The sequence below is a fragment of the Pseudomonas sp. UYIF39 genome (assembly GCF_029963765.1).
Classification (GTDB): domain Bacteria; phylum Pseudomonadota; class Gammaproteobacteria; order Pseudomonadales; family Pseudomonadaceae; genus Aquipseudomonas.
Genome location: NZ_JALBYU010000010.1, coordinates 1 through 55,717 on the forward strand (window position 1 = coordinate 1; position 55,717 = coordinate 55,717).

The following is a 55,717-nucleotide window of genomic DNA, read 5'->3' on the forward strand; positions in this document are numbered from 1 at the left end:
TGACCTCAACCTTCCTGAACCACCGCAGTGAATGGTTTACGACTGCTGCGCAGCCGGACGCAGGCTTCGCCAGCTGCTACAGGGGACTTCATCAGATTTAAGTTTTTGCGACATAGCCATGACCGGACTGTCATCATTCCTGGCACTTACGGTCATTGCTGTAGGACGTCGTCTTACGGACAATCAACCCTTGTTTTCGTTGATGGATCACCGGTATGTCGCAACAGATATTTTTCGCCCACGCCAACGGTTTTCCCTCGGGCACCTACGGCAAGTTGTTCGCGGCGCTGGCGCCCGAGTATCAGGTGACGCATCTGCAGCAGCACGCCCACGACCCGCGTTTTCCGGCGGATGACAACTGGTACAACCTGGTCGACGAGCTGATTCATCACCTCAGGCAGCAACCGGAACCGGTGTGGGGCGTCGGCCATTCCTTCGGTGGCGTGCTGCATCTGCACGCGGCGTTGCGGTGCCCCGAGCTCTATCGCGGCGTGGTGATGCTTGATTCGCCGGTGCTGACCCGCGCTGATCAATGGGTGATCCGCGCCGCCAAACGCTTCGGTTTCATCGATCGCCTGACCCCGGCCGGCCGTACGTTGGGACGTCGGGAAGAGTTCGCCGACCTGGAAGCGGCCCGACTCTATTTCGCTGGCAAAACCCTGTTTCGCAATTTCGACCCGGAATGCTTTGACGCTTACTTGCAACACGGCTTGCACAAGGTGGGTGACAGGCTGCGCCTGCGCTTCGACCCGGCCACGGAAATCAGTATCTACCGTGGCGTGCCGCACACCAGTCCCGGTCGCACACGGCAACTGAAAGTGCCCCTGGCGGTGGTGCGCGGGCACAAGAGCCGGGTGGTGATGCGTCATCACGCAAGCCTCGTGGGGCGCTTGCCGCAGGGCGAGTCCCTGACCATGCCTGGCGGCCACATGTTTCCCCTCGAACGTCCCCAGGACACGGCCACGCTGCTGAAGAACCTGTTCAGCCGTTGGGAAGGTCGCCACCAACAGGATTGCGCATGAGTAACGTCGTTGAAGAAGTTCGCCTGAGCCTACCGCATATCGAGTTGGCAGCGCACTTGTTCGGCCCTGAAGACGGCATGCCGGTGATCGCCTTGCATGGCTGGCTGGACAACGCCAACAGCTTCGCCCGGCTGGCGCCGAAGCTCAAAGGCTTGCGCATCATTGCACTGGACATGGCCGGTCACGGTCATTCCGGGCATCGGCCGACCGGTGCCGGTTACGCGCTGTGGGACTACGCCCATGACGCGCTGCAAGTGGCCGAGCAATTGGGTTGGAAGCGCTTTGGGCTGCTGGGGCATTCCATGGGCGCGATCGTTTCGCTGGTGCTGGCCGGTTCGTTACCGGAACGCGTGACCCATCTGGCGTTGATCGACGGCATCATTCCTCCTACAGACAAGGGCGAAAACGCGGCCGAACGGATGGGCATGGCCCTGCAAGCGCAGCTGGATTTGCGGGAGAAGCGCAAACCGGTCTACAACACCCTCGACCGGGCCATTGAGGCGCGCATGAAAGGCTTGGTCGCTGTCAGTCGCGAAGCCGCAGAACTGCTGGCCCAACGTGGATTGATGCCGGTGCCGGGTGGTTATACCTGGCGCACCGATAACCGCCTGACCTTACCGTCGCCGCTGCGTCTGACCTCCGAACAGGCGATGGCCTTCGTCCAGCGGGTCAGTTGTCCTGCAAAACTGGTGGTGGCTGCCGACGGCATGCTCGCCAAACATCCTGAGTTGCTGGAGCGTCTACCCTTTAGCCGTGAACAGCTGCCTGGCGGCCATCATTTACACCTGAATGATGAACCCGGCGCCGACCTTGTCGCAGACTGTTTCAATCGGTTCTTCGCCGTTCCTTGACTTGCGCCGGGCAACTGTCGAGGCTGGGCGGGTTGAAATGGGAGACAACCATGATAGATCTCTACACCGCTGCGACCCCGAATGGCCACAAGGTCTCTATCGTGCTCGAGGAACTCGGCCTGCCCTACACGGTGCACGCCTTGAGTTTCGACAAAAAGGAACAGAAGTCCGAGGGCTTCCTCAAGATCAATCCCAATGGCCGGATTCCGGCGATTGTCGACCGCGCCAACGGCGATTTCGCCGTGTTTGAATCCGGCGCCATCCTGATTTACCTGGCTGAACTGAGCGGCAAACTGCTGCCAACAGACCCCAAGGGGCGTTCAGTGGTCCTGCAATGGCTGATGTTCCAGATGGGTGGGATCGGCCCGATGCAAGGCCAGGCCAACGTGTTTTTCCGTTATTTCCCGGAGAAACTCCAGGGCGCCATCGATCGCTATCAACATGAAACCCGCCGCCTCTATGAAGTGCTCGACACACGCCTGCAAGCCGTGGAGTTTCTGGCCGGTGAGTACAGCATTGCCGACATCGCCACTTATCCGTGGGTCCGTGGCCATGAGTGGTCGGGTGTCGAGGTCGACGGTTTGCCGGCCCTGCAGCGCTGGATGGCAACCATGGAGGCGCGTCCGGCGGTACAGCGCGGTTTGCTGGTGCCTGAGCGCATCGATGACGCCAGTATCATCAAGGGTGCCCAGGCCATGCTGATCCGATGAGTCTATCCATGCGTTCACTCAGTCTGCTGTTGCTGTGTTGTTTCAGTCCGCTGTTATTTGCCGCCGATGTCCCGGGCAGTCAGGACCTGCCGATCGTGCCACGTATGGTCGATGCGCAGATCGTCGACTATCGTCCGGTCGTCGAACTTGAGCGGATCTATCCACTGGGCTCGATCCGCAAAATCAGCGGCCAGTTGCGCTTTGACGGCCAGGTCGCTGCCCGCGGGCAAACCACGTCGGTAACCTACGAGTTGCCACCGGAGCATTCCTCCACCGAGGCCTTCACCGCCGCTCGTGAAGCCTTGCAGAAACAGCATGCCGAGTTGCTGTTCTGGTGCCAGGCCCGTGATTGCGGCGAAAGCAGCCTGTGGGCCAATGATGTCTTCGGCAATGCCAAGCTCTATGGCGCTGATGATCAGCAAGCGTTCTTGCTGTTGCGTCTGGCGGCCCCACAGGACAACACGCTGGTGGCGCTTTACAGCATCACACGCGGCAATCGCAAAGCTTATCTGCACGTCGAACAGTTTGACGCCGCCGCACCGCTGGGTGATTTGCTGCCGACTTCTGCAACCTTGCTTCGAGAACTCAAAAGCACCGGTGAACTCGATTTCCCCAAATTGACCGGCGATCCTGACGATGCCTGGCTGCGCCTGATCTCTCGTGGGCTGAATCTGGACACCACGTTGCGGGTCAGTGTTTCCGGGCCGAAGGCCGAAGCCTGGCGTCAGGCGCTGATCGGGCAGGGCGTGCGAACCGCCAGGATGGAAGCGGGTAGCGTCGAGGGCGCTGGCTTGCACATCGAACTGTTGCGATAAGCTTTATCAGGCGAACGTACACGCTGCGTTCGCCTGCTCCTTTGCGGACTGACTTTTTTCGAGATTTAGATGATCAATAACGATCGGCTGTTGGTGCAGATCCTGCTCCTGGTGCTGTTTGGCGCGAGCTTCTGGGTGATGGCGCCGTTCTGGTCGGCGCTGTTCTGGGGCGCGGTGCTGGCGTTTGCCAGCTGGCCGCTGATGCGTTTGCTGACGCGTTTGCTTAATGGTCGCGAATCTCTGGCGGCGGCTTTGCTGACGCTGGGCTGGATGTTGCTGGTGGCAGTGCCATTGGTTTGGCTGGGGTTCAACCTCGCGGATCATGTGCGCGATGCCACGGCGTTCATCAAGGATGTGCAGGTCGACGGGCTGCCGGAAGCGCCGACCTGGCTGGGCAGTATTCCCTTGGTGGGCGAGCGGCTGGTGGGGGTCTGGAACAGCATTGATCAGCAGGGCGCGGCGATGATGCTGGCGGTCAAACCTTATCTGGGTCAGGTCGGCAATTGGTTGCTGGCGCGCAGTGCGCAAATTGGCGGCGGGATACTTGAGCTGACGTTGAGTATCGTCTTCGTGTTCTTTTTCTACCGTGACGGGCCGCGTCTGGCGGCGTTTGTTCACGGGCTGCTGGAACGTCTGATTGGTGACCGTGCCGGGTATTACATTGAATTGGTGGCGGGCACGGTGCAGCGGGTGGTGAACGGCGTGATCGGGACGGCAGCGGCCCAGGCGGTTCTGGCGTTGATCGGGTTCTTGATTGCCGGGGTGCCCGGGGCGCTGGTGCTGGGGATCGTCACGTTTTTGTTGAGCCTGATTCCGATGGGGCCGCCACTGGTGTGGATTCCGGCCACGGCCTGGCTGGCCTGGAAGGGCGAGTACGGGATGGCGGTGTTTCTCGGGATTTGGGGGACGTTCATCATCAGTGGCGTCGACAACGTGCTCAAACCGTATCTGATCAGCCGGGGCGGTAATTTGCCGTTGGTGATTGTCCTGCTCGGGGTGTTTGGCGGGCTGATTGCCTTCGGGTTTATTGGCTTGTTCATCGGCCCGACGTTGTTGGCGGTGGCCTACAGCCTGTTGAACGACTGGAGCAAGAGTCAGGCTCGGGTTGAGGATCGCCGGCCCTGAAATTTTTGGTTGAAGCATAGGGCCCCTTGGTCGGAACGCCGCCCGGAGCAAGCTCGCACACATTGATTTTGTATCGATAACAAATTATGTGATCAATGCAGATCAACTGTGGGAGCGAGCCTGCTCGCGATGCTTTTGACTCAGGTCGCGACGTTCAGGTATTTACCCACGGTCGCCACGTTGTCGAGCGAGTACTGCTTGCTCAGGTTGGCGATCATTTTGTTCAGGGCTTCGGTCACGTTCGACTGAGCGGTGGAGCTGTCGGTGTTTCGCTCGCGGCCGGCTTGCAACGCCGCTTTCAACTCGTCGCTGCTGACGCCGCCACTGCTGTCGCTATCCAGCACTTTGAGCAACGCGGCGCTGGTGTCGGTGTTGGTCGATGAGGTGCTGCTGGTCTGCAACGCGCGGGTCAGTTCGGTGGCGCTGACACTGCCGTCGCTGTCCGCATCGAGCTGGCTGAACAGTTCATCGCTGGACACTTGTTGAGGTGGCGGCGGAGGCGGGGCGAGGCTGGCGGCGAGTTCATCCTGGCTGACTGAGCCGTCTTTGTTTTTGTCCAGGGCCGAGAAGATTTCTGTGCTGTCGGCGCTGCTGCCGGCGTTGGCCAGGCCGTTGCTCAGTTCATCGCTGCTGACGGCACCGTCACCGTCGGCGTCCAGGGCGCTGATCAGCGCGTCAGCCAGTTCGGTGTTCGGTGCCTGATCCCGTGGCGGTGGCGGCGGAGGGGCCATCGCGGCCATTTCTTCACTGCTCAGGCTGCCGCTTTCATCGCTGTCCAGGTCGGCGAAATTCTTGCTCAGGCTGACCAGCAGGCCGTCGTCGGTTTTCTGCGACAGAGCGCTCTTGAGTTCATCCTGATCCACCGCGCCGTCGCTGTTGCTGTCGAGTTTGGCGAGCAGTTCTTTCTGAAATTGCTGGCTGCGGGCGGTGTTGGTGGTGTTGGTGCTGGTATAGCTCGTGTAACTGCTGACGCTACCGATCATTGCGCTCACTCCTTGGAATGGATAACCGGTGGGTGCACCGGCTTATGCAGCCTCAAGGGGCAAGTTGTCGTGGGTATGTGAGGTTTGTACCGAGCGGTACACAGAGCGGTCATCAGGCTCGGGGCAGGCGAATCACTGCTGTCAGGCCACCACTGGGCGTTTCTTCCAGGCTCAACTGCCCTCCCAGGCGTTCGGCCGCCTGGCGGGCGATGGTCATGCCCAGTCCGACGCCACCGGAGTTGCGGTTGCGCGAACCTTCCAGACGAAAGAATGGCTCGAACACCGCTTCACGCTTATCCGCCGCAATACCCGGGCCATGATCGATGACCCGTATCACCAGGGTTTCGCGAGTGTCTTCGAGCGTAATCATTGCCTGCCCGGCATAACGCAGGGCATTGTCCAGCAGGTTGTTGATGCACGAGCGCAAGGCCATCGGCTGCACTTGCAACGGTGCGCAGTGGCCGCTGGTCAGAACATCGGCGCCCTGGTCCTGGGCGTTTTCACTCAGGGATTCAACCAGCGCCTGCACGTCCATCCATTGCAGAGCCTCACTGGTGCGCTGTTCGTGCAGGTAAGTGAGGGTGGCGTCGAGCATGCCAATCATGTCGTCCAGATCCTGACGCATCTGGCCTTGCAATTTGTTGTCGTCGATCTGCTCCAGTCGCAGCTTGAGCCGAGACAGCGGCGTACGCAGGTCGTGGGAGACAGCGCCAAGCATCCGCGAGCGTTGCTGCACTTGTTCACGAATGCGTTGCTGCATCTTATTGAAGGTGTTGGCCGCTTGCCGTGCTTCCCGTGGGCCGGACTCATCCAGAGGCGGGCTGTCGAGGTTTTCGCTCAGTCGCTCGGCAGCATCGCTCAGGCGCTGGATCGGCCGGCTCAGCAGTTTGGCACCGTACCAGGCGGCGATGATCAGCGAGACCAGTTGAAAGGTCAGCGGCACCAAAGGGCCGCCGAACCACGGCCGCGGGGGGCGATTGTCGAAGCGTGGGTCCATGGGCGGACGCTGCCCGTCGAAGTTTTCGGAAAATTCCGGGGGCGGCGGGGGCGGCGGGGGCGGCGGCGGGCCGTAATAGTGAAACCAGAAAAACGCCAACAGGTGCGCCAGGATGATCGCCACCAGCAGCATGCCAAACAGGCGGCCGAATAGCGTATCGAAGCGTGCACGCATCAGCCGATCTCTCTGGCGTCGAACAGATAACCCTCACCGCGAACGGTTTTGATCAACTGCGGCGCTTTCGGGTCATCACCGAGCTTCTGGCGCAGGCGCGAGACCAGCAGATCGATGCTGCGATCAAAGGCTTCGATCGAGCGACCGCGAGCGGCATCCAGCAATTGTTCGCGGCTGAGTACCCGACGCGGACGTTCGATGAACACCCAGAGCAAACGGAACTCAGCGTTGGACAACGGCACCACCAGACCGTCAGCGGCGATCAACTGACGCAGCACGCTGTTCAGGCGCCAGTTGTCGAAACGGATGTTGGCCCGCTGTTCAGAACGATCGTCGCGCACCCGGCGCAGGATGGTCTGGATGCGTGCCACCAATTCACGCGGTTCGAACGGCTTGGCCATGTAGTCGTCGGCGCCCAGTTCCAGGCCGATGATCCGGTCGGTCGGTTCGCAGCGGGCGGTGAGCATCAGGATCGGGATGTCCGATTCTGCACGCAGCCAGCGGCACAGTGACAAACCGTCTTCGCCGGGCAGCATCAGGTCGAGCACCACCACGTCGAAATGCTCCGCTTGCAGCGCCAGGCGCATCGCGGCGCCATCGGTGACGCCGCTGGCGTGAATGTTGAACCGGGCCAGATAGTCGATCATCAGTTCGCGGATCGGGACGTCATCGTCGACGATCAGGGCGCGAATGCTCCAGCGTTTTTCGTCGCCGGGCGCTTTTTGATCGTCGTTCACAGGTGCGTGGAGGTTGTGCATGCGTGCGTTCATCTGCCAGGTAGGCTGCCAACCACAAAGATGGGCTGCGAGGTTGTGGTTTCAGCATAGGCGTCCGGCCCGGAGGCGGGAAGTGCTGTAAGGACGTGTTGCGGCTGCCGAAGGTAACGTTGAAGGGTGTTGCAGGCGTGTCATGTGTGTATCTGACTCGACACATTTGGCGCAAGGGCTAGTCTTGCTTGAGCCGCCTCGACGAATTACCGATCATCGGGTCCCGCAGAGGCGCTGGTTCCGCTACAATGCGCGCCGATTTCGACCTGCCTGAGAGCCCACTCATGTCCGCCTGCCAGACTCCTATCATCGTCGCCCTGGATTTCCCGACCCGTGACGCCGCACTGAAGCTGGCCGATCAGTTGGACCCGAAGCTGTGCCGGGTCAAAGTCGGTAAAGAACTGTTCACCAGCTGCGCTTCGGAAATCGTTGGCACCCTGCGTGACAAGGGGTTCGAAGTGTTCCTGGACCTCAAGTTCCATGACATCCCGAACACCACCGCCATGGCCGTCAAGGCGGCTGCGGAGATGGGTGTGTGGATGGTCAATGTGCACTGCTCCGGTGGTTTGCGCATGATGGCCGCGTGCCGCGAAGTGCTTGACCAGCGCACCGGTCCGAAACCCTTGCTGATCGGCGTGACCGTGCTGACCAGCATGGAGCGTGAAGACCTGGCGGGTATCGGTCTGGATATCGAGCCGCAGGAGCAAGTGTTGCGCCTGGCCGCGTTGGCGGAAAAAGCCGGGATGGACGGTCTGGTGTGCTCGGCTATGGAAGCTCAGGCCCTGAAATCGGCGCACCCGTCGCTGCAACTGGTCACCCCGGGGATTCGTCCGGCGGGCAGCGCCCAGGACGATCAGCGCCGCATTCTGACCCCGCGTCAGGCGCTGGATGCCGGTTCCGATTATCTGGTGATCGGCCGTCCGATCAGCCAGGCTGCGGATCCGGCGAAGGCGTTGGCGGATGTCGTAGCCGAAATCGCCTAAACACCGCTAAAACCTGTGCGAGCTTGCTCGCGATGACGGTGTATCAGACAACAATGATGTTGACTGACACTCCCTCATCGCGAGCAAGCTCGCTTGGTTTTTGTGGTGCCTTGGAATATCGGGTTAAACCTTCAGCACCAACTTCCCGAAATTCTCGCCGCTGAACAATTTCATCAGCGTCTCCGGGAACGTCTCCAGTCCTTCAACAATATCTTCCTTGCTCTTGAGTTGCCCCTTGGCCATCCAGCCGGCCATTTCCTGTCCGGCGGCGGCGAATTGCGCGGCATAATCCATCACCACAAAACCTTCCATCCGCGCGCGGTTGACCAGCAGCGACAGGTAGTTGGCCGGGCCTTTGACCGCTTCCTTGTTGTTGTACTGGCTGATGGCGCCACAGATCACCACCCGCGCCTTCATGGCCAGGCGACTCAACACCGCGTCGAGGATATCGCCACCGACGTTATCGAAATACACATCGACACCTTTCGGACATTCGCGCTTGAGGCCGGCGTGGACGTCTTCGTTTTTGTAATCGATGGCACCGTCAAAACCCAGTTCGTCGATCAGGAACTGGCACTTGTCTGCGCCCCCGGCAATGCCGATGACGCGGCAACCTTTGATCTTGGCGATCTGCCCGGCAATGCTGCCCACCGCACCGGCCGCGCCCGACAGCACCACGGTGTCGCCAGCCTTTGGCGCACCGACATCGAGCAGGGCGAAATAGGCGGTCATCCCGGTCATGCCCAGCGCCGACAGATAGCGCGGCAGAGGCGCCAGTTTCGGATCGACCTTGTAGAAACCTCGTGGCTCGCCAAGGAAGTAATCCTGCACACCCAAGGCGCCATTGACGTAATCGCCTACCGCAAAGCCCGGATTATTCGAGGCAACGACTTTGCCTACGCCCAATGCGCGCATCACTTCGCCGATACCGACCGGTGGGATGTAGGACTTGCCCTCGTTCATCCAGCCACGCATGGCCGGGTCCAGGGACAGGTATTCGTTTTTGACCAGGATCTGACCCGCAGCCGGTTCGCCGACCGGTACTTCTTGATAGGTGAAGGTCTCGCGGGTCGCCGCGCCCACCGGACGTTTGGCGAGCAGGAACTGGCGATTGGTCTGGGTAGTCATGACAGGCACTCAAGATGAATGAAGACTTGTTGATAGCCCTTCATGAACGATGCCGCAAGTTTGGCTGATGCGGCGAATGCACATCGATCCAGTGCAGTGATAGTCGAACCGGCGGTTTTATCACTGTCACTCATGGGCACCCAACCGGCCTTCTGATAGTGCTGCCGCGCCGCAGGCCCTTGTGGCTAGATTGCGAACACGCGATCCCCCGCATCTTCTCTTTGAGGACATAACAATGAGCATGACGTTTTCTGGCCAGGTCGCCGTTGTAACGGGCGCTGCCAATGGCATTGGCCGCGCGACCGCCCAGGCGTTCGCCGCTGAAGGCTTGAAAGTGTTGGTGGCCGACCTGGACGTGGCGGGTGGTGAGCACACGGTGGCGCTGATTCGTACCGCTGGCGGTGAAGCCACCTTCGTGCGCTGCAACGTCACGCTGGAAAGCGATGTGAAAAATCTGATGGACGAGGTGGTCAATACCTACGGCCGTCTCGACTATGCCTTCAACAATGCTGGCATCGAGATCGAGAAAGGCAAGCTGGCCGAAGGCACGGTCGATGAGTTCGACGCGATCATGGGCGTCAACGTCAAAGGCGTCTGGTTGTGCATGAAATATCAGTTGCCCTTACTGCTGGCCCAAGGCGGCGGTGCAATCGTCAACACCGCATCGGTCGCCGGTCTCGGGGCTGCACCGAAGATGAGCATTTACGCGGCGTCGAAACACGCGGTGATCGGCCTGACCAAATCGGCGGCCATCGAATACGCCAAGAAAAAGATACGCGTGAACGCGGTGTGTCCGGCAGTGATCGACACCGACATGTTCCGCCGTGCCTATGAAGCCGACCCGAAGAAAGGCGAGTTCGCCAATGCCATGCACCCCGTCGGGCGCATCGGCAAGGTTGAGGAAATCGCCAGTGCGGTGCTGTACCTGTGCAGCGACGGCGCAGCGTTCACCACGGGGCATTCACTGGCGGTGGACGGTGGCGTCACGGCGTTCTGAAACCAAGCACTGAAACGTAGGAAAAAGCCCGCATTTTTGCGGGTTTTTTTTCGGTTCCTTAAAGGTGCCGGACAATGTGTTTCAAATGGTTAGAACCGACGGTTTTAGTGGCGTTGTCGCACAGCTGATCGAGCGCTCCTGTGATTAACTGTTTCCCGCAAAACGGACAGGAGTTTGCTTGCTCATGGAGTTGAGAATCGATCGACAGGCATTGGTGCCGGTCGTACAGCAAATCGTCGACGCGCTAGCCAGCTGGCTACGTCGTGGCGAGGTGCCGCCGGGGACACGTTTGCCTTCTGTGCGGCAAATCGCCCGGATCAATTTGCTCAGTCAGTCCAGCGTCGTTGAGGCCTGTGAGCGTCTGGTGGCACAAGGGGTGCTGGCGTCGCGTCATGGCGCCGGTTTCATAGTTGCCATGCCAGCGCTGGTCGCTCAGGGGCAACAGGATTGCCCCTGGTTCGAGGGGGCAGAAATGAAGCAGGGCGGCATTTCTGGCGAACTCAAACTGGGGTGTGGCGGACTTCCCGAGAGCTGGCGCGAAACTGGCGACCTGAGCTACGCGATCCGTCAGGTCAGTCGCTCCGACATGGCCGGCCTGTTCAACTACAGCACGCCGCTGGGCCTGCCAGCCTTGCGGCAACAGATTCACAAACGGCTGAAACAGCTCGATATCCTGGTGGAGGAAAGCCGGATCCTGACAACGGCGGGGGCCAGTCAAGGGCTGGACCTGATCGTGCGGACCTTGTTCAAGCCGGGTGATTGCGTGGTGGTGGAGAATCCCGGTTATTCCTTGCTGTTCGATTTGCTCAGGCTGCACGGGGTCAGCATGATCGAGGTGCCGCGAACTCCGCGCGGGCCGGACATTGCAGCGCTTGAGGCGCTGCTGGTTAAGTACAGGCCCTGCGGGATCTTCATCAATAGCTTCTATCACAATCCCACGGGCAGCAGCCTGGCGCCGGCGGTGGCGCAGCGGGTTCTGCAACTGGCCAAAACTTATGGCCTTCTGGTAATCGAAGACGACGTCTATGCGGATTTGCACAGCGGCCCCGGTACACGCCTCGCTGCATTGGGTATCGATGACAACGTGATCTACGTCGGCAGCTACTCCAAAACCCTCAGCAGCTCGTTACGGGTCGGTTTTGTAGTGGCCGGCGCCGGGGTTATTTCGCGGCTGGCCGAGGTCAAGATGATCAGCAGCATGGGCGCCTCACGGTTTTGCGAATCGGTGCTGGCAAGCCTGTTGGCCAGCGGTGCCTATCGAAAATTGGTACAGCGCCAGCGCCAGCGTTTGAGCAATGACAGGGAGGCGGCGTTGCAAGTGCTTGAAGACGCCGAGTGGGAGGTGTTCGGCAAGCCGGTCGGAGGCCTGTTCATCTGGGCGCGATCGCGGATGTCCGACTACGCTCAGGTGCGCAAACAAGCCCAGCGCTTCGGTGTCCTGTTGTCTTCTGCGACGGCATTCAGTCCCACCGCAGAGGCCAGTGACTGGCAGCGTATCAATGTGGCCTATGCCTGTGATCCGCGAGCCCGGGCGTTTTTTCAGGCCACCGCTCTGGATCGACCTCAAGCGTTCTGAAAACGACGTAAGCGTAGCTTTTTGCCATTATTCCGACGCCAGAGACTTGTGTTGATACAGGCCCGTTGCGAATCTGCGTTAACAGACTATGTCAGGGGACTAAGTGCAATGATTTCGGCCGTGCAAGGACGTTTTGCCAACCTCGGTATGGCGAAAAAACTGGGTGTCGGGTTTGTACTGGTGCTGCTGTTGACCGCCCTGGTGGCGGCCATCGGCGTATGGTCCCTGCAAACCATCAGCCAGCGCTTCGACGGGCTCAAGCAGATGTCGTCGCTCAACAGCGGTTTGCTCAAGGTGAGGCTGCTCGAACAGGAATACGCCTTGCACGGCAACCCGAAAACCGCTGATGCCCTGCACGAGGGCGTTGACGGCCTGATCGCCCTGGCAACCCAACTGAAAGCGGCGTCTGCGGCCAACGTGCCGGTGATGAATGACGTCGAGCAGTCCTTGGGGGCTTACCGCAAGGCCTTTGACGAGTTCGTCTCGCTCAGCCAGGCCAAGGACCTGGCACTGGAGATGGCCAGTTGGTCGGTGTCCAGCGTGGCCAACAACCTCGATGTGCTGCAGGCCGGGCTGGCCGATGACGGCGCTTATACCTTGAAGGAATCCGAAGGCAAGGACGGTGGGCAGTTCATCGAACAGGCCAATCAGGTCAGCCAGGTGTCGCGGTTGATGTTGCAAGCCATGAACGAAGCGCGCGTGCGCCTGGACCTGAGCCGCAAGGGCGACGACAGCGCTGGGCAGGGCAAGATCGAGCAGGCCGACCAGGCACTGGCCCAGGCCGAGCAGCTGAAGACCACGGTCAAGGATGAGGGTTACCAGACGGTCCTCAATGAAGTGGTCGGACACATTGGCGGATTCAGCGAAAAACTGGCCGAGTACACAGGCCTGCTGGCGCAGGAAAAAACCGTTTATGAGCAGCTGCATCAGCGCGCCGCTCAGGTGGTGGAGCGGGTGGATCAGGCCTATGTCGCCGAAGACCAGTCGATGCAGGCGGAGCTGAAAAAGAACTCGCTGCTGATCATCGGTTCCTCGGCGCTGGCGCTACTGGTCGGGCTGATTGCGTCCTGGGTGATTACCCGGTTGATCGTGGCACCGCTGCGCAGTGTGATCCGTGTTGCTCAACAGATTGCCTCTGGCGATTTGAGTGCGACGGTTGAAGTGACCCGTCGTGATGAGATCGGGCAACTGATGCAGGCCATGCAGCAGATGGGCGCGGGGCTTAGCAGCATTGTCAGCGGTTTGCAGGCGGGTATCGAACAGTTGGCCAGTTCGGCGCAGTCGCTGTCGGCGGTGACCGAGCAGACCAACCTTGAAGTCAGTAGCCAGAAGGAAGAAACCGAACAGGTCGCTACCGCGATGAATCAGATGACGGCCACCGTGCACGACGTTGCGCGTAACGCGGAGGAGGCCGCTCAGGCGGCTCAGACGGCCGACGGCAAGGTTGAAAGTGGTCAGCAGGTGGTGCGCCAGAGCATGGCGCGGATCGAGCAGTTGGCGGATTCAGCCACCTCGGCCAGTTCGAGCATCGAAAGTTTGAGTGCGGAAATCCAGAACATCGGCACAGTGCTTAGCGTCATCAAGAGTGTGGCCGAGCAGACCAACCTGTTGGCCCTCAACGCCGCTATCGAAGCGGCTCGAGCCGGCGAGCAGGGCAGGGGCTTTGCGGTGGTGGCCGATGAAGTGCGGGCACTGGCCAAGCGCACTCAGCAATCGACCGAGGAGATTGAACGACTGGTGAGCGCCTTGCGCTCGGCGGCTCAGTCTTCTGTTCAGCAGATTCAGAACAGTGGCGAGCTGGTGAAGCTGGCGGTGAGTGATGCGTTGCAGACTGAGAGTGCGCTGGGGAGTATTGCAGCGGCAGTGTCTTTGATACAGCAGATGAACCAGCAGATTGCAGCAGCTGCCGAGGAGCAGAGTTCAGTGGCTGAGGAGATTAATCGCAGTGTCACGAGTATTCGGGCCAGTGCGGATCAGTCTTCGTTGGCGATGCAGGGGAATGCGGCTTCCAGTATTGAGTTGGCGCAGTTGGGGGTTGAGTTGAAGGGGATGGTGGGGCACTTTCGGCTTTAAGGCGTACACCTATCAACTGTGGGGGCCGGGCTTGGTCCGGGCGGCGTTCCGACGATGACGGCCTGGTAGTCGACCTTTCTGTCCTGGCTGTGCCCGCCCATCAACCTCAATGCAAAAAAAAGCCACCTGCTTAGGTGGCTTTTCTACTTTCTCTGATCAGTCGTAGATCACTTTTTTCTTCCAGTCCGCATCGGCCTCGACGTCTTTGAGGCCTTCGGTCAACTGGTTCACTTCGCCTTCTACCGGGGCGATGTTGTCCATGACTTGTGCGTTGGCGCGAGCCAGGAGTTTTTCCAGGTATTCCAGCTGTTCGGCGTAGACCTGGGGTTCCTGTTGTTTGCGCAGGTATTGCACGCCGCGTTCGAACGCCAGGCGGGCCTGGCCGGGCTGGTTCTGTTGCAGGGCGTGCTGGCCGAGGTTGTTGAAGAATTCGATGTGCAGCAGGACCAGGATGTGGCGAACTTCGCGGATCCAGCGTTTGGCTTCGTTGGTCGGCAGGAAGCCGTCCTGTGCGGCGCGAGTGATTTGGCCGTGCAGGGCTTCGAGCAGGAAGCGTACGTCTTTGGCTTTGGCCTCGGTCTGGATCGGTGCCGGCGGGTTGTTGACCGGGATCGATTCGCCCTGGCCGACCAGGGCGCTCAGTTCGCCAATCCGTGCCTTGAGGTTGGAGCTGGTTTTTTCCAGGTTAAGCAGGCGTTGGCAGACGTTCAGTTCCAGACGGGTCAACAGCAGCTTGAGCGCCGGTGTCATCAACTGGCCGGGGAAGGTCTCGGTGATTTCGCCGCAACGACGCAGACGATCGTTGAGCTCGACTTTGGCGCGGGCCTTTTCCAGCTTACTGTTTTCCACCACATGGTTCATGTAGCCAATGGCGATCAATAGTGCGATCCCGGCTACGACTAGCAGGGTGATCATGAGTGGTGTCACCGGTAAGACCTCTTTATGGGGTTCGCGTGCGAGTGTAGTGGCTTGGCATTGGGACGCATAGCGCCACTCAGCGAGTTGAATCGGCTACTGCACTGCCTGTATCGGCCGCGTTCCTGCTTATATAAGTAATAGCGTGCGAGGTGCACATTGCCATCATCTTTGGCGTGGGTGGACTATAACGTCTTGGCGGGTGTCAGAATATAGGCGTCAAACCCCGGGCGACGGAAAGCCCGGATTAGTGTCTCAAAGCAGGGCGAAGTCATTGATTTAAATAAATTTATATCTGGGGGTTGACGACCCCTCAATCCATCCATAGAATGCGCGCCACTTACAGCGTAAAGCACACAGCGAAACGCGGTAGGAAGTGAATGTTGTACGTGTGTCCCCTTCGTCTAGTGGCCTAGGACACCGCCCTTTCACGGCGGTAACAGGGGTTCGAGTCCCCTAGGGGACGCCAATGCGGGAATAGCTCAGTTGGTAGAGCACGACCTTGCCAAGGTCGGGGTCGCGAGTTCGAGTCTCGTTTCCCGCTCCAATTTTAAACAGCGTTGCTTTCGGGCGAGGCTGAGTGAAACCAGAACCGGTATCTTCGGATTCGGATTTGGGCACTGAAATACACACCATGTGTTTCAGTTAGCGTGTCCCCTTCGTCTAGTGGCCTAGGACACCGCCCTTTCACGGCGGTAACAGGGGTTCGAGTCCCCTAGGGGACGCCATTTGCGGGAATAGCTCAGTTGGTAGAGCACGACCTTGCCAAGGTCGGGGTCGCGAGTTCGAGTCTCGTTTCCCGCTCCATATTTAACGAAAACGCCGCTCAGCAATGAGCGGCGTTTTTGTTTGTGTTGCATTCGAGACGATCAAAGAGTCGGACCCGCCAAAATAACGGGTCCGAAAGGGCGATCAGAGCTTCGGCAACTGCCCAATACGCCCCATCATCTCGGTCACGATCTGCAGATCCAGCAGGGCTTTGACCCATTCCCGCTCAGGGTTGCGGTACATCGGCTCGGCGATCGAGTAGTCGAAGGCCACTGCAACGTGGGTCTTCTTGCTCCAGGCGCCAAGCTTTTCAGCGATTTCGGCCTTCAGCACTTCGGGGGACTTGCCCTTCGGCACCCGCAGGTTGACCGCGAGCTTGAAGGCTTTCTCTTCCAGCGTGACATAGGTCAGGGCATCCTGGCCACCGGGTTAACACCTGACTCGGGCTCGGAGGAGTGGGCCGAAACGCCGGTGACCGTGAGCTTGACGTCCTTGCCGACGACCTTGGCGGTTACCTCGAAGTTGCCGCCATTGCGCTTGGCATAATCGCTACCTGCCTTCTGCAGGCTGGCGGCCAATTCAGCAGGCTTCTCACTCAAAAGGGTGACGGCCGATGTCGACGGAATCTGGTTGGTGGTCATGCCGCCTGTCATCGATATGATTTCAGCGTCCTTACCCTCTGCCTTGCGCTTGGCGAAGTTCGCCATGACAGTGCCGTAGCCTTTCTCGGCAATCACTACTGGGTAGCTACCATCCAGCGCCAGGTTGTAGTTAGGTGTCGGGTTGTTTTCGAAGTATTAGGGGATGGCGTCGCCGGTGGTTTCTTCGGTGGCGTCGGTTGGCGTGCGCTGTCAGGGTGAACGACGAAAGGCTGGCCAGTATCAGGGTTGACGCGGCCAGGTGCTTGAGTGAGAAATTCATTGCTGAGGGCATTCCTTTGCAGGCAGTTTGTGAGAAGTTTCTGATCGATGAGACAGAAACGTTACCAAGCTAACACCACGAGAGAGCGATAGGGGAGTCCCCGAAGTGAGATCTGTCGCACATAAATGAAAAAGCAACGCAGAAACGAAAAAGGCCCGCCAGTCTGACTGAGCGGGCCTTTTGCATGGGCGAAAGTTTTACATCGACAGAATCAGGCGCCCGGCGAACAGGATCAAAATCACCCCCATGGTGCGTTCAAACCAGTGCCCCATGCGCATAAACAGTAGCCGTACCCGGGCACTGGAAAAGAACAGCGCGACGATCACAAACCACAGCGCATTCACAAAACACATCCAGACCCCGTAAAGCGCCTGGATTTTCAGTGGTGTTGTGGCGCTGATGATGGTGGTGAAGATCGCCAGGAAAAACAGTGTGGCTTTCGGGTTGGTCGCGTTGGTCAGGAAACCGGTGGTAAATGCCTTCAGCAACGTTTGTTCTACAACCGGTTCGTCAGGCTTGTCGCCTTCCAGTACGGTCTTGGGCTTGCTGCGCAACAGGCTGACACCGAGGTACAAAATGTAAGCGCCACCCACAACCTTGGCCACCGTCAGCAGCCAGGGTGTCGTATGCATCAGCGCGCCGACGCCGAGCAAGGTGTAAAGCACATGCACGGAAATGCCCGCGCCGATGCCCAGCGCCGTGCAAATCCCGACCAGTCGACCGAAACGCACGCTCTGACGGATGGTCACTGCGAAGTCCGGTCCGGGTGCAACCACGGCCAGAAAGTGGATAGTTGCCAGCGCCAGAAACTCGCCCAGGTAATTCGAAAGCATCTCAACTCCAGAAAGTAAGGGGTGAAGCATTGCCGCGATAGCCGACAAAGAACGAAAGGCTCAAGCGCGGATCAGCCACACCCGGTGTCACCGAGTGCATGCAGCGCGAATTGAACATGATGAAATCACCCGGCTCGGGAAGAATCTCCAGGGTCGGAGTCCCGAGCAGAACCGGATCGATGCCGTAACTGTCACCACGCATTTCGTCGAACTGGTCCGGGGAGATGTCGTGGTCCCACATCTGCAGTGCACCGCCCTCGGCGGGCATGTTCAGGTAAACATTGCAGGCGAACTGCGCTTCCAGGCTTTTGGCCTGGTAACTGTCCGGGGCGTCCTTGGCGAAAATGTCGTGGTGGGCCAGAAAACAGATCCCGGGTTTCACCACCCGGGACAGCCCGACATACATCTTGCGACCGTAGAGATTTTCCAGGTGAGCACCCGCCGGCCAGGACTCGTCGAGCATGCAGCGCAGGGTGTCGACGGGGGACGAATAGGGCGCACACCGGTTGCGTAATTCCGCAATGTTGCGGGTGGCGCGTTCGAAATAATCTTCGATCAGCAGCGGCTGGTTTTCCGCTTCATAAAACGCCATGCCGATGCGGCCGATGCTCGGCGCATTGATATAGCCTTCGAAGCCCGGGGCGAGGATCTTGTCGCCAATCTGAATCGCCAGCGGCTTGGGCAACAAGCCTTTGACGCGGATGGCGAGGACTTCTTCGTTGGCCAGTTTTTTTATGCACGTCTCATCGAGACGCTCGACGTCAAGCATCATGTCTTAGGTCCATCTATCAGATAGTCAACAGAACCCGCGACCGCAGGTTCCCCCGGCGTGAGGCGATGACAGGAACGCATCACCCAAATGCTCAATCCACGCTGTAGTGGACTGACAGCGTTCCCTTCTTCAGTGAAAGGGACGTGATCGTGACCGCGCCCAAATCCTTCAGGCTGCGTACATGGGTGCCGCCGCAGCCGTAGGCGGGCAGTTCACCGAAACCGATTTCCCGGGCGCCTTCACGCATCGACGTCAGGCGCGGCAGATCATTGGCGATCCACTGCGAGATGCCGTGCTGAATCATCTCGGCATCAACCTCTTTTGCCGACTCTGCCGGTTTGAATTGCACGCGTCCTTCACCCGGCCAGTGATGAGCCTTGATCGGCATCCAGCCCATGGCCTGGACGAAGTGGCCGATCAGGTGGCCGGCGGAATGCATGCGTGAATTGAACTGGCGGCGTTGTTCGTCGACCCGAATCTGAGTCATGCCCGGTTTTACCGGATGGTCGACGAAATGAATGATCCGGTCCGGATCCTGAGCAACCCTCAGTACTCGGCTTTCGCCGATCCAGCCGGTGTCAAAGGGCTGTCCACCGCCTTGGGGATGAAACAACGTGGCGCGCAGCACCACGGAAAATTCGTTCTCGTGGGGCGTGCAATCCAGGACTTCCACATTGGCCTTGAGGTCATCACTATGGAAAAAGAGGCGAAGCGTCATATTCCATGCCCTTATTAACAAATCTATTTTTTATTATATGAAGCGTGGAATTGCGTGATAATCCGTTCAAACATCAAAGGACTGTTGCGCTGTGAGCATAAATCTTCCACTACCGCTGCTCGGTGAAATGGCGATCTTCGTCAAGGTTGTCGAGACCGGCAGCTTCTCCGAGGCTGCTCGCCAGTTGGGTTCTTCACCCTCGGCGGTCAGTCGCAGCATTTCGCGCCTGGAGAAGGCGCTCGCGACCCGTTTGCTGCAGCGAACCACGCGCAAGTTGCGCTTGAGCGACGGTGGGGAAGAGGTGTTCAAACGCTGCCAGGAGATGGTCAGCGCAGCCAAGTCGGTGATGGAAATCAGCGGCCAGTTCACCCATGAAGCGGAAGGTCTGGTGCGCGTCAGTGTGCCGAAGGCGGTGGGGCGTTTCGTGATTCATCCGCATATGCCGGAATTTCTGCGTCGCTATCCCAAAGTGGATGTGGAGCTGTTGCTTGAGGACCGCCAGGTGGATTTGATCGACGACAACGTTGATCTGGCGATTCGTATTACAGATCGGCCACCTGCTGGACTGGTCGGTCGGCAATTGCTGACCATCGATCATATGCTCTGTGCAACGCCGCAATACCTGGCCGAGCACGGCACACCGACCCATCCCCACGACTTACTCAACCACAGCTGCATCTATCTGGGCGAAACGCCGAGCGATGCACGCTGGAAATTCAAGAAAGGCAGCAAGGCTGTAACCGTTGGCGTGCGCGGACGTTATGCGGCCAATCACACCGGCGTGCGGTTGGGCGCAGTGTTGCAGCACATCGGGATTGGCAGCCTGCCGTACTTCACCGCACGTTATGCGCTGGAGCAAGGGCTGATCGTGCAGGTGCTGCCGGACTGGACCTTTCTGGCGTCATACCACGGCGGTGCCTGGCTGCTGCATTCGCCAACCCGTTATTTGCCACCGAAGTTACGGGTGCTGATCGACTATCTGGTGGAGTGCCTGGAGAAGGAGCCGACCCTGAGTAAGCCGGGCAAGCCCAGTGCGTTGGGAAAAGTCGCTGCGCAGTATGAGTTGCCCGAGAGTGATGGGTTGCTATAAAAAACAAGATCAATAAAAAGGCCCGCATGTACAACCATGCGGGCCTTTTGTATTTCTGACCGAGGATCAGTGCTTGCTGTCGTCTTTCGACATCGCCAGCAGCTGTTTTTCCTGGTTCCAGTCGAAAGGTTCATCGTTTTGTTCGGCTTCGAAACGACGTTCTTCCAGCGCCTGATACAAGTCGATTTCATCGTCGGGCATGTAATGCAGGCAGTCACCGGCGAAGTACCACAGCAGGTCGCGCGGGACCAGGTGGGCGATTTGCGGGTAGCGGGTGATCACCTGGCACAGAATGTCCTGGCCCAGGTATTGGCTTTCGATCGGGTCGACCGGCAGCAACGCACGCAGTTCGTCGAAGCGCTCCAGGAACAAGGCATGGCTTTCTTCGGGAACCTGTTCGGCCTCACCTACGGCGACCAGGATGCTGCGCAGGTGGTCGAGCAAGACAAGATGATCGGCAACGACATTGGACACGAGATAAGTCCTCAAGAGCAAAACGGGCGCGGGAGTATAAAGCCCCCACGCCCTTTTTTACATGTGTAGAGGACGCTGGCTGGATCAGCGGACCTTTCCTTCGCCCAGCGCCAGTTCCTTTTTGTCGAAATCATCGACATCAATCACCTTGCGCCGCGCCGCTTCGGCGTCACGCAGGGTCTGTGCTTCCACGGGCTGCAGCACGCCAGCCTCAAGCGCTGCATCGATGACGTGTTCCCCTGCGACCGGTTTGACCTGGCCGCTTTTGAGTGCGACATGAAGCTTTTTGCGCAGCGGTTGCGCGGCACTCAGCAGGTTACACGCATGTTGCAGGGCGCCGACCGGGTCATCAGTGGATTGCGGCCGGTAGCAACCGCCGAGCAACTCTTCCAGGGTTGGATCGCCCTTGGCGCGGCCGATCACCGCCGCCACTTCGGCGCCGAGTTTGTCCGATGGCCCTTTGTGACGACGACCGAACGGGAACACGATCACCCGCAACAGGCAACCCAACACCTTGTTCGGGAAGTTGGTCAGCAGTTCATCCAGCGCTCGTTCCGACTGCCCAAGGCTTTCTTCCATGGCCCAGGTAAACAGCGGTGCCATGTGCTCCGGTGAATCGAGGTCGTGGTAACGCTTGAGTGCGGCGGAGGCGAGGTACATGTTGCTGAGCACATCCCCCAGACGTGCCGACAGACGTTCGCGTCGTTTCAATTCGCCGCCCAGCAGCATCATGCTCAGGTCGGCGAGCATGGCAAACGCAGCCGCCTGGCGATTGAGGGCGCGGAAGTAACCCTGGCTGAGCTTGTCGCCTGGCGCGTGTTCGAAGTGACCGAAACCAAGGTTCAGCACCAGCGTGCTGGCGGCGTTACTCACGGCGAAACCGATGTGTTTGAGCAGCAGGCCATCAAACTCGATGAGGGCCTGGTCCTTGTCTTCACGACCGGCGAGGGCCATTTCCTTAAGCACGAAGGGATGGCAGCGAATCGCGCCCTGACCGAAGATCATCAGGTTGCGCGAGAGAATGTTCGCGCCTTCCACAGTGATGAAAATCGGCGCGCCGTTCCAGCTGCGACCGAGGTAGTTGTTCGGCCCCATGATGATTGCCTTGCCGCCATGAACATCCATGGCGTGGCTGATGCACTCGCGGCCGCGTTCAGTGAGGTGGTACTTGAGAATCGCCGACAGCACCGATGGCTTCTCGCCCAAATCCACCGCATTGGCCGTGAGCATCCGCGCCGCGTCCATCATCCAGGCGTTGCCGCCGATGCGCGCCATCGCTTCCTGAATACCTTCGAAGGCCGACAGTGGAACATTGAATTGTTCACGGACCTGAGCGTACTGGCCGGTCACCAGACTGGTGAACTTGGCGGCACCGGTGCCGACCGCTGGCAATGAAATCGAACGCCCGACCGACAGGCAGTTCATCAGCATCATCCAGCCTTTGCCGATCATTTCCTGGCCGCCAATGAGGAAGTCCAGCGGTACGAAGACATCTTTGCCGGAGTTCGGGCCATTCATGAATGAAGCGCCCAACGGCAAGTGACGGCGGCCGATTTCAACACCGGCGGTATCGGTCGGGATCAACGCCAGACTGATCCCCAGGTCTTCCTCCTCACCCAGCAGGTGATCCGGGTCGTAGGCCTTGAACGCCAGGCCGAGCAGGGTGGCAACAGGACCCAGCGTGATGTAACGCTTTTCCCAGTTCAGGCGCAGGCCCAAGGTTTCCTTGCCTTCCCATTCGCCTTTGCAGATCACTCCGGTGTCGGGCATGGAGCCGGCATCGGAGCCGGCCAGGGGGCCGGTCAGTGCGAAGCACGGGATGTCATCGCCGCGCGCCAGTCGTGGCAGGTAGTGGTTGCGTTGCTCGTCGGTGCCGTAATGCAGCAGCAGTTCGGCCGGACCGAGGGAGTTGGGGACCATCACGGTAGAGGCAAGGTCGCCGCTGCGGGTCGCCAGTTTCATCGCCACCTGGGAGTGGGCATAGGCGGAGAAACCCTTGCCGCCGAACTCCTTGGGAATGATCAGGGCGAAGAAGCCGTTTTCCTTGATGTAGGCCCAGGCTTCGGGAGGCAGGTCCATGGTTTGACCTATCTGCCAGTCGCTGACCATCGCGCAGAGTTCTTCGGTCGGGCCGTCGATAAAGGCCTGTTCCTCTTCGCTCAGCTGTACTTTTGGATAGGCCAGCAGTTTGTTCCAGTCCGGGCGACCGCTGAACAGTTCACCGTCCCACCACACCGTGCCAGCATCAATCGCATCGCGTTCGGTTTGCGACATTGGTGGCAGGGTTTTCTGGAACCAGTTGAACAGCGGCGCGCTGAAAAATTTTCGGCGCAGGTCGGGCAACAACAATGGCGCAGCCACTGCCGCGATCAACACCCAGAAAATCAGCAACAGCCAGCCTGGCGTGCGGCTGAAAGCGCCCATCGCCACCATGTAAACGGCAACGACGCAAAGGGCGGGCAGTGGAGCGATGCGTCGGTGGGCTAAATAAGCAATCCCGACAACCAGAACCAGTATCCACAACAGCAGCATATTTAATCCTCCGTGAAACCAGGGCAAAACCGACTTTCAGAGCTTAGACGGCATCCGCAAAACAGGGTGGTCAGAGCGATGTGATTGAATTCGTGGGAAACCATGGATGTGTTTTGTAGGCCCGGTTGGCAACAAGCCGCGGAAATCGTTCGTTGGGCGGGCGGCAAAGCGTCCATGTTTGGCCGAAACGTCGTTATCTCTGTGCTGAACGTGTCGCTAGACTCGTGGCTTCCCCAGGAGATTGTTCTCATGCACGAGTATCTGAGTCCCGGCCGCTTCATCGATAGTGACCACCCGTCGGTGGTGGAGTTCGCCGAAAAACATCGCGGCAGCCGTCGCGACCCTCTAGAGCAGGCGATCAATCTCTATTACGCCGCGCGCGAAGCCGTGCGTTACAACCCTTACACCTTCAGTCGCGATCCGGATACCTTGCGCGGCAGTTATGCGCTGGCAGCGGGGGAAAGTTATTGCGTGCCAAAAGCCACGCTGCTGGCCGGGTGCGCCCGGCATTGCGGGATTCCCGCGCGGATCGGTCTGGCGGATGTGCGCAATCATTTGTCGACGCCGCGGTTGCTCGAGTTGCTCAAGAGCGACGTGTTCGCCATGCACGGCTATACGGAGCTGTATCTGAACGGAAGCTGGGTCAAAGCCACGCCAGCGTTCAACCAAGGCTTGTGCGAACTGTTCAATGTCGCACCACTGGAATTCGACGGAATCAACGACAGCGTTTTCCATCCGTACAATCGCGACGGCGAGCAATTGATGGAATACCTGATCGACCACGGCCAGTTCACCGACGTGCCTGAAGCGTTCTTTTTCGAGCACCTGGAGAAGTGCTATCCGCATCTGTTCAGCGACACACTGCCCGCGCTGCTGGGTGACATGCAGAGCGATTTGAGTCGCGCCTGATCCCGCGTATGCTGCCTGCGCATTCATCCATAAAGAGGCGGTCATGCTGAAGATCTGGGGTCGGAAAAACTCGTCGAATGTCAGAAAACCTTTGTGGGCCGCCGAGGAGCTGGGCCTGGCTTATGAAGCCATCGATGCGGGCGGCGCCTTTGGTGTAGTCGATACGCCGCAGTACCGTGCGATGAACCCCAATGGCCGCGTGCCGGTGATTGAGGACGAGGGTTTCGTGCTGTGGGAATCCAACGCCATCGTGCGTTACCTGATGGCTCGCCACGCCAACGGCACAGCCTGGTATCCAGAGGATCTGCAGGCCCGGGCTTCTGCCGACAAGTGGATGGACTGGACCACTTCAAGTTTTGCCGGCCCGTTCCGTACGGTGTTCTGGGGGGTGTTACGTACTCCGGAAAGTCAACAGGACTGGCCCGCAATCAACGCCGCGATCAAGGAGTGCGATGGCCTGCTGTCCATGGCCGACCAGGCACTGGCGACCCAATCCTACCTGTCTGGCGATGAGATCGGCATGGGCGACATTCCTCTGGGCAGTTTTATTTATGCCTGGTTCGAGATGCCGATCGAGCGCGCACCGCAGCTTCATCTGCAAGCCTGGTATGCACGCCTGAAACAGCGTCCGGCGTATCAGAAAGCGGTTATGACCGCGTTGACTTAATACTCACTATCGACACACTTGACTGTACTTGTGTGGCGGCGCCAAGCACCATTGCGCTCGTGCGCCGCGGTTGTATTAGTCGCCGCCCGCCCTTGTTTGTCCCTTTCTTCCCTTCTTGGTGCGTAAATCCGATATGAGTTCCGCTCTGTCCATCCGGCAGCTAACCAAAACCTACGGCAACGGTTTCCAGGCCTTGAGTGGTATCGATCTGGACGTCGCCGAAGGTGACTTTTTCGCCTTGCTCGGCCCCAACGGCGCCGGCAAATCCACGACCATCGGCATCCTCTCGACCCTGGTGAACAAGACCAGCGGGACGGTGAATATCTTCGGTCACGACCTGGACAAGAATCCTGCGCAGCTCAAGCGCTCCATCGGCGTAGTGCCTCAGGAATTCAACTTCAACCAGTTCGAAAAAACCTTCGACATCGTCGTGACTCAGGCCGGTTATTACGGCATCCCGCCGAAAATCGCCAAGGAACGCGCCGAGCAGTACCTGACCCAACTGGGTCTGTGGGACAAGCGTGATGTCCCGTCGCGTTCACTGTCCGGCGGCATGAAGCGTCGCCTGATGATCGCCCGTGCGCTGGTTCACGAACCGCGCTTGCTGATCCTCGACGAACCTACGGCGGGGGTGGACATCGAGCTGCGTCGCTCGATGTGGACCTTCCTCACCGAGCTGAACAAGAAAGGCATCACCATCATCCTCACCACCCACTACCTGGAAGAGGCTGAGCAGTTGTGCCGCAACATCGGCATCATCGATCACGGCACCATCGTCGAGAACACCAGCATGAAACAGTTGCTCAGCCAACTGCATGTGGAAACGTTCCTGCTCGACATCAAAAACACACTGCAAACCGCGCCGCAGTTGCTCGGTTATCCGACCAAACTGCTCGACAGCCACACCCTTGAAGTTCAGGTCGACAAGGCCATGGGCATCACTGCGCTGTTTACCCAATTGGCGCAGCAGAACATTGAAGTGCTGAGCCTGCGTAATAAAACCAATCGCCTCGAGGAGTTGTTCGTGTCCCTGGTGGAAAAAAACCTGTCGAAGGTGGCGGTATGAGTTCCGAGCTGCAACCCAACCTCGTTGCCCTCAATACCATCGTTTACCGGGAAGTCAGACGCTTTACCCGGATCTGGCCGCAGACGCTGCTGCCGCCGGCCATCACCATGGTTCTGTACTTCGTGATCTTCGGCAATCTGATCGGCCGGCAGATCGGTGACATGGGTGGTTTCACCTACATGGAGTACATCGTGCCGGGGCTGATCATGATGTCGGTGATCACCAACTCCTACGGCAACGTGGTCTCGAGTTTCTTCGGCAGCAAGTTCCAGCGTTCCATCGAAGAATTGATGGTGTCGCCCGTGTCGCCGCATACGATTCTGATCGGCTACACCCTGGGCGGCGTGCTGCGCGGCTTGATGGTCGGGATCATCGTGACTCTGCTGTCGCTGTTCTTCACCCATTTGCAAGTGCATCACCTGGGCGTGACCATTCTGGTGGTCGTGCTGACAGCGACGATCTTCTCGCTACTAGGCTTCATCAACGCCGTGTTTGCGCGCAACTTCGATGACATCTCGATCATCCCGACGTTTGTGCTGACACCGCTGACCTACCTGGGCGGGGTGTTCTACTCGATCACCTTGCTACCGCCGTTCTGGCAGACCGTGTCCCTGGCCAACCCGGTGCTGCACATGGTAAACGCCTTCCGTTACGGCATTCTTGGCGTTTCGGACATCAGGATCAGCGTGGCGATCACCTTCATGCTGGTGGCGACCGTGGTGTTGTACATCGGTTGCGCACGGCTGCTGGTCAGCGGTCGCGGGATGCGCACGTAATCGCGCACTGCTCAATCAGAAACGGCACCTCAGGGTGCCGTTTTTTTATTCTGCATCCGGTTTTTCTTGCGCCGCTTCCACTGCCGCCCAACCCACCAGCGCCAGTACATCATGGTCAGGCAATAAGCCAGTGCGCCGAGTACCAGCCCCGTCACCACCGAACCGAGTAAAAACGGCTGCCAAAGGGAGGAGAGTTCGCCGCTGATCCATTCCCAGGTCAGCTCGTCCGGCAAATGGCGGGTGGGAACGTCCATCAGCCAGGCCCCGGTCTGGTAAGTGCAGAAGAACACCGCCGGCATGGTGATCGGGTTGGTCAGCCAGACCAGGCTGACCGCAATCGGCATATTGCCGCGCACCATGATGGCGAGAATGGCGGCGACCAGCATCTGCAGTGGAATCGGCAGGAACGCCGCGAACAGACCAACCGCCATGGCCCGTGCGACGGAATGGCGGTTGAGGTGCCAGAGGTTCGGGTCATGCAGCAGGGTGCCGAGAAAGCGTAAGGACTTGTGTTCCCTGATGCTGATCGGGTCTGGCATGTAACGTTTGAATAAGCGCCGGGGCATAAGGCTTCTCGGTCGGTTAAGGCGGCAAGTATGTCTGGATTCTATGAGGCGCCCATTCAGACTTTGTGACAATTAATAACGATGCCCGTGCGATTAGCCGGCTATGCCTAGGAGGGGACTCTCAAGGACGGGCGTATGCGCACAGGGATGATGGCGCTGGCGTTGGGTCTGTTGATCCTGCGTTTTTTACCGGTATTACCGCCGGTCTGGTTGTGGCTGTTGTTGCCAGTCATGGGATTGATGGCGCTGCCGTTCAGGACTTATCCGTTGGCGTTTTTCCTGTTCGGCTTCAGTTGGGCGTGCGCGAATGCACAGTGGGCGCTGGATGATCGGCTGCCGATGAGCCTTGATGGCGAAACCCGTTGGGTCGAAGGTCGGGTGACGGGATTGCCCCAGAACAATGAGGCAGTCGTGCGCTTTGAATTGGCGGATGCCCGGTCGCGACACGGCAAGGTGCCGCAACTGCTGCGCCTGGCCTGGTATGACGGGCCGCCGGTCAACAGCGGCGAACATTGGCGACTGGCGGTCAAGTTGAAGCGGCCTGCGGGGCTGCTCAATCCCCATGCCTTCGATTACGACGCCTGGCTGTTGGCGCAACGCATCGGCGCTACCGGGACGGTCAAGGCTGGCGAGCGGCTCAAGCAAGCCCAATGGGCATGGCGCGACGGCATCCGTCAGCGCTTGCAGTCCGTGGATGCCCAGGGGCGAACGGGAGCGCTGACGGCGTTGGTGCTGGGGGATGGCGCTGGGCTGAGTCGCGAAGACTGGCAAGTGCTGCAAGACACCGGAACCGTCCATCTGTTGGTGATTTCCGGACAGCACGTCGGTTTACTGGCAGGGTTGGTGTATCTGCTGATCGCCGGGCTGGCCCGTTATGGCCTGTGGCCGAAACGCTTGCCTTGGCTGCCGTGGGCCTGTGGACTCGCGTTCGCGGCCGCTCTCGGTTATGGGCTGCTGGCCGGGCTCGAGGTGCCGGTGCGGCGGGCCTGCGTGATGATCGGTCTGGTGCTGTTGTGGCGCCTGCGATTTCGTCACCTCGGTGCCTGGTGGCCGCTGTTGCTGGCGCTCGACGGTGTTTTGCTGCTGGATCCGCTGGCGAGTCTGCAACCGGGTTTCTGGCTGTCGTTCGCCGCGGTGGCGGTGTTGATCTTCACCTTCGGTGGTCGGCTGGGCCCATGGCGTTGGTGGCAAACCTGGACCCGCGCTCAATGGCTGATCGCGATTGGTCTGTGCCCGTTGCTGCTGGTGCTCGGGTTGCCGATCAGTCTCAGCGGGCCGGTGGCTAATTTGCTCGCGGTGCCGTGGATCAGCCTGGTCGTGCTGCCTCCGGCATTGCTGGGTACGTTGTTTTTACCCCTTCCTTACGTGGGCGAAGGGTTGCTGTGGTTGGCAGGAGGTTTGATTGACCTCTTGTTCAACGGCCTGGCGCTGATGGCCGGGTACTTGCCCGCGTGGGTGCCGGTGGCCATCCCGTTGTGGATATGGGCACTCGGCACACTCGGTGCCTTTCTACTATTAATGCCTCGAGGTGTGCCGTTTCGCTCGTTGGGTTGGCCGATGCTGCTGTTGCTGGTTTTTCCTCCCCGGCAGGTCTTGCCTGAAGGCATCGCCGAAGTCTGGCAGCTGGATGTTGGCCAGGGTTTGGCAATCCTGGTGCGCACCCGTCATCACACACTGTTGTATGACACCGGACCGCGTTTCGGCGATTTCGACCTGGGCGAGCGGGTGGTGCTGCCGACATTACGCAAACTGGGCGTGGAGGGGCTCGATTTGATGCTGATCAGCCATGCTGACGCTGATCATGCGGGCGGCGCCCGGGCCGTTGCCAATGGCCTGCCGGTGAAACGGGTGGTCAGTGGCGATCCCCAGGCGTTGCCTGCCGAGTTGCAGGCGCAGGGCTGCGAGAGCGGCAAGCAATGGGTCTGGGATGATGTGAGGTTCAAGCTCTGGCAATGGTCTTCGGCCAGCGACAGCAATCAGAAATCCTGCGTTCTGCAGATAGAAGCCAATGGCGAGCGTCTGTTATTGACCGGTGATATAGATGCCGCAGCCGAGCGGGCACTGCTCGCCAGTCCACTGGCCGTCACCACTGATTGGTTGCAGCGCCGCACCACGGCAGTCGCAGTTCGTCATCGATGGCGTTGCTTGCCGCGTTGCAGCCCCAAGCGGTGTTGATCTCCCGCGGTCAGGGAAATTCATTTGGTCATCCCCATCCCACGATCATGGCGCGCTATCGAAAGCGCGGCATATCAATCCATGACAGCGCCGAACAGGGTGCCATCCGTCTGCAACTGGGGCACTTCAAGCCGCCATGGACGATGCGTCAAGAACGGCGTTTCTGGCGCTCTGCGCAGTAACCCGGAGTGATTAAAGCCCGACCGGATGCGACATCACGGTCTTCGGTGCGTGGACCCCCTATGTTAGAGTGGCGCACTTTTTCGAGGGGACTATCACTGTGTGGGAATTAGTCAAATCCGGCGGCTGGATGATGCTGCCGATCATTCTGAGTTCCATCGCGGCAATGGCGATCGTCGCCGAACGTCTCTGGACCCTGCGTGCCAGCCGTGTGACCCCGGAGCATTTGCTCGGGCAGGTCTGGGTCTGGATCAAGGACAAACAACTCAATAAAGACAAACTCAAGGAACTGCGCGCCAACTCGCCTTTGGGTGAAATCCTGGCCGCTGGCCTGGCCAACTCCAGGCATGGTCGCGAGATCATGAAAGAGTGCATCGAAGAGGCTGCTGCGCGAGTGATTCACGAGCTCGAACGCTACATCAATGCGCTAGGCACCATCGCCGCCATGGCCCCGCTGCTGGGGCTGTTGGGGACGGTGCTCGGCATGATCGACATTTTCAGCGCGTTCATGGGCTCGGGTATGGGCACTAACGCTGCGGTGTTGGCCGGTGGTATTTCCAAGGCCCTGATCACCACGGCCGCGGGCCTGATGGTCGGTATTCCGGCGGTATTCTTCCACCGTTTCCTGCAACGCCGGATCGATGAACTGGTGGTGGGCATGGAGCAGGAAGCGATCAAGCTCGTCGAAGTTGTACAGGGCGATCGCGATGTTGACCTGAATGGTGGCAAAGCGTGAAATTCCGCCGCAAGCAACGGGAGAATGTGGACATCAACCTCGCGTCGCTGATCGACGTGGTGTTTATCCTGCTGCTGTTTTTCGTGGTCACCACCACGTTTACCCGTGAAACCCAGTTGCGCGTCGATCTGCCGGAAGCTGTCAGCGGTTCGCCTGCCGAAGACCAGCAGGTCAAGCATCTGGACGTTGCCATCAGCGCCGAGGGCGTATTCTCGGTGAACAACCAATTGTTGTCGAAAAACGATCTGGCCACGCTGATGGACGCGCTGCAGAAAGCATCGAGTGGCGACACCAACCTGCCGCTGTCCATCAGCGCCGACGGCAAGACTCAGCATCAGTCCGTCATCACCGCCATGGACGCCGCCGGCAAACTCGGTTTCAGCCACCTGCGCATGACCACTGTCGAGGCGGCGCCGCCCGCGCCCTGATGGCCATGTCCGATCGCTTGCTCGCCGCGTGGTACCAAGGTCATCCGGCCCTGAAGTTGTTACAGCCGCTGGAGTGGTTGTATCGGCGCGTGGTCATGAACAAGCGCAAGCGTTTTCTGGCGGGTGAGGGCGAGATCTATCAACCGCCGGTGCCGCTGATCGTGGTCGGCAACATTACCGTCGGCGGCACCGGCAAGACGCCGCTGATTCTGTGGATGATCCAGCATTGTCAGCGCAGTGGCCTGCGGGTCGGGGTGGTTAGCCGGGGTTACGGCGCCAAGCCACCGCAACTGCCGTGGCGAGTCGAGGCGGATCAAAGCGCCGAGATTGCAGGCGACGAACCGCTGTTGATCGTCCAGCGTACCGGCGTTCCGTTGATGATCGACCCCGACCGCAGCCGTGCCGTCAAAGCGCTGCTGGCGAGTGAGCCACTGGACCTGATCCTGTCCGACGACGGCATGCAGCATTACCGTCTGGCCCGGGACCTTGAACTGGTGCTGATCGACGCCGCCCGCGGCCTGGGCAACCAGCGTTGCCTGCCCGCCGGGCCGTTGCGTGAGCCGGCCGAGCGTCTGCAAAGCGTCGACGCGGTGCTGTATAACGGCGCTGCTGCCGATCGCGACGGAGGTTTTGCCTTCCAGCTTCAACCCATCGAACTGGTCAATCTGCACAGCGGCGAGCGGCGTCCCCTCGACCACTTTCCCGCTGGCCAGGCGCTGCACGCCGTGGCCGGGATCGGCAATCCGCAGCGTTTCTTCACAACTCTCGAAACGCTACACTGGCGGCCAGTCCCGCATGCGTTTGCCGACCACGCCGAATACAGCGTGCAGGCCTTGAATTTCACACCGTCATTACCGTTGGTGATGACCGAAAAGGACGCGGTGAAGTGCCGTGCCTTCGCCGCTGCCGATTGGTGGTACCTGGCGGTCGATGCTGCGCCATCGCCGGCCTTCGTGGCCTGGTTCGATACGCAGCTGATGCGCCTGTTGCCGGCTCGTCTTTTGCCTTAAATCCATTTATCCAGGGAATGCTCATGGACACCAAATTGCTCGATATCCTCGCTTGCCCGGTCTGCAAAGGCCCGCTCAAGCTCAGCGCCGACAAAACCGAGCTGATCAGCAAGGGCGCAGGCCTGGCTTACCCGATTCGCGACGGCATCCCGGTGATGCTCGAAACCGAAGCCCGCACCCTGACCACCGACGAGCGTCTGGATAAATGAACACAGCCTTTACCGTTGTCATTCCATCGCGATACGCCTCCACCCGCTTGCCGGGCAAACCGCTGCTGCTGATTGCCGGCAAGCCGATGATCCAGCACGTCTGGGAACAGGCGAGCAAAAGCAGCGCCCAACGCGTGGTGGTGGCCACTGACGATGCGCGCATCGTCGAGGCCTGCAACGGGTTTGGCGCTGAAGTGGTGCTGACCCGCGAAGATCACAATTCGGGCACCGACCGTTTGGCCGAAGTTGCCGCGAAGCTGGGCCTGGCCCCCGACGCCATTGTGGTCAACGTTCAGGGTGACGAACCGTTGATCCCGCCGAGCGTGATTGATCAGGTTGCCGCCAATCTGGCCGTCCACACTGAAGCGCGCATTGCCACATTGGCTGAGCCGATCGAAGACGTGGAAACCCTGTTCAATCCCAACGTGGTCAAGGTTGTCAGCGACCTTAATGGCCTGGCGCTGACCTTCAGTCGTGCCACGTTGCCGTGGGCCCGGGACGCGTTCGCCAAAAGCCGCGAGCAATTGCCGGAAGGCGTGCCGTATCGTCGGCACATTGGCATTTATGCCTACCGCGCCGGTTTCCTGCATGACTTCGTCAGCTGGGGCCCATGCTGGCTGGAAAATACCGAATCCCTGGAACAACTGCGTGCCCTGTGGCACGGCGTGCGGATTCACGTCGCCGATGCGCTGATCGCACCGCCGACCGGCGTCGATACCGTCGAAGACCTTGAGCGCGTTCGTCGCCTGCTGGAGGCCTGATGCGGGTTTTGTTTGTCTGCCTGGGCAACATCTGCCGATCGCCCACGGCTGAAGGCGTGTTGCGACACAAACTGCGAGAAGCGGGGCTGGCCGATCTAATCGAAGTCGCCTCCGCTGGTACCGGTGACTGGCACGTCGGCAAGGCCCCGGACAAGCGCAGCCAGGCGGCGGCCAAGCTGCGCGGTTATGACCTGTCCGCTCAGCGCGCCCAGCAAGTGAGCCGGGCTGATTTCGCCACCTACGACCTGATTCTGGCGATGGACCACAGCAACCTGGGCAACCTCAAGGCCTTGCAACCGGCCAAGGGCAAAGCCGAGCTGGACCTGTTCCTGCGTCGCTACCAGTCGGAAATCGATGAAGTGCCGGATCCGTATTACGACGGCGACCAAGGCTTTGAGCAGGTGCTGGACCTGATCGAGCGTGCCAGTGATTTGCTGGTGATCGAATTGAAGGGACGGTTATGAGTTTGCAGGTTCAACCCCGGGTTTCGCTCAAGCCGTTCAACAGCTTTGGTGTCGACGTTCAGGCCCGGCTGTTTGCCGAAGCCCACAGCGATGCAGACGTGCGTGAAGCCCTGGCTTATGCGGTAGAACATGACGTGCCGCTGCTGGTGATTGGCGGTGGCAGCAACCTGCTGCTGACGGCCGACATACAGTCGCTGGTGCTGCGCATGGCCACCCGCGGGATTCGCATCCTGAGTGATGACGGCAGTAAGGTCGTCATCGAAGCCGAGGCCGGCGAGCCTTGGCATCCGTTCGTGCAGCACACCCTTGCGCAGGGTTTGTCGGGCTTGGAAAACCTCAGCCTGATTCCCGGCACCGTCGGTGCGGCACCGATGCAGAACATCGGCGCCTATGGTGTGGAGATCAAGGACGTGTTCGCCGGCCTGACCGCGCTGGACCGCCAGACCGGCGACTTGCGGGACTTCACCCTGGAAGAATGCAACTTCGCCTACCGCGACAGCCTGTTCAAACAGGAACCGGGGCGTTGGTTGATCCTGCGGGTTCGTTTCATCCTGGACCGCGCCGCGCACCTGCATCTGGAGTACGGCCCGGTGCGTCAGCGCCTGACCGAGCAAGGTATCGATCATCCGACTGCCACCGATGTCAGCCAGGCGATTTGCAGCATCCGCAACGAAAAGCTTCCGGACCCGGCAGTGCTCGGCAATGCCGGCAGCTTCTTCAAAAATCCTTTGGTGCCAACAGCGCTTGTCGCGCAACTCAAAGGTGAATACCCGGATCTGGTGGCCTACGCGCAACCCGACGGGCAGATGAAACTGGCGGCGGGCTGGCTGATCGAACGGGCCGGCTGGAAAGGTTTCCGTGATGCTGACGCCGGCGTGCATAAATTGCAGGCGTTGGTGCTGGTCAACTACGGCAACGCGACCGGTCTTCAATTACTGAACCTGGCGCAACGCATCCAGAAAGACATTTCAGAACGTTTCCATGTCGACCTGGAAATGGAGCCCAATCGGTATTGAGGCTACGCTTTCGAGGCTGATTTCAAAGCCCTGCACACGTTTAACGGTGCAGGGCTTTTTTGTTAATACTGGGTTAACTTAGCCACCTAACGATGCAAACGTTTGCTCCATCAAAGGCCCGATGCAGACGCTACCGTCCGCATAAGAGAGCCTCTTTAGCCTGAGCCGATCTGCGTGATGCCAACCGCCAACCCCAGGCGGCAGATTGCTCGACCCCATAACCAATAACTATGCGGGCGTGCCCATGATTACCCTGAAGCTCAATGGTCAAGACCATCAACTCGATGTCACCGAGGACATGCCGCTGCTCTGGGCGATCCGCGACGTGGCCGGCTACAACGGCACCAAATTCGGCTGTGGCATGGGCCTGTGCGGCGCCTGCACCATTCATATCGAAGGCGCTCCGGCGCGCAGTTGCATCACGCCGATCGGTTCGGTAGTCGGCCAGAACGTCACCACCATCGATAACCTGCACGCCGACCCGGTCGGGCAAATCGTCCAGCAAGCCTGGCTCGACACCGCCGTGGCCCAGTGCGGTTTTTGTCAGGGCGGGCAGATCATGTCCGCCACGGCCCTGCTCAAGACCAACCCGAACCCCAGCGACGAACAGATCGAAGAGGCGATGGTCGGCAATATTTGCCGTTGCGGCACGTACAACCGTATCAAGACCGCCATCCGCCAGGCATCCACTCACCTGAAGGAAGCCAAGGCATGAGCCAGCTACCGAATGATTTCGCGCTGAGCAACCTCAGTCGCCGCGGTTTCCTTAAAGGTGTCGGTGCCACCGGCGCGTTGGTTCTGGTTGCAAGCTGGGGCTGGCAAGATGCTTTCGCTGCCGAGAAAGAGAAAAAATTCGGCGCCGATGGCATGCCCAACGGCTGGATCGATGATCCGAAGGTTTACGTCAGCATTGCCGCTGATGGCATGGTGACCGTGGTCTGCAACCGTTCGGAAATGGGCCAGGGTGTGCGCACCAGCCTGACGATGGTGGTGGCCGATGAACTGGAAGCCGACTGGGCGATGATGAAGGTGCAACAGGCGCCGGGCGACGAAGTGCGCTTCGGCAACCAGGACACCGATGGTTCGCGCAGCATGCGCCACTGGTACGAGCCGATGCGCCGATGCGGTGCTGCCGCGCGGACCATGCTTGAACAAGCGGCTGCCGAACAGTGGAAAGTACCGGTCAGCGAATGCCATGCACAATTGCATAAAGTCATCCATAAACCGTCCGGTCGTGAATTGGGTTACGGCGCCTTGGCCGCCGCGGCCGGTGCGTTGGCAGTGCCGGCGCGTGACAGTCTGCGGCTCAAGCAACCGTCGGAATTCCGTTACATCGGCAAGGAAGGCACCAAGGCTATCGACGGTGCCGACATCGTCAATGGCCGCGCCATTTACGGTGCAGACGTCCATTTCGACGGCATGCTCTACGCCACCATTGCGCGCCCTGCGGTATACGGCGGCAAGGTCAAGTCCGTCGATTCCAGCGCCGCAATGAAAGTCCCGGGCGTGCTCAAGGTCGTGCAGATCGAAGGCCATCCGTTGCCGTCGGAGTTTCAGCCGTTGGGCGGTGTGGCCGTGGTCGCCAGCAATACCTGGGCTGCAATCAAGGGGCGCGAGGCTCTGAAAATCGAATGGGACGATGGCCCCAACGCCAGTTATGACTCGATCGCCTACCGCAAGGAAATTGAGGCTGCGTCCCTCAAACCCGGCAAAGTGGTGCGCAATACCGGCAACATCGATGAAGCCATGGGCAGCGCTGACAGCACGCTCGAAGCGTCCTATTACCTGCCGCACCTCACGCAAGCACCCATGGAGCCGATGGTCGCCATCGCCCGCTTCAAGGACGGTGTGTGCGAAGCCTGGGCTCCAAGCCAGGCACCCCAAGTTACCCGCGAACGCATTGGCGAGCGCCTCGGTATTCCGTTCGATAACGTCACCTTTAACGTCACCTTGCTGGGCGGCGGTTTCGGGCGTAAATCCAAACCGGACTTCATCATCGAAGCCGCGATCCTTGCCAAGGAATTCCCCGGCAAGGCAGTGCGAGTGCAATGGACCCGTGAAGACGACATCCACTGCTCCTATTTCCACACGGTGTCGGCCGAGTACCTGAAAGCCAGCCTGAACAAGGACGGCCTGCCGTCCGGCTGGTTGCACCGCACCGTGGCGCCGAGCATCACCGCGTTGTTTGCGCCGGGCATGAACCACGAGGCGGCCTTCGAACTGGGCATGGGTTTCACCAACATGGCCTACGCGATCCCCAACGTGCGCCTGGAAAACCCGGAAGCGACGGTCCATACCCGCGTCGGCTGGTATCGCTCGGTGTCGAATATTCCTCACGGTTTTGCGATTCAGAGCTTTGTCGATGAACTGGCGCACAAGGCCGGCCAGGATCCGCTCAAGTACCAGATCAAATTGCTCGGCCCGGACCGGCAGATCGATCCGCGCACCTTGAGCGAAGAGTGGAACTACGGCGAATCCCCCGAACGGTATCCAATCGACACCGCGCGGCTGCGTACGGTGCTGGAAACCGCTGCCAAAGCGGCAGGTTGGGGTCGCGAGTTGCCCAAGGGCCGAGGCCTGGGCCTGGCGGTGCATTACAGTTTCGTGACCTATGTGGCGGCGGTGATTGAGGTTGAAGTCAAAGACGACGGCACGTTGATCGTGCACAAGGCCGACATCGCGGTGGATTGCGGACCGCAGATCAACCCCGAGCGGATTCGCGCGCAGTTCGAAGGCGCCTGCGTCATGGGCCTGGGCAACGCGGTGCTGGGGGAAATCAGCTTCAAGGACGGCAAGGTCCAGCAGGACAACTTCCACATGTATGAAGTGGCGCGCATGTCGCTGGCGCCGAAGGAAGTCGCGGTTCATCTGGTCACACCACCCGGTGATGTGCCATTAGGCGGTGTCGGTGAACCGGGCGTACCACCGATCGCACCCGCGCTGTGCAACGCAATCTTTGCCGCCACCGGCAAGCGCATCCGCAACCTGCCGGTTCGCTATCAGCTGCAAGGTTGGCAGAAGGCGCAAGCCTGATGGACAGCGTCGATCTGAACGTCCTGCGCAGCGTGCTCGAATGGCGCCGCGCCGGTCAGCGGGTGGTGTTGTACAGCGTGGTCCAGACCTGGGGCACCGCGCCGCGGGCACCTGGCGCCATGCTGGCCTTGCGTGAAGATGGTGTGGTGATTGGCTCGGTGTCCGGTGGTTGTGTCGAAGACGATTTGATTGCCCGGCTGCGCGACGGTCGTATTCCAGCCGATGGGCCCGCGGTGCAATTGATCACTTACGGCGTCACCCGTGAGGAGGCGGCACGCTTCGGTTTGCCGTGCGGCGGCACCTTGCGCCTGACGGAGGAACGGGTCGGCGATCCGGCTTGGGTCGCCGAGTTGCTGGCGCGCTGCGAGGCGCATGAAATCGTGGCTCGCTCGCTCAGTGTCGAGACGGGTGAAGTCATGCTGCAACCGGCCGACAAGACTGATGTCCTGACGTTCGATGGCAAGACGTTGCGGGCCATTTACGGTCCACGTTGGCGGCTGTTGCTGATCGGTGCGGGGCAGTTGTCCCGTTATGTCGCCGAGATGGCGCGGCTGCTGGATTTCGAAGTGCTGATCTGCGATCCGCGCACCGAGTTCGTTTACGGCTGGGAAGAGCAGCACGGCCGATTTGTTTCGGGCATGCCCGATGACGCGGTGCTCAGCATCCAGACTGACGAGCGTACAGCCATCGTTGCGCTGACCCACGATCCTCGACTCGATGACATGGCGCTGCTCACGGCGCTGGACTCCAAGGCGTTTTATGTCGGTGCGCTGGGCTCCCGGGTCAATAGCTTGAAGCGCCGGGAAAACCTCGCTCAGCTAGGTTTGTCACAAGAGGCAATCGAGCGGCTGCATGGCCCGATCGGTTTGCACATTGGCAGCCACACACCGGCGGAAATCGCCTTGTCGCTGCTAGCCGAAATCGTGGCGATCAAAAACGGCGTCGAACTGAAGCAGAAGAAGCTGTTGCAGGAGGTGGTATGAGTGAACCCATCGGCGTCATCGTGCTGGCAGCGGGGCAGGGCAGTCGGTTTCGACAAGAGGCCGGTGTCGAGAGGGACAAGCTGGTGGCGGATTGTACGGGGCGCCAGGGTGCTGTTCATTCGATGATCGAGCAAGTGCTGGTGAATTTGCCGGCTTCCCTGGAGAAGCGCGTACTGGTGACCACTGAGGATCGACCGCAAGTGATCCGCATGGCTCAGGCCTATGGCTGCGAGATTGTGCTGATCGAATCTACCGGCATGGGCGACAGCATCGCAGCCGGGGTGGCGGCGTGTCCGCAGCTCAGTGGCTGGCTGATTGTGCTGGGAGATATGCCGTTCATCCTTGCGTCGAGTATTGAACGGGTGGTGGTGGAGATTGCTGATGACGCCGTCAGTGTTCCGGTGCATCAAGGCGAGTTTGGGCATCCGGTGGGATTTGGGCGCAGCTTCGGTCCGGCGTTGATGGCGTTGTCCGGTGATCGAGGTGCCAAGGCGTTGTTTGCGCAGGCGAGAGTAGTCGAGGTGGCCGTGGACGATCCCGGGGTGTTGTGGGATGTGGATGTGCCAGAGAAGTTAGTGTTCGCGTAGACATGGGCATAAAAAAAAGCCCCGCCTGGATCACCAGGCGGGGCTTTTTAGTGGCCGATGGAATCAGACGAGAGGTTTAGGCTCGTGTTCTTTTTCCAGGGCTTGCTCGTGTTGCTCTACCGCTTCCTGAATGGAGCGCGGTGCTGTTTCGATCACCGATTCAGCGGCTTCGGCAGCAGCGACTTCAGCAGCCGGGGCAGGTGCTGCCTCGACGACTTCAGCGACAACCGGAGCTGGTTCGACAGCCGCCGGAGCAGCAGCGGCAGCCAGTTCGGCTTCCTTCTGCAGACGCTCCCCTTCACGCTTGCGACGACGCACTTCACGTGGGTCGTTCGGCGCACGGCCACTCGGCGTCAGGGCGCTGACAGGGGCGGCTTCGACTTCCGGTGCGGCCACTTCGGCAACAACCGGTGCTTCAACCAGCGGAGCCGGCTCGGCAGCAGCAACCACTGGCTCGGACACCATGGCCTCGGCTACTGGCGCTTCGGCGGCGGCTGGCTCGGCAACCCAGTTGAACGCGGTTTGCTCTTCGCGAACTTCACGGACAGCTTCGGTCACTGTTTCGGTGACTGTTTCGACAACCGGTTCTGCGGCAACCACTGGCTCAGCGGCAGCTTCAAATACAGGCTGTGCTTCACGAGCCGGGGCCACTTCGATTTCCGGAGCCGCGGTGGCTTCGACCGGAGTCGTTGCTTCAACCACGGGCGCTTCCACTGGAGCAGTTTCCAGGGTGGCGGCAGTCGCGCGTTCGGCTTGCTCGTTAGCCTGTGCTTCGGCTGGAGCGCTGATCACGGTGCTGGCAACGGCTGCGGTAACAGCCAGGCCCGCGGCCAGATCGGCAGCGCTTGGCGCTTCGTTGGCTTCGGCAGCTTCGTTACCTTCGGCGGACTCGGATTCTTCCGAACCTTCGATCACATTGCCGTTGGCATCGCGTTGACGCTCGCGACGGTTGCTGCGACGACGCTGGCCACGGGAGCGGCGGCGTGGACGATCGCCTTCGGCGCCTTCCTGACCGTCTTCCAGCAGTTGCTCTTCGTTGGTAACCAGCTCTTCTTCAGCAACGGCGGCAGGCGCTTGCTCGGCACGTGGCTGACGTTCTTCACGCGGTGGGCGTGGAGCACGTTCTTCACGTGGCTGACGGGCTGGACGCTCTTCAGCGGTAGCAGCGGTGGCCGGAGCGGCATCCAGAGGCTCACGCAGTTCACGAACCGGACGCTCTTCACGATCGCCACGTGGCTTGCGATCTTCGCGAGGAGCGCGCGGTGCACGTTCTTCACGAGGGGCACGTGGAGCGCGTTCTTCGCGGGCGACTGCTACCGCTGGAGTTTCTTCGCGGGCTTCGCGTGGCTCACGTGGTGCGCGTTCTTCACGCGGTGCACGTTCCTCGCGAGGCTTGCGTTCTTCATCGCGGCGACCGTTACGGTTGCGGCTCTGCTGACGACCGTTGCGACGCTCTTCGTTGCGGGCTGGACGCTCGGTGGTCGCCGGTTTTTCAACCACCACCGGAGCAGCAGGCTCTTCCTTGGTCGCAAACAGGCTGACCAGCGACTTCACCAGGCCTTTGAACAGGCTTGGCTCAGGCGCGGCGACCGGTGCAACCACCGGAGCGGCGACGACTTCGGTCGGAACCGGAGCGTTGGCGCGAGCCGGAGCGGTCTTGACCGCGGCTTCCTGGCGAACCAGGGTGCGGGTTGCAGCGGCTGGCTGGACTTCTTCGACTTCGGCAGCGGCAGCAGCGATTTCGTAGCTGGACTGGCCGACCGCGGCTTCCGGGCTGTCATCGCGCAGACGCTGAACTTCGAAGTGCGGCGTTTCGAGGTGATCGTTCGGCAGAATGACGATGCGGGCACGGGTGCGCAGTTCGATCTTGGTGATCGAGTTGCGTTTTTCGTTGAGCAGGAACGCGGCGACCGGGATCGGCACTTGTGCGCGAACTTCGGCAGTGCGGTCTTTCAGGGCTTCTTCTTCGATCAGGCGAAGGATCGCCAGCGACAGCGATTCAACGTCACGGATGATGCCGGTGCCGTTGCAACGCGGGCAGACGATGCCGCTGCTTTCGCCCAGCGATGGACGCAGGCGCTGACGGGACATTTCCAGCAGGCCGAAGCGCGAGATGCGACCGACTTGCACGCGAGCGCGGTCGGCTTCCAGGCATTCGCGGACTTTCTCTTCCACGGCGCGCTGGTTCTTGGCAGGGGTCATGTCAATGAAGTCGATGACGATCAGGCCGCCGATGTCGCGCAGGCGCAACTGACGGGCGATTTCTTCGGCGGCTTCAAGGTTGGTCTGCAGAGCGGTTTCTTCGATGTCGCTGCCTTTGGTGGCGCGCGCCGAGTTGATGTCGATGGACACCAGGGCTTCGGTCGGATCGATAACAATGGAACCACCGGAAGGCAGTTCGACGACGCGCTGGAAAGCGGTCTCGATCTGGCTTTCGATCTGGAAACGGTTGAACAGCGGAACGCTGTCTTCGTACAGCTTGATCTTGCTGGCGTACTGCGGCATCACCTGGCGAATGAAGGTCAGGGCTTCGTCCTGGGCTTCAACGCTGTCGATCAGCACTTCGCCGATGTCCTGGCGCAGGTAGTCGCGGATGGCGCGGATGATCACGTTGCTTTCCTGATAGATCAGGAACGGCGCGGAGCGATCCAGCGAGGCTTCTTTGATGGCGGTCCAGAGTTGCAGCAGGTAGTCGAGGTCCCACTGCATTTCTTCGCTGCTGCGGCCCAGGCCGGCAGTGCGAACGATCAGACCCATGTCGGCCGGGGCAACCAGGCCGTTAAGGGCTTCACGCAGTTCGTTGCGCTCTTCACCTTCGATGCGACGGGAAATACCGCCGGCACGCGGGTTGTTCGGCATCAGAACCAGGTAACGACCGGCCAGACTGATGAAGGTGGTCAGGGCTGCGCCCTTGTTGCCACGTTCTTCTTTTTCGACCTGAACGATGACTTCCTGGCCTTCGCTCAGGACGTCCTTGATGTTGACGCGGCCTTCGGGGGCTTTCTTGAAGTATTCGCGGGAGATTTCTTTGAGGGGCAGGAAGCCGTGGCGCTCAGAGCCGAAATCGACAAAGGCAGCCTCAAGGCTTGGTTCGATGCGAGTAATCCGGCCTTTATAGATGTTGGCCTTTTTCTGCTCGCGTGCACCGGATTCGATGTCCAGGTCGTAGAGGCGTTGGCCATCTACCAGTGCAACACGCAACTCTTCGGGTTGAGTTGCGTTAATCAGCATTCTTTTCATGTAGTACCGTCGGTTTCCGGGCTGCCGGAAACGGCGTTCGGCACACACGACTTCTCATGGTCGGTGTCAGGTGCGTCAGGAGTGGTTGGACACTCCAGTGTCTAGCGAACCCCGACCAATTGGGCCGGCGTCGCGACGTACGCGTCCTGCTTGCTGTGGCTACTTAAGCACTCAGTCAGGAGGAGGAATCAACCAGCGGCTGTGGACGAGATGAAGCGTCTTGATAAAGCCTATTGCTACACAGTCCAGCGGTTGTGCATCTCCACCCTACACGTATCCCTGATAATTCGGGTGCTGCCGCGCGCAGAATCCGCAGCGGGTTGGCATTTACCGTGAGCTCCGAAAGGGGAGGTCACGCATCATGGCTAATTTAGGCGTTGTTTCCGAAGCGTTCGCTCGGGGTTGTTCGTAGCTGACTGCACTTTGTGAACTGGCCGTGAATATTTGCTCGCAAGGCGAGTGAAAACTCTGCTTTGCGGCATGCTTCAGGCCTCATGTCACCTGCGCTCGTTACAACTGCAAACTCTACCGTTTCGTAGCGAAAGCCCCGTAGGACGGCCTCTCGTCCTCGTGAATTGCGTTGGTCAGGGCCGGTTTTTGACCGTTAGTCCGCTGTCCAGGCCACTTTTGGCGGCGTTCGCGACTATAGCAGCAATGATTAAGTGCTTCAATTCCATAAAAAATTGTTATCATCCGCGCCATGACGACTACTGCCCCTTCGACCCCAGCCGTACAACTGCTGGAGGTCTCGCCGGAATATGCCGGCCAACGTATTGATAACTTCCTTCTCGCTCGGCTCAAAGGCGTGCCCAAGACTTTGATTTACCGCATTTTGCGCAAAGGCGAAGTGCGAGTGAACAAAGGTCGGATCAAGCCCGAATACAAGCTGCAGGCGGGCGATATCGTGCGCGTGCCGCCGGTTCGCGTGCCTGAGCGCGACGAGCCCGTGCCGCTGGCACAAGGCCTGCTCCAGCGCCTCGAAGCCTCGATTGTGTTCGAGGACAAGGCGTTGATCGTGATCAACAAGCCTTGCGGCATCGCGGTCCACGGTGGCAGCGGCTTGACTTACGGGGTGATCGAAGCCTTTCGTCAGTTGCGTCCCGATTGCAAGGAGCTCGAACTGGTTCACCGTCTCGACCGAGACACCTCCGGCCTGCTGATGATCGCCAAGAAGCGCAGCATGCTGCGTCACTTGCATACGGCATTGCGCGGCGATGGCGTCGATAAGCGCTACATGGCGCTGGTTCGCGGCAACTGGGCGGCCTCGATCAAGCAAGTCCGAGCGTCGCTCGGCAAGAGCAATCTGCGCTCCGGCGAGCGTATGGTTGAGGTCGACGAGGAGGAGGGCAAGGAGTCCGTGACCGTGTTCAAGGTCCTGCGTCGTTTTGGCGACTTTGCCACCCTGATCGAAGCCAAGCCGATTACCGGCCGGACTCACCAGATCCGCGTCCACACCTTGCACGCCGGACATTGCATTGCCGGTGACACCAAGTACGGCGATGAAGGCTTCAGCAAAGAGATTCGGGAACTGGGCGGAAAGCGCCTGTTCCTGCACGCCTACATGCTGACCGTGCCACTGCCGGATGGTGGTGAACTGAAGTTGCAGGCGCCGGTCGACGAGATGTGGGCCAAAACCGTGGAGCGCCTGAGTGCACCCATCTGATTACAAGCTGCTGATCTTCGATTGGGACGGCACTCTGGCTGACTCCATTGGTCGGATTGTCGAGTCGATGCATGTCGCGTCCGAGCGATCCGGATTTCAGTTGTGCGATGACTTTGCCGTCAAGGGCATCATCGGTCTGGGTCTGCCGGAAGCGATTCGCACGTTGTATCCGGAAATCGGCGAAGAAGAATTGGTAGCCTTCCGTCAGCACTATGCTGATCACTACATCGCCTCGGAGGCTGTTCCTTCGCCGTTGTTCGAGGGTGTCGTCGAGTCGATGGAGGCGTTTCGTGCCGAGGGTTATCACTTGGCGGTCGCGACCGGCAAGGCTCGTCGTGGGCTGGATCGGGTGCTGAAGTCTCACGGCTGGGAAGAATATTTCGATATCACTCGTGCGGCCGACGAAACCGCCAGCAAACCCCATCCGCTGATGCTTGAGCAGATCCTCGCTCACTGCGATGTTCGCCCGGAGCAAGCGCTGATGGTGGGCGATTCGTCCTTTGATTTGCAGATGGCGCGCAACGCCGGCATGGATTCGGTGGCCGTCAGCTATGGCGCGCAATCGATCGAAGCGTTGAAATTATTCGAGCCGGCGCTGGCCATTGATCGTTTTTCAGAATTGCATGCCTGGCTGAGTCAGCGGGCTTAATAGGTTTTTGCTGGGGTAGATGTCATGACCGACGAATGGAAAGCGCCCGCCAAGGCAAGCGCAGAGAGCGGTGACGAGAAAAGCTGGAAGCTGCTGGAAAAGACCCTGTTAACCAGCGTGCACGAGCAGCGCCGGTCCCGTCGCTGGGGGATTTTCTTCAAGCTGCTGACCTTTGTGTACCTGTTTGGCGCGTTGATCCTGTTCACGCCGCTGATGGACATGGAAAAAGCGGCCACCCGCAGTGGCAACTACACCGCGCTGATCGACGTGACCGGCATGATCGCCGACAAGGAGCCTGCCAGCGCTGACAACATCGTCGGCAGCCTGCGTGCCGCGTTCGAGGACGAGAAGGTCAAAGGTGTCATCCTGCGGATCAACAGTCCGGGCGGCAGTCCGGTGCAGTCAGGCTATGTCTATGACGAAATCCGCCGCTTGCGCGGCCTGCATCCGGACACCAAGCTTTATGCGGTGATCTCGGATTTGGGTGCTTCCGGTGCTTACTACATCGCCAGCGCGGCGGATCAGATCTACGCCGACAAGGCGAGCCTGGTAGGTTCCATTGGTGTGACGGCGGCCGGTTATGGCTTTGTCGGGACGATGGAGAAGCTGGGTGTCGAGCGTCGCACGTACACCTCCGGCGAGCATAAATCGTTCCTCGATCCGTTCCAGCCGCAAAAGCCTGAAGAAACTCAGTTCTGGCAGGGCGTGCTTGATACTACGCATCAGCAGTTTATCAACAGCGTCAAGCAAGGTCGTGGCGACCGCCTCAAAGACAAGGAGCACCCGGAGTTGTTCTCCGGGTTGGTCTGGAACGGGGAGCAGGCGTTGCCGCTGGGCCTGATCGATGGCCTGGGGAATGCCAGTTCGGTGGCGCGTGATGTGATCGGCGAGAAAGAGTTGGTGGACTTCACTGTTCAGGAATCGCCGTTCGATCGCTTCTCGAAAAAGCTCGGTGCAAGCGTGGCTGAGCATCTGGCGATGTGGATGGGCTTCCAGGGGCCTTCGTTGCGCTGATTCTCCTGGTTCATCGGAAACCGGCCTTCGTGGCCGGTTTTTTGTCTTCAGGGGATTTGCACGCCTTCGGCCAGCAACATGTCCACCAGGCGAATCAATGGCAGGCCGATCAGGCTGGTGGCGTCAGGGCCTTCGGTGCTTTGAAACAGGCTCACCCCCAAACCTTCGGCTTTGAAGCTGCCAGCGCAGTCGTAGGGCTGTTCGGCGCGCAGGTAGCGTTCGATGCGTGCGGTGTCGAGTGTGCGCATGTTCACGGTGAATGGCACGCAGTCGACCTGGCAATCGCCGGTCTGGCTGTTGAACAGGGCAAGGCCGGTAAGGAAGGTCACGCTGGCACCGCTCGAAGCCAGCAATTGTTCGCGGGCCTTTTCGAAGGTGTGGGGTTTGCCGATGATCCGATCGCCAAGTACGGCGACCTGATCGGAGCCGATGATCAGGTGGGCGGGGTGGCTGCTGGCCAGCGCGCGTGCTTTTTCCTCGGCGAGGCGCTTGACCAACTCGATGCCGGACTCGTCCGGACGATGGCTTTCGTCAATATCCGGCGAGCTGCAGGTAAACGGCAGCTGCAAGCGGGCCAGCAATTCCCGGCGATAAACCGAGCTTGAAGCGAGTAATAAAGGCAGCATGCGCATCTCCAGAAGACAGGCGCGAATTCTAGCGGAGGCTTGCAAGTGACGGACAGGGCTGAATTTCCTTTGACATGGCTGGGGGCATCCCTATAATGCTGCGCCTATGTTGAATGACCCGATTCCACCTCACGTTGACCCGCGCAAATTGGCTGATCGTGGCACCACCCTTCAAGGTGAACTGCTGCTGGCCGATTTGGAGAGACTCTGCGACCCGCTTTCCGACACTGTCGGTACGGTGCAGGCTAAATTCGTTTTTGAACGAGATGAACGTAAGTCTGTGGTAATCCACAGTTTTATCGACACCGAAGTCAAAATGGTTTGCCAGCGTTGTCTTGAGCTGGTCACCCTGCCGATCCATAGCGAATGCAGTTATGCTGTGGTGAAGGAGGGTGCGAATACCCAGTCGTTGCCGAAAGGTTATGACGTGCTGGAACTGGGCGAAGATCCTTTGGATCTGCAGTCACTGATCGAGGAGGAGCTTTTGCTCGCCTTGCCCATTGTGCCTGCTCATCATCCGGAAGAATGCCAGCAGCCGGCGGGTCTCGATGAGCCCGAACCGAGCGAGGACGAGGTAACGCGGTCCAACCCGTTCAGTGTATTGGCGCAGTTAAAGCGTGACCCAAACGTTTAGGAGTTAATCAATTATGGCTGTTCAGCAGAACAAAAAATCCCGCTCTGCCCGTGACATGCGTCGTTCGCACGACGCCCTGACGGCAAGCACTCTGTCTGTAGAAAAAACCACCGGTGAAATTCACCTGCGTCACCACGTATCGCCAGAAGGCGTATACCGTGGCCGTAAAGTGATCGACAAGGGCGCTGACGAGTAATCACTTGTCTGCTCAAGTCATCGCGATTGACGCAATGGGCGGGGACTTCGGTCCCCGCAGCATTGTTCAGGCCAGCCTTGCTTGTCTGTCTGCTGCACCCTCGCTGCACCTGACCCTCGTCGGTCAACCCTCCCTTCTTGAAGAATTGCTCTCTGGCCAGTCGGCTATGGATCGCTCGCGTCTGTCGATTGCTCCGGCGTCCGAAGTCATCACCATGGACGAAAAACCTGCACAGGCCCTGCGCGGCAAGCCCGACTCGTCGATGCGCGTGGCGCTGGAGTTGCTGCGCGATGGCAAGGTCCAGGCCTGTGTCAGTGCCGGCAATACCGGTGCGCTGATGGCGTTGTCGCGGTTTGTGCTCAAGACCTTGCCTGGCATTGATCGGCCGGCGATGGTGGCGGCGATTCCGACGCAGAAGGGTTATTGCCAGTTGCTCGACCTGGGCGCCAATGTCGATTGCAGCGCCGAGCATCTATTGCAGTTTGCGGTGATGGGGTCGGTGGCGGCGGAAGCCCTGGGCATTGTTCGTCCGCGAGTGGCGCTGCTGAACATCGGTACTGAAGACATCAAGGGCAATCAGCAGGTCAAGCTGGCGGCCACCTTGTTGCAGAGTGCTCGTGGTATCAATTACATCGGTTTTGTCGAAGGTGACGGTGTGTACCGTGGCGAGGCGGATGTGGTGGTGTGTGATGGTTTTGTCGGCAATATCCTGCTCAAATCCAGCGAAGGCCTGGCGACCATGATTGCCGCGCGCATCGAAGCCTTGTTCAAGAAAAACCTTGCGTCGAAAGTGGTCGGTGCTCTGGCATTGCCGCTGATGAAGCGCCTGCAAGCTGATCTGGCGCCTGCGCGGCATAACGGCGCTAGCTTCCTCGGGTTGCAGGGAATTGTGGTGAAAAGCCATGGTTCGGCGGGGGTTCAGGGCTTCCAGAGTGCGATTCAGCGCGCCTTGATCGAGATCCAGGAAAACCTGCCGGAACGCATTCACGGTCGTCTTGAGGATTTGTTGCTTTAGGCGTTTTCGTCGGACAATGCTTAAATGTGACCGCTCAGTTCAATTTGCCATCCAACTGTCAGTTTCTTGCGTCCCCCAGGCGGGACGTCAATTCTCCGACGACAAGATCATTAGGGGCTTGTTACATGTCTGCTTCCCTCGCATTCGTCTTTCCGGGACAGGGTTCGCAGTCCCTCGGCATGCTGGCCGAGTTGGGCGCGCAACATCCGGTTGTCCTCGAAACATTCAAAGAAGCTTCCGATGCACTGGGTTACGACCTTTGGGCGCTGACCCAGCAAGGGCCGGAAGAGCAACTCAACCAAACCGATAAAACCCAGCCGGCCATTCTGACCGCCTCGATTGCCTTGTGGCGTCTGTGGCTGGCTGAAGGTGGCGCGCGTCCGGCTTATGTTGCCGGTCACAGCCTGGGCGAATACAGCGCTCTGGTCGCCGCAGGCAGTCTGAGCCTAGGTGACGCGGTGAAGCTGGTTGAGCGCCGTGGTCAGTTGATGCAGGAAGCCGTTCCGGCCGGGCAAGGTGGCATGGCCGCCATTCTCGGTCTGGACGATGCTGATGTGCTGGCAGCCTGTGCTGAAGCGGCGCAAGGCGAAGTGGTCAGCGCGGTCAACTTCAACTCCCCTGGCCAAGTGGTCATCGCCGGTGCCAAGGCAGCGGTCGAGCGCGCCATCGAAGGCTGCAAGGCCCGTGGTGCCAAGCGCGCCATGCCGTTGCCGGTCAGCGTGCCGTCCCATTGCGAGCTGATGCGTCCGGCGGCCGAGCGTTTCGCCGAGTCGATAGCAGCGATCGACTGGCAGGCGCCGCAGATTCCAGTGGTTCAGAACGTCAGCGCCAATGTGCCGGCCGATCTGGAAACCCTCAAGCGCGATCTGCTCGAGCAACTTTACAAGCCTGTACGCTGGGTCGAATCGGTTCAGGCACTGGCCGCCAAAGGTGCTACCCAGTTGGTCGAATGCGGCCCTGGCAAAGTGCTGGCGGGCCTGAACAAGCGTTGCGCCGAAGGCGTGTCGACATCCAACCTCAATACCCCCGACGCCTTCGCTGCCGCTCGCGCAGCGCTGGCTTGAATCAGGAGAAGCCTGCATGAGTCTGCAAGGTAAAGTTGCACTGGTCACTGGCGCGAGCCGCGGTATCGGCCAGGCTATCGCCCTGGAATTGGGCCGTCAGGGCGCCATCGTTATCGGCACCGCGACGTCTGCCTCGGGTGCCGAGCGCATTGCGGCAACCCTGAAGGAAAACGGGATTCAAGGCACTGGCCTGGAACTCAATGTCACCAGCGACGAATCCGTTGCTGCAGTATTGGCGAGCATTACATCGCAGTTCGGTGCGCCGGCGATCCTGGTCAACAATGCCGGTATCACCCGCGATAATCTGATGATGCGCATGAAAAATGACGAATGGCATGACGTCGTCGATACCAACCTGAACAGTCTGTTTCGCCTGTCCAAGGGCGTTTTGCGTGGTATGACCAAAGCCCGTTGGGGACGAATTATCAGTATTGGCTCGGTTGTGGGTGCCATGGGCAACGCAGGCCAAGTAAACTACGCAGCCGCCAAGGCCGGTCTGGAAGGTTTCAGCCGTTCACTGGCGCGTGAAGTCGGTTCGCGTTCGATTACGGTAAACTCGGTGGCCCCTGGGTTCATCGACACCGATATGACCCGCGAACTGCCCGAGGCACAGCGTGAAGCCTTGCAGACGCAGATTCCGCTGGGCCGTCTGGGACAAGCTCAAGAGATCGCGTCTGTGGTCGCTTTTCTTGCCTCCGACGGTGCGGCTTACGTTACTGGGGCTACAATCCCGGTGAACGGCGGGATGTACATGAGTTAAATGTGACGGATCGCTTCAAAAAAATGTCATACGAGCTGTCTAAAATCCGTTATAAAGCTGCAATCTATTTATCGGCAGAGGGTCGTCGGGTTTGAGGAGTGAAGCTTTCAGTTGAAAAACTGAAAAGTCTTTCTATACACTTACCCACCGGCCAGCTGCCTGAATTTGTCCATTAGGAGTGAAAACAAGGTATGAGCACCATCGAAGAGCGCGTCAAGAAAATCGTTGCTGAGCAACTGGGCGTTAAAGAAGAAGAAGTGGTCAACACTGCTTCCTTCGTTGAAGACCTGGGTGCCGACTCCCTTGACACCGTTGAGCTGGTGATGGCTCTGGAAGAGGAATTCGAGACCGAAATCCCTGACGAAGAAGCTGAGAAGATCACTACTGTACAAGCCGCAATCGATTACGTTACTAACCACCAGGCTTAATAGCTTGTAATCGTTGCTTGCTGTCATGGAAAAACCGCACTGCCATCACGGCGTGCGGTTTTTTCTTTAGGCCTGATGCAAAGTCGTCATTTGAAAAAAGGAGAGTGCTGTGTCGCGTAGACGCGTCGTAGTCACCGGTATGGGTATGTTGTCGCCACTGGGCACGGATGTGCCGAGCAGTTGGCAGGGCATTCTGGCTGGCCGCAGTGGCATTGGTCTGATCGAACACACCGACCTTTCTGCCTATTCCACCCGTTTTGGCGGCTCGGTAAAGGGCTTCAATGTCGAGGAATACCTGTCGGTCAAGGAAGCTCGCAAGCTCGACCTGTTCATTCAATACGGGCTGGCCGCAGGTTTTCAGGCCGTTCGTAACTCAGGTCTGGAGGTCACCGACGCCAACCGTGAGCGCATCGGCGTGGCCATGGGTTCGGGTATTGGCGGACTGACCAATATCGAAGAAACCAGCCGCACGCTGCATGATTCCGGCCCACGACGGATTTCTCCGTTTTTCGTGCCTGGCTCGATCATCAATATGATTTCCGGTTTCCTGTCCATCCATCTGGGCGCACAGGGACCTAACTACGCCATCGCCACCGCGTGTACCACCGGTACGCACTGCATCGGCATGGCAGCACGCAACATCATGTACGACGAAGCCGACGTGATGATTGCCGGCGGCGCTGAAATGGCGGCTTGCGGTCTGGGCATGGGCGGCTTCGGTGCCTCCCGCGCACTGTCGACCCGCAACGACGAGCCGGCCCGTGCCAGCCGTCCATGGGACAAGGGCCGTGATGGCTTCGTGTTGTCCGACGGTGCCGGCGCTCTGGTTCTGGAAGAACTGGAACACGCCAAGGCCCGTGGTGCGACGATCTATGCCGAGCTGATCGGCTTTGGCACCAGTGGCGATGCTTACCACATGACTTCGCCGCCGGCGGATGGTGCAGGCGCTGCACGTTGCATCACCAATGCATTGCGCGACGCGAAGATCAATGGCGATCAAGTCCAGTACATCAACGCCCACGGCACCTCGACGTCTGCGGGCGACCTTGCCGAAGCCCGTGCGATCAAGTCGGTGTTCGGCGATCACGCTTACAAGCTGGCGGTCAGTTCGACCAAGTCCATGACCGGTCACCTGCTGGGTGCGGCGGGCGCGGTCGAGGCGATCTTCAGTGTGCTGGCGATCAACAGCCAGATAGCGCCGCCGACCATCAACCTTGATGAGCCGGACGAAGGTTGCGACCTCGATTTCGTACCGCATACCGCGCGCAATATGGAAATCGATGTGGTGTTGTCCAACTCCTTCGGGTTTGGCGGTACCAACGGCTCGCTGGTGTTCCGCCGGTTCGCTGACTGATGGACAGCTGGGTCGACGGTCAGCCGGCTGACGCTTTGTCGCTGAAGGATCGCGGCCTGGCTTACGGTGATGGTCTGTTCGAGACCATTGCTGTGCGCAACGGCGCTCCGGTGTTGCTGGATCGGCATCTGATGCGTTTGGTCAAAGGTTGCCAGCGGTTGGCAATTAACCTCGATCATGCGGCTGTCTGCACAGAGTTACTGACCTATGCCCAAGCGTTGGGCGAAGGTGTGCTCAAGCTCATTGTCACGCGTGGCGAAAGCGCGCGCGGTTATGCACCCGATCCTTCGGCTCAGGCGCGCCGCATCATGCTGGGCAACCCACCCGCGGTTTATCCTGCTGCCCATGCGGAGCAGGGCGTTCGCCTGTTCCCCTGTGCGACGCGGCTTTCCAGGCAGCCACTGCTCGCGGGGCTCAAACACCTGAACCGTCTTGAGCAGGTCATCGCCCGCTCCGAATGGCAGGACACCGATCATGCTGAAGGCTTGATGCTCGATCAGGCCGGGCGCGTCATTGAAGGCGTGTTCAGCAATCTGTTCCTGATTCGCGATGGCGTACTGGTCACGGCTGATTTGAAGCGCTGTGGCGTTGCCGGCGTGATGCGTGCCGAATTATTGTTTCAAGCCGAGTCATTGGGGATCCCCACGCAAATCACCGACATCACCCTCGATCAGCTGCAATGGGCTGATGAAGTCTTTGTCTGCAACAGCGTGTATGGCGTTTGGCCGGTGCGCGCCTACGCCGCACTGAGCTGGCCGGTTGGTCCGCTCACCCGTAAACTCCAAACCATTGCCTGCGCGCTACTGGATGCTTGATACGTGAGACGTAAATTCTTGCTGCTGCTGGAAACCGGATTGGTTCTGGCTGGGCTGTGTCTGGGCGCTTCCGCCTGGAAAATCCATTCGGCGCTGGAACAGCCGCTGAACATCACTCAGGAAGAGCTGCTGGAAGTGCCCAAAGGCACGACACCGACCCGCACCCTCTATCGACTCGAAGCCGATGGCGTCATCAAGGACGCTTTCTGGCTGCGGGTGTATTGGCGCTTCAATCTCGCCAAACAACCGTTGCACAAGGGCGAATACCGCATGCAGCCCGGCATGACCGTCGAAGGACTCATTGACCTGTGGAAACGCGGGGAAATGGTTCAGTACAGCCTGACCCTGGTCGAGGGCTGGAATTTCCATCAGGTCCGCGCTGCTCTGGCCAAGGATGAAAAACTCGAAAAGACCCTCGACGGTTTGAGTGACAGCGAGGTGATGGACAAACTCGGTCACACCGGGATTTTTCCGGAAGGGCGATTCTTCCCTGACACCTATCGCTTCGTGCGCGGCATGACCGATGTCGAGCTGCTGAAAAAAGCCTACGACCACCTCGATGAAGTCCTTGCCAAGGAATGGAGCCAGCGCGCCGCTGATGTGCCGTACACCGAGCCCTATCAGGCGCTGATCATGGCCTCGCTGGTGGAGAAGGAAACCGGCGTGCCGCAGGAGCGCGGGCAAATCGCTGGCGTGTTTGTGCGGCGCATGGAAATGGGCATGTTGCTGCAGACTGATCCGACCGTGATCTACGGCCTCGGTGATCGCTACAACGGCAAATTGACCCGCGCCCATCTCAAGGAAGCGACGCCGTACAACACCTACGTGATTTCGGGCCTGCCGCCGACCCCGATCGCCATGGTCGGTCGGGAAGCGATTCATGCTGCGCTGAATCCGGTGGCTGGCAATAGCCTCTATTTCGTTGCTCGTGGTGATGGCAGCCACGTGTTCTCCGATGATCTGGACGCGCACAATAACGCTGTGCGTGAGTTCCAGCTCAAGCGCCGTGCCGACTACCGCTCCAGCCCGGCGCCGGCTACGGCGCCAGAGGCGACGGATGAGCAGGCACCGATTCCGGCTGCTTCGCCCGACACAGTCCCCGAGGCTTTGCCGCAAGTGCCGCCGCAAGCGCCTGACCAGTCGCCATCACCGGAGCCGGCGCAAGAGCCCGCTCAAGAACCTGCAGCTGCACCCGCGCCCGAACCGGATGCAACCGCGCCGCAAAGCCCGCAATGACTCTGACTAAGGACTGCCTGTGACTGGCTTGTTTATTACCCTGGAAGGCCCGGAAGGGGCCGGCAAGAGCACCAATCGCGAATACCTGGCCGAGCGCCTGCGCGCCGCAGGTATCGAGGTCGTGCTGACTCGCGAACCAGGCGGCACACCGTTGGCCGAGCGGATCCGCGAAGTGTTGCTGGCGCCGGTTGAGGAAGTCATGAACCCCGACACCGAGTTGCTGTTGGTGTTCGCCGCGCGAGCCCAGCATCTGGCCGAGGTGATTCGCCCGGCACTGGCCCGCGGTGCGGTGGTCCTGTGTGATCGCTTTACCGATTCGACCTACGCCTATCAGGGTGGCGGTCGCGGCTTGTCGCTGGAGCGCATCGCGACCCTGGAAGCCTTCGTCCAGGGCGATCTGCGCCCGGACCTGACGTTGATATTCGATCTGCCGGTGGAAGTGGGCCTGGCCCGCGCCAGTGCTCGTGGTCGTCTGGATCGCTTCGAACTCGAAGGCCGAACCTTTTTTGATGCGGTGCGCAGTGCTTTCCTCAAGCGTGCTGAAGCGGATCCTGAGCGTTATGTCCTGGTCGATGCCGCCCAGCCGCTGGCGCAGGTTCAGCAGGCGCTGGATGCCTTGCTGCCGCGTCTGCTGGAGTTGACCCGTGGCTGAAGCCTATCCGTGGCAGGACAGTCTCTGGCAGCAGTTGGCCGGTCGCAAGCAACATGCTCACGCCTATCTGCTCCATGGCCCGGCCGGGATCGGCAAGCGCGCGCTGGCTGAGCGCTTGATGGCCAGTTTGCTGTGCCAGCGTCCGAGCGCCGCCCACGATGCTTGCGGCGAATGCAAATCCTGTCTGTTGCTCAAGGCTGGCAGTCACCCCGACAACTACATTCTGGAACCGGAAGAAGCCGATAAGGCGATCAAGGTCGATCAGGTTCGTGATCTGGTCCGCTTCGTGGTTCAGACCGCGCAGATGGGTGGGCGCAAAGTGGTGCTGATCGAACCGGCGGAGTCGATGAACGTCAACGCCGCCAACGCTTTGCTCAAAAGCCTTGAAGAACCTTCCGGCGATACCGTTTTGCTGTTGGTCAGCCACCAGACCAGTCGTCTGTTGCCGACCATCAAGAGCCGCTGCGTGAAGCAGGCCTGTCCGTTGCCAAGTGAAGCGATGAGTCTTGCCTGGCTGGTCAAGGCCCTGCCGGACAGCTCGGAAGAAGAGCGTATCGAGCTGCTGACGTTGGCTGCCGGTTCCCCACTGGCCGCGGTCAAGTTGCAGACCCAGGGCGTACGCGAACAACGAGCGCTGGTGGTCGAAGGTGTGAAGAGGTTGCTCAAGCAACAGCAATCGCCAACGCAATTGGCCGAAGAATGGAAAACCATTCCGCAGTTGTTGCTGTTCGACTGGTTCTGCGACTGGTCGAGCCTGATCCTGCGCTATCAGTTGACCCGGGATGAAGAAGGCCTGGGATTGACGGATATGCGCAAGGTCATTCAATACCTGGCGCAGAAAACCGCTCAGGATAAGGTCCTGAATATTCAGGACTGGATCCTCGCCCAGCGTCAGAAAGTGATGAGCAAGGCCAACCTCAATCCGGCGTTGTTGCTGGAAGCGTTGCTGGTGCAATGGGCATCCTTGCCTACCCAGAAGTGATCGTCTGCGCCTAGACTCTGGTCATCAGCAATGGAGGTCAGCATGAATGAAGCCGTCAATCCGGGGCCGCGCAACGGCATTTTGTCCCTGACGATCAAGGACAAGTCCGTGCTTTACGCGGCCTACATGCCATTCCTCAAGAACGGTGGCCTGTTTATCCCGACCAACAAGAGCTACAAGTTGGGCGATGAGGTATTCATGCTGTTGAACCTGATGGACGAGCCGGAGAAGATTCCGGTCGCCGGCAAGGTCAGCTGGATCACCCCCAAAGGTGCACAGGGCAACCGGGCCGCCGGGGTCGGCGTACAATTCAACGATGGCGACAATACCGCGCGCAGTCGAATCGAAACCCATCTGGCCGGAGCCCTGAAGTCCGACCGTCCCACTCATACGATGTAAGTTGTAGCCCTTTTATGCTCGTAGATTCCCATTGCCACCTTGATCGCCTCGACCTCGCCGCCCACGACGGCTCTCTGGATGCTGCACTTGATGCGGCCCGTCTGCGCGGGGTAGGGCACTTTCTGTGTATCGGCGTCAGCGTCGAGAATGCCGCCGACGTCAAAGCCCTGGCCGAACGTTACGACGACGTCGACTGCTCG

The 55,717-nt window shown here is 59.7% G+C and carries 54 protein-coding genes, 4 tRNA genes and 2 pseudogenes (1 of these 60 cut by a window edge); 46 read left to right on the forward strand and 14 right to left on the reverse strand.

Going from position 1 to position 55,717, the window contains the following annotated elements; genetic code table 11:
- The first annotated feature begins 215 nt into the window (after positions 1–215).
- From MO767_RS15405 to MO767_RS15425, 5 genes are all read left to right on the forward strand, one after another.
- Complete coding sequence (locus MO767_RS15405; RefSeq protein WP_282481205.1) at positions 216–1,022, forward strand: alpha/beta hydrolase; 807 nt, start codon at positions 216–218, stop codon at positions 1,020–1,022.
- Positions 1,019–1,873, forward strand: coding sequence for an alpha/beta hydrolase (locus MO767_RS15410; RefSeq protein WP_282481206.1), 855 nt, complete (start codon positions 1,019–1,021; stop codon positions 1,871–1,873). Before MO767_RS15405 ends, MO767_RS15410 begins: the two co-directional genes overlap by 4 nt.
- Before the next feature lie 50 nt (positions 1,874–1,923).
- Entirely contained in the window at positions 1,924–2,583 is a 660-nt protein-coding gene (locus MO767_RS15415; RefSeq protein ID WP_129437518.1) for a glutathione S-transferase N-terminal domain-containing protein, read from the forward strand.
- 8 nt (positions 2,584–2,591) lie between these two features.
- Positions 2,592–3,398 carry a DUF4892 domain-containing protein gene (locus tag MO767_RS15420; RefSeq protein WP_282481207.1) on the forward strand — a complete coding sequence of 269 codons (807 nt, stop codon included), beginning with the start codon at positions 2,592–2,594 and terminating at the stop codon, positions 3,396–3,398.
- 69 nt (positions 3,399–3,467) lie between these two features.
- Positions 3,468–4,523, forward strand: coding sequence for an AI-2E family transporter (locus tag MO767_RS15425; protein ID WP_282481208.1), 1,056 nt, complete (start codon positions 3,468–3,470; stop codon positions 4,521–4,523).
- A 140-nt stretch (positions 4,524–4,663) separates the two neighbouring features.
- Here the strand turns inward: MO767_RS15425 and xopAW are convergent, their stop codons facing one another.
- From xopAW to MO767_RS15440, 3 genes are all read right to left on the reverse strand, one after another.
- The gene (gene xopAW, locus MO767_RS15430) at positions 4,664–5,506 is read right to left on the reverse strand and encodes a XopAW family type III secretion system calcium-binding effector (protein WP_282481209.1); all 843 of its coding nucleotides are present in this window, start codon (positions 5,504–5,506) and stop codon (positions 4,664–4,666) included.
- 112 nt (positions 5,507–5,618) lie between these two features.
- Positions 5,619–6,677 carry an ATP-binding protein gene (locus MO767_RS15435; RefSeq protein ID WP_282481210.1) on the reverse strand — a complete coding sequence of 353 codons (1,059 nt, stop codon included), beginning with the start codon at positions 6,675–6,677 and terminating at the stop codon, positions 5,619–5,621.
- The gene (locus MO767_RS15440) at positions 6,677–7,435 is read right to left on the reverse strand and encodes a response regulator (protein WP_282481211.1); all 759 of its coding nucleotides are present in this window, start codon (positions 7,433–7,435) and stop codon (positions 6,677–6,679) included. The genes MO767_RS15435 and MO767_RS15440 overlap by 1 nt, the downstream gene beginning before the upstream one ends.
- Positions 7,436–7,728: 293 nt before the next feature.
- On the opposite strand from MO767_RS15440, the gene pyrF reads away from it, so the two are divergent.
- Entirely contained in the window at positions 7,729–8,427 is a 699-nt protein-coding gene (gene pyrF / locus MO767_RS15445) for an orotidine-5'-phosphate decarboxylase (RefSeq protein WP_282481212.1), read from the forward strand.
- A 123-nt stretch (positions 8,428–8,550) separates the two neighbouring features.
- Here the strand turns inward: pyrF and MO767_RS15450 are convergent, their stop codons facing one another.
- Positions 8,551–9,555 (reverse strand): NADP-dependent oxidoreductase, encoded by a 1,005-nt coding sequence (locus MO767_RS15450; protein WP_095132391.1) that lies wholly within the window; start codon positions 9,553–9,555, stop codon positions 8,551–8,553.
- A 235-nt stretch (positions 9,556–9,790) separates the two neighbouring features.
- On the opposite strand from MO767_RS15450, the gene MO767_RS15455 reads away from it, so the two are divergent.
- The 3 genes from MO767_RS15455 (at position 9,791) to MO767_RS15465 (ending at position 14,201) form a co-directional block, all read left to right on the forward strand.
- Positions 9,791–10,552, forward strand: coding sequence for an SDR family oxidoreductase (locus MO767_RS15455; protein WP_282481213.1), 762 nt, complete (start codon positions 9,791–9,793; stop codon positions 10,550–10,552).
- 184 nt (positions 10,553–10,736) lie between these two features.
- Positions 10,737–12,128 (forward strand): PLP-dependent aminotransferase family protein, encoded by a 1,392-nt coding sequence (locus MO767_RS15460; protein ID WP_282481214.1) that lies wholly within the window; start codon positions 10,737–10,739, stop codon positions 12,126–12,128.
- Between the two features lie 108 nt (positions 12,129–12,236).
- Positions 12,237–14,201 (forward strand): methyl-accepting chemotaxis protein, encoded by a 1,965-nt coding sequence (locus MO767_RS15465; protein WP_282481215.1) that lies wholly within the window; start codon positions 12,237–12,239, stop codon positions 14,199–14,201.
- A gap of 156 nt (positions 14,202–14,357) precedes the next feature.
- On the opposite strand, the gene MO767_RS15470 is transcribed toward MO767_RS15465, so the two are convergent.
- Positions 14,358–15,116 carry a hypothetical protein gene (locus MO767_RS15470; protein ID WP_282481216.1) on the reverse strand — a complete coding sequence of 253 codons (759 nt, stop codon included), beginning with the start codon at positions 15,114–15,116 and terminating at the stop codon, positions 14,358–14,360.
- Positions 15,117–15,509: 393 nt separating this feature from the next.
- Here MO767_RS15470 and MO767_RS15475 point away from each other — a divergent pair.
- From MO767_RS15475 to MO767_RS15490, 4 genes are all read left to right on the forward strand, one after another.
- A tRNA-Glu gene (locus tag MO767_RS15475) sits at positions 15,510–15,585 on the forward strand.
- Positions 15,586–15,587: 2 nt separating this feature from the next.
- Positions 15,588–15,663: transfer RNA gene (locus tag MO767_RS15480), tRNA-Gly, on the forward strand.
- A 105-nt stretch (positions 15,664–15,768) separates the two neighbouring features.
- Positions 15,769–15,844: transfer RNA gene (locus MO767_RS15485), tRNA-Glu, on the forward strand.
- Positions 15,845–15,847: 3 nt separating this feature from the next.
- Positions 15,848–15,923 (forward strand) — tRNA-Gly (locus MO767_RS15490).
- A 105-nt stretch (positions 15,924–16,028) separates the two neighbouring features.
- On the opposite strand, the pseudogene MO767_RS15495 reads toward MO767_RS15490, so the two are convergent.
- The 4 genes and pseudogenes from MO767_RS15495 to MO767_RS15510 form a co-directional block, all read right to left on the reverse strand.
- A pseudogene (locus MO767_RS15495) lies at positions 16,029–16,714 on the reverse strand (dipeptidase); the annotation flags it as partial.
- Between the two features lie 288 nt (positions 16,715–17,002).
- Positions 17,003–17,638: a LysE family translocator gene (locus MO767_RS15500; protein ID WP_282481217.1), complete on the reverse strand. Its 636-nt coding sequence runs from the start codon at positions 17,636–17,638 to the stop codon at positions 17,003–17,005.
- A gap of 1 nt (position 17,639) precedes the next feature.
- A complete protein-coding gene (locus tag MO767_RS15505; protein WP_282481218.1) occupies positions 17,640–18,410 on the reverse strand; it encodes a 2OG-Fe(II) oxygenase in 771 nt (256 codons plus the stop codon).
- A 91-nt stretch (positions 18,411–18,501) separates the two neighbouring features.
- Positions 18,502–19,128, reverse strand: a complete 627-nt coding sequence (locus MO767_RS15510) for an alanyl-tRNA editing protein (protein ID WP_282481219.1) — start codon at positions 19,126–19,128, stop codon at positions 18,502–18,504.
- A gap of 91 nt (positions 19,129–19,219) precedes the next feature.
- Between MO767_RS15510 and MO767_RS15515 the strand changes: the two genes are divergently transcribed.
- Positions 19,220–20,218 carry a LysR family transcriptional regulator gene (locus tag MO767_RS15515; protein WP_282481220.1) on the forward strand — a complete coding sequence of 333 codons (999 nt, stop codon included), beginning with the start codon at positions 19,220–19,222 and terminating at the stop codon, positions 20,216–20,218.
- Positions 20,219–20,284: 66 nt separating this feature from the next.
- Here the strand turns inward: MO767_RS15515 and MO767_RS15520 are convergent, their stop codons facing one another.
- Both MO767_RS15520 and MO767_RS15525 read right to left on the reverse strand, forming a co-directional pair.
- Entirely contained in the window at positions 20,285–20,692 is a 408-nt protein-coding gene (locus tag MO767_RS15520) for a PA2817 family protein (protein ID WP_008152400.1), read from the reverse strand.
- Between the two features lie 84 nt (positions 20,693–20,776).
- The gene (locus tag MO767_RS15525) at positions 20,777–23,224 is read right to left on the reverse strand and encodes an acyl-CoA dehydrogenase (protein WP_282481221.1); all 2,448 of its coding nucleotides are present in this window, start codon (positions 23,222–23,224) and stop codon (positions 20,777–20,779) included.
- Positions 23,225–23,473: 249 nt separating this feature from the next.
- On the opposite strand from MO767_RS15525, the gene MO767_RS15530 reads away from it, so the two are divergent.
- The 4 genes from MO767_RS15530 (at position 23,474) to MO767_RS15545 (ending at position 26,642) form a co-directional block, all read left to right on the forward strand.
- Positions 23,474–24,133, forward strand: a complete 660-nt coding sequence (locus MO767_RS15530) for a transglutaminase family protein (protein WP_282481222.1) — start codon at positions 23,474–23,476, stop codon at positions 24,131–24,133.
- A gap of 43 nt (positions 24,134–24,176) precedes the next feature.
- Positions 24,177–24,800, forward strand: a complete 624-nt coding sequence (locus tag MO767_RS15535) for a glutathione S-transferase (RefSeq protein ID WP_282481223.1) — start codon at positions 24,177–24,179, stop codon at positions 24,798–24,800.
- 133 nt (positions 24,801–24,933) lie between these two features.
- The gene (locus tag MO767_RS15540) at positions 24,934–25,866 is read left to right on the forward strand and encodes an ABC transporter ATP-binding protein (protein ID WP_282481224.1); all 933 of its coding nucleotides are present in this window, start codon (positions 24,934–24,936) and stop codon (positions 25,864–25,866) included.
- Complete coding sequence (locus tag MO767_RS15545; RefSeq protein WP_282481225.1) at positions 25,863–26,642, forward strand: ABC transporter permease; 780 nt, start codon at positions 25,863–25,865, stop codon at positions 26,640–26,642. Before MO767_RS15540 ends, MO767_RS15545 begins: the two co-directional genes overlap by 4 nt.
- A gap of 29 nt (positions 26,643–26,671) precedes the next feature.
- Here the strand turns inward: MO767_RS15545 and MO767_RS15550 are convergent, their stop codons facing one another.
- Positions 26,672–27,208, reverse strand: coding sequence for a DUF2062 domain-containing protein (locus MO767_RS15550; RefSeq protein WP_282481226.1), 537 nt, complete (start codon positions 27,206–27,208; stop codon positions 26,672–26,674).
- A 135-nt stretch (positions 27,209–27,343) separates the two neighbouring features.
- On the opposite strand from MO767_RS15550, the pseudogene MO767_RS15555 reads away from it, so the two are divergent.
- The 12 genes and pseudogenes from MO767_RS15555 to MO767_RS15610 all read left to right on the forward strand — a co-directional run bounded on the left by MO767_RS15555 (position 27,344) and on the right by MO767_RS15610 (position 38,790).
- Positions 27,344–29,565, forward strand: a pseudogene (locus MO767_RS15555) (DNA internalization-related competence protein ComEC/Rec2).
- 98 nt (positions 29,566–29,663) lie between these two features.
- On the forward strand, positions 29,664–30,299 hold the full coding sequence (locus MO767_RS15560) for a MotA/TolQ/ExbB proton channel family protein (protein ID WP_282481227.1): 636 nt from the start codon (positions 29,664–29,666) through the stop codon (positions 30,297–30,299).
- Positions 30,296–30,727, forward strand: a complete 432-nt coding sequence (locus MO767_RS15565) for a biopolymer transporter ExbD (protein ID WP_282481228.1) — start codon at positions 30,296–30,298, stop codon at positions 30,725–30,727. Before MO767_RS15560 ends, MO767_RS15565 begins: the two co-directional genes overlap by 4 nt.
- Positions 30,727–31,737 carry a tetraacyldisaccharide 4'-kinase gene (gene lpxK, locus MO767_RS15570; RefSeq protein ID WP_282481229.1) on the forward strand — a complete coding sequence of 337 codons (1,011 nt, stop codon included), beginning with the start codon at positions 30,727–30,729 and terminating at the stop codon, positions 31,735–31,737. Before MO767_RS15565 ends, lpxK begins: the two co-directional genes overlap by 1 nt.
- A 23-nt stretch (positions 31,738–31,760) precedes the next feature.
- Entirely contained in the window at positions 31,761–31,946 is a 186-nt protein-coding gene (locus MO767_RS15575) for a Trm112 family protein (protein ID WP_007945752.1), read from the forward strand.
- Positions 31,943–32,707 carry a 3-deoxy-manno-octulosonate cytidylyltransferase gene (kdsB, locus tag MO767_RS15580; protein WP_282481230.1) on the forward strand — a complete coding sequence of 255 codons (765 nt, stop codon included), beginning with the start codon at positions 31,943–31,945 and terminating at the stop codon, positions 32,705–32,707. The genes MO767_RS15575 and kdsB overlap by 4 nt, the downstream gene beginning before the upstream one ends.
- Positions 32,707–33,171 (forward strand): low molecular weight protein-tyrosine-phosphatase, encoded by a 465-nt coding sequence (locus MO767_RS15585; protein WP_282481231.1) that lies wholly within the window; start codon positions 32,707–32,709, stop codon positions 33,169–33,171. Before kdsB ends, MO767_RS15585 begins: the two co-directional genes overlap by 1 nt.
- A complete protein-coding gene (gene murB, locus MO767_RS15590; protein ID WP_282481232.1) occupies positions 33,168–34,187 on the forward strand; it encodes a UDP-N-acetylmuramate dehydrogenase in 1,020 nt (339 codons plus the stop codon). Before MO767_RS15585 ends, murB begins: the two co-directional genes overlap by 4 nt.
- Positions 34,188–34,431: 244 nt before the next feature.
- On the forward strand, positions 34,432–34,902 hold the full coding sequence (locus tag MO767_RS15595) for a (2Fe-2S)-binding protein (RefSeq protein WP_282481233.1): 471 nt from the start codon (positions 34,432–34,434) through the stop codon (positions 34,900–34,902).
- The gene (locus tag MO767_RS15600) at positions 34,899–37,220 is read left to right on the forward strand and encodes a xanthine dehydrogenase family protein molybdopterin-binding subunit (protein ID WP_282481234.1); all 2,322 of its coding nucleotides are present in this window, start codon (positions 34,899–34,901) and stop codon (positions 37,218–37,220) included. The genes MO767_RS15595 and MO767_RS15600 overlap by 4 nt, the downstream gene beginning before the upstream one ends.
- On the forward strand, positions 37,220–38,203 hold the full coding sequence (locus tag MO767_RS15605) for an XdhC family protein (RefSeq protein WP_282481235.1): 984 nt from the start codon (positions 37,220–37,222) through the stop codon (positions 38,201–38,203). Before MO767_RS15600 ends, MO767_RS15605 begins: the two co-directional genes overlap by 1 nt.
- Complete coding sequence (locus MO767_RS15610; RefSeq protein ID WP_282481236.1) at positions 38,200–38,790, forward strand: nucleotidyltransferase family protein; 591 nt, start codon at positions 38,200–38,202, stop codon at positions 38,788–38,790. Before MO767_RS15605 ends, MO767_RS15610 begins: the two co-directional genes overlap by 4 nt.
- A gap of 63 nt (positions 38,791–38,853) precedes the next feature.
- Here MO767_RS15610 and rne read toward each other — a convergent pair whose 3' ends face one another.
- Positions 38,854–42,030: a ribonuclease E gene (rne, locus tag MO767_RS15615; protein ID WP_282481237.1), complete on the reverse strand. Its 3,177-nt coding sequence runs from the start codon at positions 42,028–42,030 to the stop codon at positions 38,854–38,856.
- Between the two features lie 700 nt (positions 42,031–42,730).
- On the opposite strand from rne, the gene rluC reads away from it, so the two are divergent.
- The 3 genes from rluC to MO767_RS15630 are packed head-to-tail and all read left to right on the forward strand — an operon-like array spanning position 42,731 to position 45,356.
- Positions 42,731–43,693 carry a 23S rRNA pseudouridine(955/2504/2580) synthase RluC gene (rluC, locus tag MO767_RS15620; RefSeq protein WP_282481238.1) on the forward strand — a complete coding sequence of 321 codons (963 nt, stop codon included), beginning with the start codon at positions 42,731–42,733 and terminating at the stop codon, positions 43,691–43,693.
- A complete protein-coding gene (locus tag MO767_RS15625) occupies positions 43,680–44,342 on the forward strand; it encodes an HAD-IA family hydrolase (protein WP_282481239.1) in 663 nt (220 codons plus the stop codon). Before rluC ends, MO767_RS15625 begins: the two co-directional genes overlap by 14 nt.
- Before the next feature lie 24 nt (positions 44,343–44,366).
- Positions 44,367–45,356 carry a S49 family peptidase gene (locus MO767_RS15630; protein WP_282481240.1) on the forward strand — a complete coding sequence of 330 codons (990 nt, stop codon included), beginning with the start codon at positions 44,367–44,369 and terminating at the stop codon, positions 45,354–45,356.
- A gap of 47 nt (positions 45,357–45,403) precedes the next feature.
- Here the strand turns inward: MO767_RS15630 and MO767_RS15635 are convergent, their stop codons facing one another.
- Complete coding sequence (locus MO767_RS15635; RefSeq protein WP_134419082.1) at positions 45,404–45,982, reverse strand: nucleoside triphosphate pyrophosphatase; 579 nt, start codon at positions 45,980–45,982, stop codon at positions 45,404–45,406.
- 106 nt (positions 45,983–46,088) lie between these two features.
- On the opposite strand from MO767_RS15635, the gene MO767_RS15640 reads away from it, so the two are divergent.
- From MO767_RS15640 to MO767_RS15700, 13 genes are all read left to right on the forward strand, one after another.
- Complete coding sequence (locus tag MO767_RS15640; RefSeq protein ID WP_004371317.1) at positions 46,089–46,616, forward strand: YceD family protein; 528 nt, start codon at positions 46,089–46,091, stop codon at positions 46,614–46,616.
- Positions 46,617–46,629: 13 nt separating this feature from the next.
- Complete coding sequence (gene rpmF / locus MO767_RS15645) at positions 46,630–46,812, forward strand: 50S ribosomal protein L32 (protein ID WP_008152339.1); 183 nt, start codon at positions 46,630–46,632, stop codon at positions 46,810–46,812.
- Positions 46,813–46,816: 4 nt separating this feature from the next.
- Positions 46,817–47,827: a phosphate acyltransferase PlsX gene (plsX, locus tag MO767_RS15650; protein ID WP_134419083.1), complete on the forward strand. Its 1,011-nt coding sequence runs from the start codon at positions 46,817–46,819 to the stop codon at positions 47,825–47,827.
- Between the two features lie 125 nt (positions 47,828–47,952).
- Positions 47,953–48,891 carry an ACP S-malonyltransferase gene (gene fabD, locus MO767_RS15655; protein WP_129437452.1) on the forward strand — a complete coding sequence of 313 codons (939 nt, stop codon included), beginning with the start codon at positions 47,953–47,955 and terminating at the stop codon, positions 48,889–48,891.
- Positions 48,892–48,907: 16 nt separating this feature from the next.
- On the forward strand, positions 48,908–49,651 hold the full coding sequence (fabG, locus tag MO767_RS15660; protein WP_095132058.1) for a 3-oxoacyl-ACP reductase FabG: 744 nt from the start codon (positions 48,908–48,910) through the stop codon (positions 49,649–49,651).
- A gap of 191 nt (positions 49,652–49,842) precedes the next feature.
- The gene (gene acpP / locus MO767_RS15665; RefSeq protein WP_003442511.1) at positions 49,843–50,079 is read left to right on the forward strand and encodes an acyl carrier protein; all 237 of its coding nucleotides are present in this window, start codon (positions 49,843–49,845) and stop codon (positions 50,077–50,079) included.
- Between the two features lie 109 nt (positions 50,080–50,188).
- Positions 50,189–51,433, forward strand: coding sequence for a beta-ketoacyl-ACP synthase II (fabF, locus tag MO767_RS15670; protein WP_282481241.1), 1,245 nt, complete (start codon positions 50,189–50,191; stop codon positions 51,431–51,433).
- Complete coding sequence (gene pabC / locus MO767_RS15675) at positions 51,433–52,248, forward strand: aminodeoxychorismate lyase (RefSeq protein ID WP_282481242.1); 816 nt, start codon at positions 51,433–51,435, stop codon at positions 52,246–52,248. Before fabF ends, pabC begins: the two co-directional genes overlap by 1 nt.
- A 3-nt stretch (positions 52,249–52,251) precedes the next feature.
- Complete coding sequence (gene mltG, locus MO767_RS15680; protein ID WP_282481243.1) at positions 52,252–53,484, forward strand: endolytic transglycosylase MltG; 1,233 nt, start codon at positions 52,252–52,254, stop codon at positions 53,482–53,484.
- Between the two features lie 19 nt (positions 53,485–53,503).
- A complete protein-coding gene (gene tmk, locus MO767_RS15685) occupies positions 53,504–54,136 on the forward strand; it encodes a dTMP kinase (RefSeq protein ID WP_282481244.1) in 633 nt (210 codons plus the stop codon).
- On the forward strand, positions 54,129–55,118 hold the full coding sequence (locus tag MO767_RS15690) for a DNA polymerase III subunit delta' (RefSeq protein ID WP_282481245.1): 990 nt from the start codon (positions 54,129–54,131) through the stop codon (positions 55,116–55,118). Before tmk ends, MO767_RS15690 begins: the two co-directional genes overlap by 8 nt.
- A 42-nt stretch (positions 55,119–55,160) precedes the next feature.
- Positions 55,161–55,517, forward strand: coding sequence for a PilZ domain-containing protein (locus MO767_RS15695; protein WP_282481246.1), 357 nt, complete (start codon positions 55,161–55,163; stop codon positions 55,515–55,517).
- Between the two features lie 14 nt (positions 55,518–55,531).
- On the forward strand, positions 55,532–55,717 hold the 5' portion of the coding sequence (locus tag MO767_RS15700) for a TatD family hydrolase (protein WP_282481247.1). It continues 600 nt past the right edge of the window; 186 of the gene's 786 nt are visible here — the first part of the coding sequence; it begins with the start codon at positions 55,532–55,534; its stop codon lies off the right edge, out of view.

What these genes read in the sequence shown, in the direction of transcription:
- MO767_RS15465 (WP_282481215.1), top strand. Translation starts at nt 12,237, where the DNA reads ATGATTTCGGCCGTGCAAGGACGTTTTGCCAACCTCGGTATGGCGAAA.
- MO767_RS15470 (WP_282481216.1), bottom strand. Translation starts at nt 15,116, where the DNA reads ATGATCACCCTGCTAGTCGTAGCCGGGATCGCACTATTGATCGCCATT.
- MO767_RS15540 (WP_282481224.1), top strand. Translation starts at nt 24,934, where the DNA reads ATGAGTTCCGCTCTGTCCATCCGGCAGCTAACCAAAACCTACGGCAAC.
- MO767_RS15405 (WP_282481205.1), top strand. Translation starts at nt 216, where the DNA reads ATGTCGCAACAGATATTTTTCGCCCACGCCAACGGTTTTCCCTCGGGC.
- MO767_RS15630 (WP_282481240.1), top strand. Translation starts at nt 44,367, where the DNA reads ATGACCGACGAATGGAAAGCGCCCGCCAAGGCAAGCGCAGAGAGCGGT.
- MO767_RS15585 (WP_282481231.1), top strand. Translation starts at nt 32,707, where the DNA reads ATGCGGGTTTTGTTTGTCTGCCTGGGCAACATCTGCCGATCGCCCACG.
- rpmF (WP_008152339.1), top strand. Translation starts at nt 46,630, where the DNA reads ATGGCTGTTCAGCAGAACAAAAAATCCCGCTCTGCCCGTGACATGCGT.
- MO767_RS15435 (WP_282481210.1), bottom strand. Translation starts at nt 6,677, where the DNA reads ATGCGTGCACGCTTCGATACGCTATTCGGCCGCCTGTTTGGCATGCTG.
- fabD (WP_129437452.1), top strand. Translation starts at nt 47,953, where the DNA reads ATGTCTGCTTCCCTCGCATTCGTCTTTCCGGGACAGGGTTCGCAGTCC.
- acpP (WP_003442511.1), top strand. Translation starts at nt 49,843, where the DNA reads ATGAGCACCATCGAAGAGCGCGTCAAGAAAATCGTTGCTGAGCAACTG.
- MO767_RS15440 (WP_282481211.1), bottom strand. Translation starts at nt 7,435, where the DNA reads ATGCACAACCTCCACGCACCTGTGAACGACGATCAAAAAGCGCCCGGC.
- MO767_RS15530 (WP_282481222.1), top strand. Translation starts at nt 23,474, where the DNA reads ATGCACGAGTATCTGAGTCCCGGCCGCTTCATCGATAGTGACCACCCG.
- pabC (WP_282481242.1), top strand. Translation starts at nt 51,433, where the DNA reads ATGGACAGCTGGGTCGACGGTCAGCCGGCTGACGCTTTGTCGCTGAAG.
- fabG (WP_095132058.1), top strand. Translation starts at nt 48,908, where the DNA reads ATGAGTCTGCAAGGTAAAGTTGCACTGGTCACTGGCGCGAGCCGCGGT.
- MO767_RS15545 (WP_282481225.1), top strand. Translation starts at nt 25,863, where the DNA reads ATGAGTTCCGAGCTGCAACCCAACCTCGTTGCCCTCAATACCATCGTT.
- rne (WP_282481237.1), bottom strand. Translation starts at nt 42,030, where the DNA reads ATGAAAAGAATGCTGATTAACGCAACTCAACCCGAAGAGTTGCGTGTT.
- MO767_RS15455 (WP_282481213.1), top strand. Translation starts at nt 9,791, where the DNA reads ATGAGCATGACGTTTTCTGGCCAGGTCGCCGTTGTAACGGGCGCTGCC.
- MO767_RS15420 (WP_282481207.1), top strand. Translation starts at nt 2,592, where the DNA reads ATGCGTTCACTCAGTCTGCTGTTGCTGTGTTGTTTCAGTCCGCTGTTA.
- MO767_RS15575 (WP_007945752.1), top strand. Translation starts at nt 31,761, where the DNA reads ATGGACACCAAATTGCTCGATATCCTCGCTTGCCCGGTCTGCAAAGGC.
- MO767_RS15415 (WP_129437518.1), top strand. Translation starts at nt 1,924, where the DNA reads ATGATAGATCTCTACACCGCTGCGACCCCGAATGGCCACAAGGTCTCT.
- MO767_RS15535 (WP_282481223.1), top strand. Translation starts at nt 24,177, where the DNA reads ATGCTGAAGATCTGGGGTCGGAAAAACTCGTCGAATGTCAGAAAACCT.
- MO767_RS15425 (WP_282481208.1), top strand. Translation starts at nt 3,468, where the DNA reads ATGATCAATAACGATCGGCTGTTGGTGCAGATCCTGCTCCTGGTGCTG.
- murB (WP_282481232.1), top strand. Translation starts at nt 33,168, where the DNA reads ATGAGTTTGCAGGTTCAACCCCGGGTTTCGCTCAAGCCGTTCAACAGC.
- MO767_RS15695 (WP_282481246.1), top strand. Translation starts at nt 55,161, where the DNA reads ATGAATGAAGCCGTCAATCCGGGGCCGCGCAACGGCATTTTGTCCCTG.
- kdsB (WP_282481230.1), top strand. Translation starts at nt 31,943, where the DNA reads ATGAACACAGCCTTTACCGTTGTCATTCCATCGCGATACGCCTCCACC.
- MO767_RS15460 (WP_282481214.1), top strand. Translation starts at nt 10,737, where the DNA reads ATGGAGTTGAGAATCGATCGACAGGCATTGGTGCCGGTCGTACAGCAA.
- MO767_RS15505 (WP_282481218.1), bottom strand. Translation starts at nt 18,410, where the DNA reads ATGATGCTTGACGTCGAGCGTCTCGATGAGACGTGCATAAAAAAACTG.
- MO767_RS15500 (WP_282481217.1), bottom strand. Translation starts at nt 17,638, where the DNA reads ATGCTTTCGAATTACCTGGGCGAGTTTCTGGCGCTGGCAACTATCCAC.
- xopAW (WP_282481209.1), bottom strand. Translation starts at nt 5,506, where the DNA reads ATGATCGGTAGCGTCAGCAGTTACACGAGCTATACCAGCACCAACACC.
- MO767_RS15510 (WP_282481219.1), bottom strand. Translation starts at nt 19,128, where the DNA reads ATGACGCTTCGCCTCTTTTTCCATAGTGATGACCTCAAGGCCAATGTG.
- MO767_RS15640 (WP_004371317.1), top strand. Translation starts at nt 46,089, where the DNA reads ATGTTGAATGACCCGATTCCACCTCACGTTGACCCGCGCAAATTGGCT.
- MO767_RS15595 (WP_282481233.1), top strand. Translation starts at nt 34,432, where the DNA reads ATGATTACCCTGAAGCTCAATGGTCAAGACCATCAACTCGATGTCACC.
- MO767_RS15450 (WP_095132391.1), bottom strand. Translation starts at nt 9,555, where the DNA reads ATGACTACCCAGACCAATCGCCAGTTCCTGCTCGCCAAACGTCCGGTG.
- MO767_RS15410 (WP_282481206.1), top strand. Translation starts at nt 1,019, where the DNA reads ATGAGTAACGTCGTTGAAGAAGTTCGCCTGAGCCTACCGCATATCGAG.
- MO767_RS15635 (WP_134419082.1), bottom strand. Translation starts at nt 45,982, where the DNA reads ATGCTGCCTTTATTACTCGCTTCAAGCTCGGTTTATCGCCGGGAATTG.
- lpxK (WP_282481229.1), top strand. Translation starts at nt 30,727, where the DNA reads ATGGCCATGTCCGATCGCTTGCTCGCCGCGTGGTACCAAGGTCATCCG.
- MO767_RS15610 (WP_282481236.1), top strand. Translation starts at nt 38,200, where the DNA reads ATGAGTGAACCCATCGGCGTCATCGTGCTGGCAGCGGGGCAGGGCAGT.
- rluC (WP_282481238.1), top strand. Translation starts at nt 42,731, where the DNA reads ATGACGACTACTGCCCCTTCGACCCCAGCCGTACAACTGCTGGAGGTC.
- MO767_RS15550 (WP_282481226.1), bottom strand. Translation starts at nt 27,208, where the DNA reads ATGCCCCGGCGCTTATTCAAACGTTACATGCCAGACCCGATCAGCATC.
- pyrF (WP_282481212.1), top strand. Translation starts at nt 7,729, where the DNA reads ATGTCCGCCTGCCAGACTCCTATCATCGTCGCCCTGGATTTCCCGACC.
- MO767_RS15605 (WP_282481235.1), top strand. Translation starts at nt 37,220, where the DNA reads ATGGACAGCGTCGATCTGAACGTCCTGCGCAGCGTGCTCGAATGGCGC.
- MO767_RS15525 (WP_282481221.1), bottom strand. Translation starts at nt 23,224, where the DNA reads ATGCTGCTGTTGTGGATACTGGTTCTGGTTGTCGGGATTGCTTATTTA.
- MO767_RS15600 (WP_282481234.1), top strand. Translation starts at nt 34,899, where the DNA reads ATGAGCCAGCTACCGAATGATTTCGCGCTGAGCAACCTCAGTCGCCGC.